Annotated in this window: 52 protein-coding genes and 6 pseudogenes (2 of these 58 cut by a window edge); 19 read left to right on the top strand and 39 right to left on the bottom strand. The window is 66.5% G+C overall.

All coding sequences use genetic code 11. The features are described from left to right. The 4 genes and pseudogenes from M5I08_RS08260 to M5I08_RS08245 all read left to right on the top strand — a co-directional run. A pseudogene (locus tag M5I08_RS08260) lies at positions 1-2,555 on the top strand (MMPL/RND family transporter) (it extends 360 nt beyond the left edge of the window). A gap of 114 nt (positions 2,556-2,669) precedes the next feature. Beyond that, complete coding sequence (locus M5I08_RS08255) at positions 2,670-3,083, top strand: hypothetical protein (RefSeq protein ID WP_219067511.1); 414 nt, start codon at positions 2,670-2,672, stop codon at positions 3,081-3,083. Between the two features lie 111 nt (positions 3,084-3,194). After that, positions 3,195-5,207: an SDR family oxidoreductase gene (locus M5I08_RS08250; RefSeq protein WP_219067500.1), complete on the top strand. Its 2,013-nt coding sequence runs from the start codon at positions 3,195-3,197 to the stop codon at positions 5,205-5,207. A gap of 315 nt (positions 5,208-5,522) precedes the next feature. Continuing rightward, entirely contained in the window at positions 5,523-6,578 is a 1,056-nt protein-coding gene (locus M5I08_RS08245) for a nucleoside hydrolase (protein WP_219067499.1), read from the top strand. Positions 6,579-6,583: 5 nt separating this feature from the next. Here the strand turns inward: M5I08_RS08245 and M5I08_RS27435 are convergent, their stop codons facing one another. Both M5I08_RS27435 and M5I08_RS08240 read right to left on the bottom strand, forming a co-directional pair. Beyond that, positions 6,584-6,811: a hypothetical protein gene (locus M5I08_RS27435; RefSeq protein WP_502213840.1), complete on the bottom strand. Its 228-nt coding sequence runs from the start codon at positions 6,809-6,811 to the stop codon at positions 6,584-6,586. Next, positions 6,723-7,559, bottom strand: coding sequence for an enolase C-terminal domain-like protein (locus M5I08_RS08240; RefSeq protein ID WP_249763200.1), 837 nt, complete (start codon positions 7,557-7,559; stop codon positions 6,723-6,725). Before M5I08_RS08240 ends, M5I08_RS27435 begins: the two co-directional genes overlap by 89 nt. A 384-nt stretch (positions 7,560-7,943) precedes the next feature. Between M5I08_RS08240 and M5I08_RS08235 the strand changes: the two are divergent. Further along, positions 7,944-8,144 (top strand): annotated as a pseudogene (locus tag M5I08_RS08235) (alpha-hydroxy-acid oxidizing protein); the annotation flags it as partial. On the opposite strand, the gene M5I08_RS08230 reads toward M5I08_RS08235, so the two are convergent. The 3 genes from M5I08_RS08230 to guaA form a co-directional block, all read right to left on the bottom strand. Then, the gene (locus tag M5I08_RS08230; RefSeq protein ID WP_219067498.1) at positions 8,135-9,676 is read right to left on the bottom strand and encodes a DNA polymerase Y family protein; all 1,542 of its coding nucleotides are present in this window, start codon (positions 9,674-9,676) and stop codon (positions 8,135-8,137) included. The pseudogene M5I08_RS08235 and the gene M5I08_RS08230 sit on opposite strands and share 10 nt — an antisense overlap. Before the next feature lie 34 nt (positions 9,677-9,710). Beyond that, positions 9,711-10,394, bottom strand: a complete 684-nt coding sequence (gene imuA', locus M5I08_RS08225) for a DnaE2-dependent mutagenesis accessory factor ImuA' (RefSeq protein ID WP_219067497.1) — start codon at positions 10,392-10,394, stop codon at positions 9,711-9,713. A gap of 260 nt (positions 10,395-10,654) precedes the next feature. Continuing rightward, positions 10,655-12,208 (bottom strand): glutamine-hydrolyzing GMP synthase, encoded by a 1,554-nt coding sequence (gene guaA, locus M5I08_RS08220; protein ID WP_219067496.1) that lies wholly within the window; start codon positions 12,206-12,208, stop codon positions 10,655-10,657. 90 nt (positions 12,209-12,298) lie between these two features. Between guaA and M5I08_RS08215 the strand changes: the two are divergent. From M5I08_RS08215 to M5I08_RS08205, 3 genes and pseudogenes are all read left to right on the top strand, one after another. Further along, positions 12,299-12,783 (top strand): annotated as a pseudogene (locus M5I08_RS08215) (thioredoxin domain-containing protein). A gap of 209 nt (positions 12,784-12,992) precedes the next feature. Beyond that, entirely contained in the window at positions 12,993-13,763 is a 771-nt protein-coding gene (locus tag M5I08_RS08210; RefSeq protein WP_249763325.1) for a beta-phosphoglucomutase family hydrolase, read from the top strand. A gap of 9 nt (positions 13,764-13,772) precedes the next feature. Continuing rightward, positions 13,773-16,163, top strand: a complete 2,391-nt coding sequence (locus M5I08_RS08205; protein WP_219067494.1) for a glycoside hydrolase family 65 protein — start codon at positions 13,773-13,775, stop codon at positions 16,161-16,163. On the opposite strand, the gene M5I08_RS08200 is transcribed toward M5I08_RS08205, so the two are convergent. From M5I08_RS08200 to guaB, 3 genes are all read right to left on the bottom strand, one after another. Then, positions 16,147-17,922 (bottom strand): GMC family oxidoreductase N-terminal domain-containing protein, encoded by a 1,776-nt coding sequence (locus M5I08_RS08200; RefSeq protein WP_219067493.1) that lies wholly within the window; start codon positions 17,920-17,922, stop codon positions 16,147-16,149. The genes M5I08_RS08205 and M5I08_RS08200 overlap by 17 nt on opposite strands. A gap of 90 nt (positions 17,923-18,012) precedes the next feature. Beyond that, positions 18,013-19,140 carry a GuaB3 family IMP dehydrogenase-related protein gene (locus tag M5I08_RS08195; RefSeq protein ID WP_219067510.1) on the bottom strand — a complete coding sequence of 376 codons (1,128 nt, stop codon included), beginning with the start codon at positions 19,138-19,140 and terminating at the stop codon, positions 18,013-18,015. Positions 19,141-19,255: 115 nt separating this feature from the next. Then, positions 19,256-20,857, bottom strand: a complete 1,602-nt coding sequence (gene guaB, locus M5I08_RS08190; protein ID WP_219067492.1) for an IMP dehydrogenase — start codon at positions 20,855-20,857, stop codon at positions 19,256-19,258. Positions 20,858-21,015: 158 nt separating this feature from the next. Here guaB and M5I08_RS08185 point away from each other — a divergent pair, with 158 nt between their 5' ends. After that, positions 21,016-21,429: a DUF5319 domain-containing protein gene (locus M5I08_RS08185; RefSeq protein ID WP_219067491.1), complete on the top strand. Its 414-nt coding sequence runs from the start codon at positions 21,016-21,018 to the stop codon at positions 21,427-21,429. On the opposite strand, the gene M5I08_RS08180 is transcribed toward M5I08_RS08185, so the two are convergent. Both M5I08_RS08180 and M5I08_RS08175 read right to left on the bottom strand, forming a co-directional pair. Continuing rightward, positions 21,426-21,602: a hypothetical protein gene (locus M5I08_RS08180; protein ID WP_219067490.1), complete on the bottom strand. Its 177-nt coding sequence runs from the start codon at positions 21,600-21,602 to the stop codon at positions 21,426-21,428. The genes M5I08_RS08185 and M5I08_RS08180 overlap by 4 nt on opposite strands. 27 nt (positions 21,603-21,629) lie before the next feature. Then, positions 21,630-22,439, bottom strand: coding sequence for a serine/threonine-protein kinase (locus M5I08_RS08175; RefSeq protein WP_219067489.1), 810 nt, complete (start codon positions 22,437-22,439; stop codon positions 21,630-21,632). 356 nt (positions 22,440-22,795) lie between these two features. Here M5I08_RS08175 and M5I08_RS08170 point away from each other — a divergent pair, with 356 nt between their 5' ends. The 4 genes from M5I08_RS08170 to M5I08_RS08155 all read left to right on the top strand — a co-directional run bounded on the left by M5I08_RS08170 (position 22,796) and on the right by M5I08_RS08155 (position 25,170). Then, complete coding sequence (locus M5I08_RS08170) at positions 22,796-23,104, top strand: WhiB family transcriptional regulator (protein WP_219067488.1); 309 nt, start codon at positions 22,796-22,798, stop codon at positions 23,102-23,104. Positions 23,105-23,287: 183 nt separating this feature from the next. After that, positions 23,288-24,187 (top strand): lytic transglycosylase domain-containing protein, encoded by a 900-nt coding sequence (locus M5I08_RS08165; protein ID WP_219067509.1) that lies wholly within the window; start codon positions 23,288-23,290, stop codon positions 24,185-24,187. A 56-nt stretch (positions 24,188-24,243) separates the two neighbouring features. Then, the gene (locus M5I08_RS08160; protein WP_219067487.1) at positions 24,244-24,843 is read left to right on the top strand and encodes a superoxide dismutase family protein; all 600 of its coding nucleotides are present in this window, start codon (positions 24,244-24,246) and stop codon (positions 24,841-24,843) included. Positions 24,844-24,921: 78 nt separating this feature from the next. After that, entirely contained in the window at positions 24,922-25,170 is a 249-nt protein-coding gene (locus M5I08_RS08155; RefSeq protein WP_249763199.1) for a nuclear transport factor 2-like protein, read from the top strand. Between the two features lie 72 nt (positions 25,171-25,242). Here the strand turns inward: M5I08_RS08155 and M5I08_RS08150 are convergent, their stop codons facing one another. After that, positions 25,243-25,710 carry a cupin domain-containing protein gene (locus tag M5I08_RS08150; protein ID WP_219067486.1) on the bottom strand — a complete coding sequence of 156 codons (468 nt, stop codon included), beginning with the start codon at positions 25,708-25,710 and terminating at the stop codon, positions 25,243-25,245. A gap of 293 nt (positions 25,711-26,003) precedes the next feature. Here M5I08_RS08150 and M5I08_RS08145 point away from each other — a divergent pair, with 293 nt between their 5' ends. Next, entirely contained in the window at positions 26,004-26,771 is a 768-nt protein-coding gene (locus M5I08_RS08145; protein ID WP_219067485.1) for an SDR family oxidoreductase, read from the top strand. A gap of 112 nt (positions 26,772-26,883) precedes the next feature. Here M5I08_RS08145 and M5I08_RS08140 read toward each other — a convergent pair whose 3' ends face one another. From M5I08_RS08140 to groES, 4 genes are all read right to left on the bottom strand, one after another. Continuing rightward, positions 26,884-27,135: a type II toxin-antitoxin system RelE family toxin gene (locus M5I08_RS08140; protein ID WP_219067484.1), complete on the bottom strand. Its 252-nt coding sequence runs from the start codon at positions 27,133-27,135 to the stop codon at positions 26,884-26,886. Then, positions 27,132-27,404, bottom strand: a complete 273-nt coding sequence (locus tag M5I08_RS08135; RefSeq protein WP_219067483.1) for a type II toxin-antitoxin system Phd/YefM family antitoxin — start codon at positions 27,402-27,404, stop codon at positions 27,132-27,134. The genes M5I08_RS08140 and M5I08_RS08135 overlap by 4 nt, the downstream gene beginning before the upstream one ends. Before the next feature lie 127 nt (positions 27,405-27,531). Then, positions 27,532-29,166, bottom strand: coding sequence for a chaperonin GroEL (groL, locus tag M5I08_RS08130; RefSeq protein WP_219067482.1), 1,635 nt, complete (start codon positions 29,164-29,166; stop codon positions 27,532-27,534). Between the two features lie 90 nt (positions 29,167-29,256). Then, positions 29,257-29,559, bottom strand: a complete 303-nt coding sequence (gene groES, locus M5I08_RS08125; protein ID WP_219067481.1) for a co-chaperone GroES — start codon at positions 29,557-29,559, stop codon at positions 29,257-29,259. A gap of 340 nt (positions 29,560-29,899) precedes the next feature. On the opposite strand from groES, the gene M5I08_RS08120 reads away from it, so the two are divergent. After that, positions 29,900-30,556: a C39 family peptidase gene (locus M5I08_RS08120; protein ID WP_219067480.1), complete on the top strand. Its 657-nt coding sequence runs from the start codon at positions 29,900-29,902 to the stop codon at positions 30,554-30,556. A gap of 4 nt (positions 30,557-30,560) precedes the next feature. On the opposite strand, the gene tsaD is transcribed toward M5I08_RS08120, so the two are convergent. The 8 genes and pseudogenes from tsaD to M5I08_RS08080 form a co-directional block, all read right to left on the bottom strand. Further along, positions 30,561-31,583, bottom strand: coding sequence for a tRNA (adenosine(37)-N6)-threonylcarbamoyltransferase complex transferase subunit TsaD (tsaD, locus tag M5I08_RS08115; protein ID WP_219067507.1), 1,023 nt, complete (start codon positions 31,581-31,583; stop codon positions 30,561-30,563). 11 nt (positions 31,584-31,594) lie between these two features. Next, the gene (gene rimI / locus M5I08_RS08110; protein ID WP_249763324.1) at positions 31,595-32,059 is read right to left on the bottom strand and encodes a ribosomal protein S18-alanine N-acetyltransferase; all 465 of its coding nucleotides are present in this window, start codon (positions 32,057-32,059) and stop codon (positions 31,595-31,597) included. Positions 32,060-32,089: 30 nt separating this feature from the next. Beyond that, positions 32,090-32,698, bottom strand: a pseudogene (gene tsaB, locus M5I08_RS08105) (tRNA (adenosine(37)-N6)-threonylcarbamoyltransferase complex dimerization subunit type 1 TsaB); the annotation flags it as partial. After that, positions 32,695-33,165: a tRNA (adenosine(37)-N6)-threonylcarbamoyltransferase complex ATPase subunit type 1 TsaE gene (tsaE, locus tag M5I08_RS08100; RefSeq protein ID WP_219067478.1), complete on the bottom strand. Its 471-nt coding sequence runs from the start codon at positions 33,163-33,165 to the stop codon at positions 32,695-32,697. The gene tsaE and the pseudogene tsaB, both read right to left, overlap by 4 nt. Next, complete coding sequence (locus M5I08_RS08095) at positions 33,158-34,282, bottom strand: alpha/beta fold hydrolase (protein ID WP_249763198.1); 1,125 nt, start codon at positions 34,280-34,282, stop codon at positions 33,158-33,160. Before M5I08_RS08095 ends, tsaE begins: the two co-directional genes overlap by 8 nt. Next, positions 34,279-35,439, bottom strand: coding sequence for an alanine racemase (gene alr, locus M5I08_RS08090; RefSeq protein ID WP_219067477.1), 1,161 nt, complete (start codon positions 35,437-35,439; stop codon positions 34,279-34,281). The genes M5I08_RS08095 and alr overlap by 4 nt, the downstream gene beginning before the upstream one ends. A 103-nt stretch (positions 35,440-35,542) precedes the next feature. Continuing rightward, complete coding sequence (gad, locus tag M5I08_RS08085; protein ID WP_219067476.1) at positions 35,543-36,925, bottom strand: glutamate decarboxylase; 1,383 nt, start codon at positions 36,923-36,925, stop codon at positions 35,543-35,545. A 24-nt stretch (positions 36,926-36,949) separates the two neighbouring features. After that, a complete protein-coding gene (locus M5I08_RS08080; RefSeq protein WP_219067475.1) occupies positions 36,950-38,371 on the bottom strand; it encodes an NAD(P)H-hydrate dehydratase in 1,422 nt (473 codons plus the stop codon). 84 nt (positions 38,372-38,455) lie between these two features. On the opposite strand from M5I08_RS08080, the pseudogene M5I08_RS08075 reads away from it, so the two are divergent. Further along, positions 38,456-39,290, top strand: a pseudogene (locus M5I08_RS08075) (SAM-dependent methyltransferase). On the opposite strand, the pseudogene M5I08_RS27430 reads toward M5I08_RS08075, so the two are convergent. Further along, positions 39,277-39,540: pseudogene (locus M5I08_RS27430) on the bottom strand (rhomboid-like protein); the annotation flags it as partial. The pseudogenes M5I08_RS08075 and M5I08_RS27430 sit on opposite strands and share 14 nt — an antisense overlap. Positions 39,541-39,666: 126 nt before the next feature. On the opposite strand from M5I08_RS27430, the gene M5I08_RS08065 reads away from it, so the two are divergent. Then, positions 39,667-40,716 carry a PE-PPE domain-containing protein gene (locus tag M5I08_RS08065; protein ID WP_219067473.1) on the top strand — a complete coding sequence of 350 codons (1,050 nt, stop codon included), beginning with the start codon at positions 39,667-39,669 and terminating at the stop codon, positions 40,714-40,716. A 218-nt stretch (positions 40,717-40,934) separates the two neighbouring features. On the opposite strand, the gene M5I08_RS08060 is transcribed toward M5I08_RS08065, so the two are convergent. From M5I08_RS08060 to M5I08_RS08045, 4 genes are all read right to left on the bottom strand, one after another. Further along, on the bottom strand, positions 40,935-42,851 hold the full coding sequence (locus M5I08_RS08060; RefSeq protein WP_219067472.1) for an alpha/beta hydrolase family protein: 1,917 nt from the start codon (positions 42,849-42,851) through the stop codon (positions 40,935-40,937). A 4-nt stretch (positions 42,852-42,855) separates the two neighbouring features. After that, a complete protein-coding gene (locus M5I08_RS08055) occupies positions 42,856-44,637 on the bottom strand; it encodes an N-acetylglutaminylglutamine amidotransferase (protein WP_219067471.1) in 1,782 nt (593 codons plus the stop codon). Between the two features lie 78 nt (positions 44,638-44,715). Then, positions 44,716-46,584, bottom strand: a complete 1,869-nt coding sequence (glmS, locus tag M5I08_RS08050) for a glutamine--fructose-6-phosphate transaminase (isomerizing) (protein WP_219067470.1) — start codon at positions 46,582-46,584, stop codon at positions 44,716-44,718. A 170-nt stretch (positions 46,585-46,754) separates the two neighbouring features. Then, entirely contained in the window at positions 46,755-47,111 is a 357-nt protein-coding gene (locus M5I08_RS08045; protein WP_219067469.1) for an Mtp family mycobacterial-type pilin, read from the bottom strand. Positions 47,112-47,349: 238 nt separating this feature from the next. Between M5I08_RS08045 and M5I08_RS08040 the strand changes: the two genes are divergently transcribed. Further along, the gene (locus M5I08_RS08040; protein ID WP_370328626.1) at positions 47,350-47,796 is read left to right on the top strand and encodes a cupin domain-containing protein; all 447 of its coding nucleotides are present in this window, start codon (positions 47,350-47,352) and stop codon (positions 47,794-47,796) included. A 27-nt stretch (positions 47,797-47,823) separates the two neighbouring features. Then, entirely contained in the window at positions 47,824-48,666 is an 843-nt protein-coding gene (locus M5I08_RS08035) for a dienelactone hydrolase family protein (RefSeq protein WP_219067468.1), read from the top strand. 124 nt (positions 48,667-48,790) lie between these two features. On the opposite strand, the gene M5I08_RS08030 is transcribed toward M5I08_RS08035, so the two are convergent. The 11 genes from M5I08_RS08030 to eno form a co-directional block, all read right to left on the bottom strand. After that, on the bottom strand, positions 48,791-50,143 hold the full coding sequence (locus M5I08_RS08030) for a hypothetical protein (RefSeq protein WP_219067467.1): 1,353 nt from the start codon (positions 50,141-50,143) through the stop codon (positions 48,791-48,793). Positions 50,144-50,222: 79 nt separating this feature from the next. Further along, on the bottom strand, positions 50,223-50,531 hold the full coding sequence (locus M5I08_RS08025) for a type VII secretion target (RefSeq protein WP_219067466.1): 309 nt from the start codon (positions 50,529-50,531) through the stop codon (positions 50,223-50,225). 93 nt (positions 50,532-50,624) lie between these two features. Continuing rightward, positions 50,625-51,962, bottom strand: coding sequence for a phosphoglucosamine mutase (glmM, locus tag M5I08_RS08020; protein WP_219067465.1), 1,338 nt, complete (start codon positions 51,960-51,962; stop codon positions 50,625-50,627). 99 nt (positions 51,963-52,061) lie between these two features. Beyond that, the gene (gene rpsI / locus M5I08_RS08015) at positions 52,062-52,598 is read right to left on the bottom strand and encodes a 30S ribosomal protein S9 (protein WP_249763196.1); all 537 of its coding nucleotides are present in this window, start codon (positions 52,596-52,598) and stop codon (positions 52,062-52,064) included. Continuing rightward, the gene (gene rplM / locus M5I08_RS08010; RefSeq protein ID WP_219067464.1) at positions 52,595-53,038 is read right to left on the bottom strand and encodes a 50S ribosomal protein L13; all 444 of its coding nucleotides are present in this window, start codon (positions 53,036-53,038) and stop codon (positions 52,595-52,597) included. The genes rpsI and rplM overlap by 4 nt, the downstream gene beginning before the upstream one ends. A 239-nt stretch (positions 53,039-53,277) precedes the next feature. Continuing rightward, positions 53,278-53,574, bottom strand: coding sequence for a WXG100 family type VII secretion target (locus M5I08_RS08005; protein WP_219067463.1), 297 nt, complete (start codon positions 53,572-53,574; stop codon positions 53,278-53,280). 11 nt (positions 53,575-53,585) lie between these two features. Continuing rightward, entirely contained in the window at positions 53,586-53,912 is a 327-nt protein-coding gene (locus M5I08_RS08000; RefSeq protein ID WP_219067462.1) for a WXG100 family type VII secretion target, read from the bottom strand. A 53-nt stretch (positions 53,913-53,965) separates the two neighbouring features. Further along, complete coding sequence (locus tag M5I08_RS07995; RefSeq protein WP_219067461.1) at positions 53,966-54,907, bottom strand: Ppx/GppA phosphatase family protein; 942 nt, start codon at positions 54,905-54,907, stop codon at positions 53,966-53,968. 49 nt (positions 54,908-54,956) lie between these two features. Then, complete coding sequence (locus M5I08_RS07990) at positions 54,957-55,448, bottom strand: DUF501 domain-containing protein (protein WP_219067460.1); 492 nt, start codon at positions 55,446-55,448, stop codon at positions 54,957-54,959. Continuing rightward, positions 55,441-56,076, bottom strand: a complete 636-nt coding sequence (locus tag M5I08_RS07985; protein WP_219067459.1) for an FtsB family cell division protein — start codon at positions 56,074-56,076, stop codon at positions 55,441-55,443. The genes M5I08_RS07990 and M5I08_RS07985 overlap by 8 nt, the downstream gene beginning before the upstream one ends. A gap of 12 nt (positions 56,077-56,088) precedes the next feature. After that, positions 56,089-56,944: the 3' portion of a phosphopyruvate hydratase gene (gene eno, locus M5I08_RS07980; RefSeq protein ID WP_219067458.1), read on the bottom strand. It continues 434 nt past the right edge of the window; 856 of the gene's 1,290 nt are visible here — the last part of the coding sequence; its start codon lies off the right edge, out of view; the stop codon is at positions 56,089-56,091.

The raw sequence follows: 56,944 nt of genomic DNA, 5'->3' as shown, positions 1-56,944 counted from the left end.
TTGACCGCGGCGGGTTCCCAAAGCAAGGACGGCAAGGCCGCCTACGTTCAGGTGTATCTGGCCGGCAATCAGGGCGATGCATTGGCCAACGAGTCCGTCGACAACATCCGCGACCTGGTGGCTCACACGCCCGCACCGCCCGGGGTCAAAGCGTATGTGACCGGCGCCGCGCCACTGGTCGCCGATCAGTTCGAAGTGGGCAGCAAAGGTATCTTCAAGGTCACCGTGATCACGATATTGGTGATCTTGGCGATGTTGTTTTGGGTCTACCGTTCCGTGGTCACTGCAGTCGTCGTGCTGTTCACGGTCGTTATTGAAATGGCCGCGGCCAGGGGCATCGTGGCCTTTCTGGGAAACGCCGGGTTGATCGGGTTGTCGACGTATTCGACGAATCTGCTCACGCTGCTGGTCATCGCCGCCGGCACGGACTACGCGATCTTTTTTCTCGGCCGGTATCACGAGGCGCGCCACGGCGGCGAGGATCGGGAAACCGCCTTCCACACCATGTATCGCGGGACCGCCCACGTGGTTTTGGGCTCGGGCCTGACCGTTGCCGGAGCGGTGTTCTGTCTGCGCTTCACCCGGCTGAATTATTTTCAGAGTCTGGGCGTTCCCGCAGCGATTGGCATCGTGGTCGCCCTGGTGGCCGCCCTCACCTTAGCCCCGGCTGTGATCACCGTGGGCAGTCTATTCGGGCTCTTCGACCCCAAGCGCATGGTGGCGACTCGAGGATGGCGGCGCATCGGCACCGCGATCGTTCGCTGGCCCGGTCCCATCCTGGTGGTGGCTACCGCGGTCGCGCTCATCGGTTTGCTCGCCCTGCCCGGATACCAGACGAATTACGACGCCCGCGCCTACATGCCGGCCAGTGCCCCGGCCAATCTCGGGTATGCGGCCGCGGAGCGGCACTTTTCCCAGGCCCGGCTCAATCCCGAACTGCTGATGATCGAAACCGACCACGATATGCGCGATCCGGCCGACATGATCAACTTGGAACGGGTGGCAAAAGCTGTCGCCCACCTGCCCGGCATCGCTCAGGTGCAGTCCATGACCCGGCCGTTGGGAACCCCGATCGAGCACACGTCCTTGGCTTTTCAGATCAGCGCAGGAACCATCGGCAGCGTCGAGAACCTTCAGTACCAGAAAGACCGCGCCGATGACTTGCTCAAGCAAGCCAACACGCTGCGAGATACCATCAGCATTTTGAACCGGCAGTACGTCTTGCAGAAAGAGCTCGCCGCCTCTACGCACGACGAGACCCAGAGCTTCCACGACACGATCGGCATCATCAACGACCTGCGAGATAAGATCGCGAATTTCGACGACTTCTTCAGGCCAATTCGCAGCTACTTTTACTGGGAAAAGCATTGCTACGACATCCCGGCCTGCTTTGCGTTCAGAAACGTCTGGGATGCCGTCGACGGCATCGACCAACTCAGTGAACAATTCGAGAAGCTGACAGCAAGTTTGGACAAGTTGGACGCTGGCCAGCAGAAACTAGTGACGCTGCTGCCGCCGCAGATCGCCGACCAGGAGAAGAATCTAGCGCTGACGCTGTCCAACTGATGCGACCAATTCGGGGATCAGCGCCCAGACCCGGGCTAGCACCGACACTGCGACGGCGCTGGGACAAGCCTATGACGCCGCGAAGAATGACGATTCCTTCTACTTACCTCCGGAGGCTTTCGTCAACCCTGAGTTCAAACGCGGCCTCAAATTATTTCTGTCGCCGGACGGTAAGGCCGCGCGCATGATCATCCTGCATGAAGGTGATCCCGCGACCCCCGAGGGCATCTCGCACATCGATCCCATCCGCAACGCGGCGAAAGAGGCCGTGAAGAATACCCCCTTAGGGGATTCCAACGTCTATCTCGCCGGCACCGCGGCCACTTACAAGGACATTGCCGACGGCGCCAAATACGATCTCATGATCGCGGCAATAGCCGCCCTGAGCCTGATCTTGCTTATCATGCTGATCATCACCCGGAGCCTGGTCGCCGCGATAGTCATTGTGGGCACGGTGGCTCTTTCGTTAGGCGCCTCTTTCGGGCTTTCCGTGCTCGTCTGGCAAGACATCTTAGGCATCAAGTTGTCATTGGATATGCCTTGCGCTGTCCGTCATCATCCTGTTGGCGGTGGGATCCGACTACAATTTGCTGCTGATCTCCCGGTTCAAAGAGGAAATTCACGCCGGTTTACACACGGGCATTATCCGCGCCATGGCCGGCAGCGGGGCGGTCGTGACGTCTGCCGGCCTGGTGTTCGCCTTCACGATGTCCTCCTTTGTGTTCGCCGCTTTGTTGGTTCTCGGTCAGATCGGGACCACCATCGCCCTCGGGCTGCTGTTCGACACCCTGATCGTGCGGTCCTTTATGACGCCGTCGGTCGCCGCACTGCTCGGGCGGTGGTTCTGGTGGCCGCAACGCGTCCGGCCCCGTCCGGCCAGCACCATGCTTCGCCCATACGGCCCCCGCTCCGCGGTTCGTCAACTGCTGCTGTGGGAAGACGACGACCCCGCAGTAACTTCCCAATCGCCCGCACGCACTCACGCCTGAAAGGGAACCGACAACTGCGAATCTTACCGGCGAAGACCATCGCCACCGAATGGCATCCGGATGGGTTCGTCTGCAGCACAACAGGGTCTTTGTTCCGTAAAGGAGTGGCTAAAATTGGGGATATTTGGTTACCTCACAATACTTGCGGGCATAGCGGAAATGGTGTTCGGCGTTTTTTTCTTTATTTTCATAAAGCGACTCCTGGGGCGCACACCCACTCGGCTAAGCGAAGAAATCGGGAGCTCCAAAAAAGTTCTAGATAAATTGCGCAAAGGCGAACCGATGTCGAAGGACGAGATAGATTTTGCGACGCAAACGATTACCGATCGTGGATCGTTAATGGCCTTCTCCATCCCCGCCGCTGTCTTCACTCTCGGCTGCTTCTATGTGTTCGGCAGCCTTGAACTGCATGGCACCACCTCCCTTCGAACCTATATCGGGCTGGGCCCCATGTTCGGGTCCATAAACATAACCATTCGGCTCCTCAGAATCGCAGCTTTGAAAAAGCGTCTGCGGAACGTTCCCTGAACAGCAACCTCGGCGGCCGCTGCAGGGACCAACCGACGTCCGTTGGACACCCTCCACGATCGCGTCACAGTGCGTTGACGTGCGACCGCGCCGAGGGCCACGATGGCTTGCATGCGCTATGTCGTTACCGGCGGTACCGGGTTTATCGGGCGCCGACTGGTATCCCGCCTGCTGGACGAACGGCCCGACGCCGAGGTGTGGGTCATGGTTCGCCGCCCCTCGCTGGGCCGGTTCGAACGCCTGGCCGAGCAATGGGGTGAACGAGCAAAACCACTGGTGGGCGACCTGGCCGAGCCTGATCTCGCGTTGACCGAGGCGGCTATTGCCGAGCTGGGCAGCGTCGAGCATGTGGTGCACTGCGCGGCGATCTACGACATCACCGCCCCCGAGCCCGAGCAGCGCATAGCCAATGTCGAGGGCACTCGCGCGGTGATCGAACTCGCGCGCCGGCTCGACGCGACACTGCATCACGTGTCGTCGATCGCGGTGGCCGGAGACTTCCGCGGCGAATACACCGAATCCGATTTCGACGTCGGTCAGTCACTGCCGACGCCCTATCATCAGACCAAGTTCGAAGCCGAGTTGCTGGTGCGCGAAGCCACCGGGCTGCGCCATCGGATCTACCGTCCGGCGGTGGTGGTGGGCGATTCGCGCACCGGCGAGATGGACAAGATCGACGGACCCTATTACTTCTTCGGCGTGCTGGCCAAGCTGGCGGTTTTGCCGAAATTCACCCCGATCATGCTGCCCGACACCGGCCGCACCAACATCGTGCCGGTCGACTACGTCGCCGATGCGCTGGTCGCCCTGATGCACGCCGACGGCCGCGACGGCCAAACGTTCCACCTGACCGCGCCGAAAACCATTGGGCTGCAGGGCATTTACCGCGGAGTCGCCGCCGCGGCCGGGCTGCCGCCGCTGCGTGGATCGCTGCCCCGGTCGCTCACCGCACCCGTGACGAAGGCGCGCGGGCGGGCCAAGGTGTGGCGCAACATGGCGGCCACCCAACTGGGCATTCCCGCCGAGGTTCTCGACGTCGTCGACCTGGCGCCCAGGTTCATCTCCGACAACACCCGAAACGCCTTGCGCGGCACCGGCGTCGACGTCCCCGAGTTCGCCAGCTACGCACCCAGGCTGTGGCGTTACTGGGCCGAGCATCTGGATCCCGACCGGGCCCGCCGCGACGATCCGGCCGGCGCGCTGGTGGGCCGGCACGTCATCATCACCGGTGCCTCCAGCGGCATCGGCCGAGCGGCGGCGATCGCCGTCGCCCAGCGGGGCGCAACGGTGTTCGCGCTGGCGCGCAACGGTGAGGCGCTCGACGACCTGGTCGCCGACATCCGCGCCAACGGCGGCCAGGCTTACGCCTTCACCTGCGATGTCACCGATTCCGCCTCGGTGGAGCACACAGTCAAGGACATCCTGGGCCGCTTCGACCACGTCGACTACCTGGTGAACAACGCCGGCCGCTCGATCCGCCGCTCGGTGGTCAACGCCACCGACCGGTTCCACGACTACGAGCGGATGATGGCGGTCAACTACTTCGGCGCGGTTCGGATGGTGCTGGCATTGCTGCCGCATTGGCGCGAGCGCAAGTTCGGTCACGTCGTCAACGTGTCCAGCGCCGGCGTGCAGGCCCGCAGCCCCAAGTACAGCTCGTATCTACCCACCAAGGCCGCACTCGATGCATTCTCCGAAGTGGTCGCCACCGAAACGCTGTCCGACCACATCACGTTCACCAACATCCACATGCCGTTAGTGGCCACACCGATGATCAAGCCCTCCCGTCGGCTCAACCCGGTACCGCCGATCACCGCAGAACACGCGGCGGCGATGGTGGTGCGCGGGCTGATCGACAAGCCGGCCCGCATCGACACCCCGTTGGGCACTCTGTCCGAGGCCGGGAACTACTTCGCCCCCAAGCTGTCGCGGCGGATCCTGCATCAGCTCTACCTCGGGTATCCCGATTCAGCGGCGGCGCAAGGTGCTACGCCACCGGAAACCGTTGAAGCGCGACCGTCTTCCCGACGCCGACCGAAGCGACCCGCCCGTGCGCTTGCCCGGGTGCGCGTTCCGCGGTCGGTCAAGCAGGCCGTCCGGCTGGTGCCCGGCGTGCACTGGTGATCGGCCTGCCCGGCGTTTAGCCGCGCCGGCGTTCAGGTATTCCGCACCGGTGGCCGACGACCCGATAGCGGCAGCCAGTCGGTTGCTCACCTCGACGAAAGTGCGCTGCTCACCTCGCTGCTGACCGATCCGGCGCAACACCGTCGGCGGCGAAAGTTCGGTGGTCGTTTGAACGGGGGCCACCTGCTGACGACGACACTGTCCAAGCCCGGCACGCTGATCCGGCCGCTCGACGCCTCGGCGCCGGCCCACCGCGACGGGCTGGTGATCACGTTCGCGGCCTGAGCAGTTCGGGTGCCCGGGTATCGTTGCCGGGTGCCCGCCGCGCCGGTTTTCGCCGATGTCGACACCGGAGTCGACGACGCCATCGCGCTGGTATACCTGCTGGCCAGCCCGGAGGCCGACCTGGTCGGGATCGCTTCGACCGGCGGAAACGTCGGTGTGGATCAAGTCGTCGAGAACAACCTCGGCCTGCTCGAGCTGTGCCGGGTCGACGGCGTGCCGGTATCGAGAGGTCTCGAGCACCCGTTGAACTCCCCCGCGCTTCCCGTCGGAAAAGTCCACGGGCCAAGGGGTTTGGGGTACGCGGAGTTGCCGCCGGCCTCCCGTCAGCTCAGCGGCGACGACGCGGCGACAGCCTGGGTCAAGGCGGCGCACGCCTATCCGGGCGAGCTGATCGGGCTGGCTACCGGCCCGCTGACCAACCTGGCGCTCGCTTTGCGCATGGAACCCGCGCTGCCGAGGCTGCTGCGTCGACTGGCGATCATGGGCGGCGCCTATGACTACCGCGGCAACATCAATCCCGTGGCGGAATGGAACATCGGTGTGGATCCTGAGGCGGCCGCTGAAGTGTTCGCTGCCTGGGCCTCGGAAGAGGCTCGGCCGCAATCGCTTCCGATTCTGTGCGGTCTCGACGTGACCTGGAACATCTCGATAACACCGCAAATCCTGGCCAGGCTGGCGGCGGCCGCAGACGCTACGACCACCGTGCTCAGCGTTCACGACGAGCGGGGCACCCGGTCGTCGGCATCCAACCCGTTGATTCGGGTGATCGAAGACGCGGCGCGGTTCTACCTGGAGTCCTACCACGACCTCGGCCACGGTTATCAGGCCCACCTGCACGATCCGTTGGCCGCGGCGGTTGCACTGGACCCGCAGTTGCTCGCCACCCGGCCGGCGACGGTGGATGTCGAGCTGACCGGGACGCTGACCCGCGGCATGACAGTGACCGACTGGTCGGGCCGCTGGGGCCGAAAGCCGAACGCGTTGATCGGTATTGGTGTCGACCCGGCGGTGTTCTTCGACCGGTTCGTCGACCGGGTCGGTCCGTTCGCCCATCGGCTCGGTTCAACGGGGCGCGGGCGGTCATAAACGCGTCAGGCGACCCGAAAACAGTCGAGGTCAGCGTCTTTGACCGTCAACCCGTGCCCGGGTGACGTCCGGTCTGGGCGTAGCAGGCCCCCCGGCTCGGGATCGATTGCGCCGTCGAACGCCAACCCCTCGATCCGCACGTGGTCATGGAAATACTCCAGATGACGCAGATGCCAGACGGCGGTTCCGATCTGACCGCTGATCTGCGGAGCGCAGACCAGCGAAAGGTCCATGCCGCGGGCGTCGCACAGTGCGGCGACCTTGAGGACAACCGGTGATGCCAAGGGCTCGGGTGACGTCGGCCTGCAAGCAGTCGACCGCGCCAGCGGCCAGCATGCGCTGGAAATAAGGCAGGTGGTATCCGTACTCACCGGCAGCGATGTCCATGCCGGCCGGGCCCTGCTCGGACAGCTGGCGCAGGCCGTCGAGGTCATCGGAGGTCACCGGTTCTTCGAACCAGCGCACGTCGTACTGGGCGAAGCGCTCGGCCCACAGCAGCGCTTGCTTGCGGTTGTAGGCGCCGTTGGCGTCGACGAACAATTCGACGTCGTCACCGATCGCCGACCGGGCGGCCTGGATCCGGTCGATGTCGGCATCCGGGTCGCGGCCGACTTTGACCTTGACCCGGGGAATGCCCGCCCCGACCCAGCCACACAGCTGCGCGCGCAGGGTGTCGTTGTCGTATGAGGTAAACCCGCCGCTGCCATAGAGGGGCGTGGCATCGTGCACGGCGCCGAGCGCAATGACCAGTGGTTCGTCCAACAGGCGAGCACGCAGGTCCCACAGCGCGATGTCAACCGCCGAAATCGCCTCGCCGACCACTCCTGGCTTGCCCAGGTTGCGGACGGCGTGCTGCATCTGGGCCCACCGCGCCGGCGGTTGTAGGGCGTCGGCGCCGGCGAGGACGGCGGCCACCGTTGATTGCACCACGGTGACAACGGGGGTGCCGGCGTAGGTGTACCCGACGCACCCGCAACTCAAATCGGGTATGCCTCGGATCGGGCTACCTGGCGGCGCTAATTGGGGGACGACGGAAGAAAAACCGGCTCTGGCAAAAGAGCTTGCGCCACATGCAGTTCGAGAATACGCGTTGCTCGCGGACGGTAAACGGGGAATTATCGTCGGGCCGCGCGGTGCCGGTTGCAGGACGTGTGCCGCGATAGGGCCGCCCCGCGGTGTTCAGCTCGCTGTTAGGCGGTGGGTATACGCCGGCCGGCAGCCGCCCTATCCCATCAAGTTCGCCGACCTGGAGGCCACGGCGACCTGGCCGCGGCACGGGCGTCCGCCCGCACGGGTGTGCCGTTTTTCGTGGGGACACTCACGTCCGACCCGATGGAAGACGTTGCGGCCGAACTCGGCGATACGGGCGCGACCGCGGTGGGCATCGGCCGCCCCTACGCCTACGGCCTGGCGCTCGGTGGTGTCGACGGGATCGTGCATGTGCTGCGCTCCCTGCTGGCCGAAGCCGACCTGATCCTGGCTGTCGACGGGTATCCCTCGCTGAAGGATTTGACGCCCGAGGCGTTGCAGCGGGTCGAATACGCTGGAGCACAAGCTTATTCATAGCTTCCCTCCAGATACCACCGCCGCTGGCGGTAGCACAGCAGAAACGCCCGTTCGCTCTCCAGCAAGACCTGTGCGCGAACGGTGCGACTGCGCCCCGTTCCGTCCCCAGGCCGGTTGTCCCACCAGCGTTCGTCGACCGGCCACGGTCCGGCCCACCAGCGCAGCCGGTCGTCACGGCCGCGGGCAGTCAGCCGCGCCGGATCGGCGGAGAACAGCCCGCGGCCGGTCACGCGTATCGGGTTGCCTTGAGCATCAAGCAATTCCACCGGATCGTCGAGCAGCACTGTCGGCGACGGCTCGGGCAGTCGACCGGGCCACGGCAGACCCGGATCGGCCCGTGGCACCGACTCGTCGCCCAGCGGCGTCAACGTGATGCGCTCGGCGGGCCCTCGACCGCCACTGAGCACGGGTACCTGCACTGCCTCCGGGCCGAGCAGGCCCTGCACCCGTACCAGCGCTCGACGGGCCCGCATCCTGTCTTCTTCACCGAGACCACCCCACAGCGGTAACTGCAGCGCCCCGGCCGATACCACCTCCACCGCCTGCAGCCGTAGCAGGGTCACCGGTGCGGTCGGCCGGTCTTCGATGGTCCGCTTGTTCAACCACCCGTCCAGCTGCCAGCGCACCCGGTCGGCGGTGGCATCCTCAGTCAACGGCTCGGCGCATCGCCAAACCCGGCTCAGCTCTTCACCGGCCTCGGTGAGGGCGTGTATGGCCAGCCGAGTGCATCCCACCCCGGCGGCCATCAAGGTTTGATGCAACGTGGCAGCCAGGGAGCGCCCGGCGAATGCAGCGGCGTCAACCCGATCGATCGGTGGATCGCAGTCCAGCACGGCGTCGAGTTCGGCCGGCGGCTCTCGCCCGGACGGTCCGCGTTCCGGCTCACCGCGGGCGAACCGGTGCGCGCTTACCGCGTCGGCGCCGAACCGGGAAGCCACGTCGGTGCGCGGCAATGCGGCGAACTGTCCGATGGTCCGAATTCCCATCCGCCACAGCAGATCCGCCAGCTCATCCCGGCCGGGGCCGGACAGGCTGGGCTCGGTGGCGAGTCGCCGGATCGACAGCACCGACAGGAACCGCGCGTCTGCTCCCGGTTCGACGACACGACCGGCGCGGGCGGCGAAGACGGCGGTGGAGAGCTGGTCGGCGATCCCGACCTGACATTCTGCGCCGGCGGCGGCCACTGCGTCGGTCAGCCGCTCGGCGGCCCGCTGTTCGGACCCGAAAAAGCGGGCCGCCCCGCGCACCGGCAACACCACGAGCCCGGGTCGCAGCACCTCGGCGCGGGGCACCAGATCGTCCACCGCCGCGATAACCCCTTCGAAGAAGCGGGCGTCGCGGTCGGGGTCGGCAGCCACGACATGCAATTGCGGACAGCGGGCCGCCGCCTCTCGTCGCCGCAACCCTCGCCGCACCCCCGCCGAACGGGCGGCCGATGAGCAGGCGATCACCCGGTTGGCCAGCGTGACGGCGACCGGAGCGGTCGCGGGCAGCTCAGCGGCTGCCGCCGCGGCGACCGCCGGCCAGTCCATACACCAAATCGCCAGTACTCGAGAGGCCACGTCACTATCCGGTTCGCATCCGTCCGATTGCGCGGCCCCTGGCACATATGTCGAGCCGCACCTTGCTGATCCGTCCGAAACCGGGCTTACTCGCCGTGGTCTCATAGCCGCAGACCCGAGCCTCTAGACGTATCGATGCCCCCTGCCAGTCACCATCGGTGATCAGCAGCGTGCAGCCTTTTTGGTGAGCGCGGGCCACCACCGCCCGCGCCCGGGTCTGTGGCACCGAGCGCCCGCCCAGAGCCAGCACGACCAGGTCCATTCCGTCCATGAGCACCGCAGCCACCTCGACCGGATCGGAGCCAGGATCCGGGATTACCGCAAGCCGGCTTAGATCCGCGCCCATTTCCACGGCGGCCAACAGCCCGATATCCGGCTGGCCGACAATGGCTGCGTTTCCGCCTGCGGCCGTCACCGCGGCCACCATGCTCAGCGGCAGCGACCGGGCCCCCGACAGCACCGCCACTGTTCCCCGTGGCAACAGCGTCGGCAGCACCGGCAACAACTTGGTCAGCAACTGCGGGATCGGCAGCTTGGTCTCCGACTCCGGTAGCAGGTCGTCCGGGCCGGTGTGACCGCGGTGTCCGGCACCCACCTTCCCGGACACCGCCGCCATCTGGCGGCGCAGCTGTTGTAGCTGCTCAGTACGGCTGTGGCGGGGCTGCTCGGAGGCGAGGACCGCCGTCATCGCCACCTCCTGGTGTCACAGATGTTACTCCTGATACTCGAACATATGTTCGATATGATCAGTCAACACCCGCCCGCCGACAAACGTCAAGCGGCGTCCACCCAGCAAACTTCGATTGAAAGACAGCAGCGTCACGTTGCGATTGCCGCCATGGCTGTGGTCAGGCGCCCCAGCACAACCGTGAGCGCAATGTCCGCAATGTCAATGAAATCCGGAAGCGTCGCTATTCCCGCTGCCCGACTCCTCCTCACGCCGCCGGGCTATTCCCACTCGATGGTGCCGGGCGGCTTGCTGGTGACATCCAGCACCACCCGGTTGACCTCGGCGACCTCGTTGGTGATCCGGGTGGAGATCCGTTCCAGCACCTCATAGGGCACCCGTGTCCAGTCCGCAGTCATGGCGTCCTCACTGGACACCGGCCGCAACACGATCGGGTGTCCGTAGGTGCGACCGTCGCCTTGCACACCGACCGACCGGATGTCGGCCAGCAGCACCACCGGGCACTGCCAGATCTGCTGATCCAAACCCGCAGCCGTCAACTCCTCGCGCGCAATCGAATCTGCCCGCCGCAGCGTTTCGAGTCGCGCCGCGGTGACCTCACCGACGATCCGGATCGCCAAACCCGGACCCGGAAAGGGCTGGCGTGCAACGATTTCCTCCGGCAGGCCCAACTCACGCCCGACTGCGCGCACCTCGTCCTTGAACAGCAGCCGCAGCGGCTCGACGAGTTTGAACTTCAGGTCGTCGGGTAGGCCGCCGACATTGTGGTGGCTCTTGATGTTCGCCGCACCGCTGCCGCCACCGGACTCCACCACGTCGGGATACAGCGTACCCTGCACGAGGAACTCAATATTTTTGTCTCCCAACGCATCCCGCACGGCAGCTTCGAACGCGCGGATGAACTGCCGCCCGATAATCTTGCGCTTGCCCTCGGGATTGGTCACTCCGGACAGCGCCTCGAGGAACGTCGTGGCCGCGTCGACGGTCACCAGGTTGGCGCCGGTCGCGGCGACGAAGTCACGCTGCACCTGCGCGCGCTCGCCGGCGCGCAGCAGGCCGTGGTCGACGAACACACAGGTCAGCCGCTCCCCGATGGCACGTTGCACCAGCGCGGCGGCCACCGCGGAATCCACCCCACCGGATAGTCCGCAGATCGCATGGCCGTCGCCAACCTGGTTGCGCACCTGCTCGATCAGCACGCCGGCGATGCCGGCCGGCGTCCAATCCGGTGCGATGCCGGCGAATTCGTGCAGGAACCGGCTGAGCACCTGTTGTCCATGCGGGGTGTGCACGACTTCGGGGTGGTACTGCACGCCGGCCAGCCGCCGCGACCGGTTCTCGAAGGCGGCCACCGCTGAACCGGCGCTGGTGGCCACCACGGCAAAGCCGTCCGGGGCGGAGGTGACGGCGTCACCGTGACTCATCCAGACCGGCTGCGTCTCAGGCAGATCCGAATGCAATTCGCCGCCAGCGACTTTCAGTTCGGTCCGGCCGTACTCGCTGGTGCCGGTGCGCGCGACGGTGCCGCCAAGCGCCTGCGCCATCGCCTGAAATCCGTAGCAGATGCCGAACACCGGCACGCCCAGGTCGAACAATGCCGGGTCCAGGTGTGGCGCGCCCTCGGTGTACACGCTGGCCGGCCCGCCGGAGAGCACCACCGCCTGCGGGTCACGGGCTTTGATCTCGTCGATCGAAGCGGTGTGCGGGATCACTTCGGAGTACACCCGGGCCTCGCGCACCCTGCGGGCGATCAACTGCGCATATTGCGCACCGAAATCGACGACCAGCACAGGACGGGGCGAAGCGGATGGCACCGGGCCAGTCTAGTGACCGGGGGACAATGAATCCCGGCCGAACCGTGCCTCGTCGCCAGGCAAGGAGCACGAGCGATGAGCAAGCCCGCCATGATCGGCCTTGGAAGCGTCATCGCCCAGTGTGAACTGGTCAGCGTCTCCGGCCACCCGGTTCCGGTTCCCGATCCCGATCGGCTGGTCCATCCGCAGTTCCGCCGCTTCGCCGGCTGCCCCATCTGCAATCTTCACCTGCAGTCGATCGTGCGCCGCCACGACGAAATCGCCGATGCCGGTATCCGCGAAGTCGTGGTGTGTTCCACTCGACCGCCGAGGAGTTGCGCCGCTATGTCGACGGCCTGCCGTTCGCCGTGGTCGATCCGCGCGCGGTGGCGCCCACGGTGTTTTCGGTGGTGCGGCAAAGTATTACGGGCGCCCGAGGTGACAAGCCGACAACGAATTTGCACCCGGCCGGCGGCCGGCTGGGATTGCCCGCCGATTTTCTCATCGGTTCCGACGGCCGGGTGATCGCATGCAAGCACGGCACGCATGCCAACGACCAGGGGTCGGTGGACGAGGTGCTGGCGCACGGTTCGTGACAACCGCCGAGAGCGGCGGCGCTCCGCTGCAGGCTTGCGAGCTGTCTACGGCCATTTTGCTTTGCCCCCGGGCGTCGGGTCACGTCCCGGGTTACCGTGATGGCGATGTGTCCGCCGATGCGCATGGTCAACGCGGTCGTGGTGACCACCGGGACCCGCAAAAAGGCCGTCGGCCCGGCAGCATGCATGATTGAAGTGTTAGCGGCCCGATCCGTTGCCGATCAGTTAAGGAAGCGAGGTTCGCCGTGCTGGGTCTGCCCGATTCAGTGCGCGCCTGTTTGTTCGACCTCGACGGTGTCCTCACCGACACCGCCAGTGTCCACACCAAGGCGTGGAAAGCCGTGTTCGACGCGTTCTTGCGGGCACGGGCCGAAAAGACCGGCGAGCAGTTCGTCGCGTTCGATCCCGCGACCGACTACCGGCAATACGTGGACGGCAAGAAACGCGAAGACGGGGTCCGCTCATTTCTGGCCAGCCGCGGCATCGAACTTCCCGACGGCAACCCCGACGATCCTGCGGACGCCGACACCATCTACGGGTTGGGCAACCGCAAGAACGATGCCTTCCAGAAGACGCTGCAGGACGACGGCGTCGAGGTATTCGACGGCTCGCGGCGGTATCTGGAGGCGGTGGCCGCCGCCGGTGCCGCCGCGGCCGTGGTGTCGTCCAGCGCCAACACGCGCGAGGTGCTGGAAATGACCGGACTCGACCACTTCATCTCCCAGCGTGTCGACGGCGTAACACTGCGCGAGGAACACCTCGCGGGCAAGCCGGCGCCCGACTCGTTCTTGCGGGCCGCACAGCTGCTGGACGTGCCCGCCGGCGAGGCGGCCGTGTTCGAGGACGCCCTGTCCGGTGTCGAGGCCGGTCGGGCCGGGAACTTCGGATTTGTGGTGGGCGTCGATCGGGTGGGCCAAGCCGCGGACCTCAAGCGCCATGGCGCCGACGTCGTCGTCACCGACCTTGCCGAACTGCTCTAGGCCGCCATCATGATCACCCAAGAAGCTTTCCCCGTCGAACCCTGGCAGGTCCGCGAAACCCGCCTCGACTTGAAGCTGTTGGCCCAATCCGAGTCGCTGTTTGCGTTGTCCAACGGGCACATCGGACTGCGCGGCAACTTCGATGAGGGTGAACCGCACGGCCTGCCCGGCACCTACCTCAACTCCTTCTTCGAGGTCCGGCCACTGCCGTACGCGGAGGCGGGGTTCGGCTATCCGGAAGCCGGGCAGACGGTCGTCGACGTCACCAACGGCAAGCTGTTGCGCCTGATGGTCAACGACGAGCTGTTCGACGTCCGATACGGCCACCTGCTCGACCACGAGCGGATTCTCGACCTGCGCGCCGGAACGCTGGTCCGCCGCGTGCACTGGCGTTCGCCGGCGGGCCGAGAGGTGAAGTTGATCTCCACACGGCTGGTGTCGCTGGCCCACCGCAGCGTCGCAGCCATCGAATACGTGGTCGAGGCGGTTGATGAATTCGTCCGCGTCACAGTGCAATCCGAGCTTGTCAGCAATGAGGGTCAGCCCGCAACCTCCAACGACCCCCGGGTTTCGGCCGTGCTGGACAAGCCACTGGAGCCGGTCGACCACGAGACCACCGAAAACCGCGTAGTGCTGATGCACCGCACCAGGGCCAGCGGGCTGATGATGTCGGCCGGGATGGATCACGACATCGATGTTCCGGGGCGGGTCGAGGTGCAGACCGAAGCTCACGCGGACTTGGCCCGCACCACAGTGATCTGCGGGCTGCGCCCCGGCCAAAAGCTGCGCATCGTGAAATACCTGGCGTATGGCTGGTCGAGCCTGCGCTCTCGACCCGCCCTGCGCGATCAAGCCGCCGGCGCACTGGCCGGCGCGAAGTACAGCGGGTGGCAGGGCCTGGTGGACGCCCAGCGCGAATACCTCGACAACTTCTGGGACAGCGCAGACGTAGAGGTCGAGGGCGACCCGGTGATCCAGCAGGCGGTGCGGTTCGGGCTGTTCCACCTTTTGCAGTCAAGCGCGAGGGCCGAACGCCGCGGAATTGCCAGCAAGGGCCTCACCGGCACCGGCTACGACGGCCACATCTTCTGGGACACCGAAGGATTCGTCCTTCCCGTCCTGACCTACACCGCGCCCCATGCGGTCGCCGATGCGCTGCGGTGGCGGGCATCGACGCTGCATGTGGCCAAGGAGCGCGCGGCCGAGCTCGGCCTGGAAGGTGCGGCGTTTCCGTGGCGGACAATTCACGGTCAGGAATGCTCCGGCTACTGGCCGGCCGGCACGGCGGCCTTCCACATCAACGCCGACATCGCAATAGCGTTCGAGCGCTACCGCATCGTCACCGGCGATCAGTCTCTGGAGGAGGAGTGCGGGCTTGAAGTACTCATTGAAACTGCTCGGCTCTGGCGCTCCCTCGGCCACCACGACCGGCACGGCGTCTGGCACCTCGACGGGGTGACCGGTCCCGACGAGTACACCGCAATCGTGCGCGACAATGTCTTCACGAATCTGATGGCGGCACACAACCTCCAGGTGGCCGCCGAAGCGTGCGCCCGGCATCCCGAGAAGGCCCGCGAGTTAGGCGTTAGCACCGAGGAAACCGCTGCCTGGCGGGATGCGGCCCATGCGGCAAACATTCCGTACGACGAGGAACTGGGCGTACACCAGCAATGCGAAGGTTTCACCACCTTTGCGGAGTGGGACTTCGAAAACAGACACAGCTATCCGTTGTTGCTGCACGAGCCCTATGTACGGCTCTATCCCGCGCAGGTCATCAAGCAAGCCGACCTGGTTTTGGCGATGCAGTGGCAAAGCCACGCATTCACGCCCGAACAGAAGGCGCGCAACGTCGACTACTACGAGCGGCGCATGGTGCGCGACTCGTCGCTGTCGGCCTGCACCCAGGCGGTGATGTGCGCCGAGGTGGGCCACCTGGAGCTCGCACATGACTATGCCTTCGAGGCGGCGCTGATCGACCTGCGTGACCTGCATTTGAACACCCGCGACGGGCTGCACATGGCCTCATTGGCCGGCGCATGGACGGCGCTGGTCGGCGGATTCGGTGGCCTGCGCGACGACGAGGGGATCCTGTCGCTTGACCCGCAGCTGCCGGACAGTTTCGCGCGGCTGTGCTTCCGGTTGATCTGGCAGGGACACCGGTTGACCGTCTCGGTGACCCACGACGAGGTCACCTACACGCTGCGGGACGGGCCCGACGGTGAGCTGAAGTTCCGCCACGCCGGCGAGGATCTCATTTTGACCACCAGCGAGCCCTCGACCGTTGCGCTGACGCGCCGTGAGCCGTTGCTGCCGCGACCGCCGCAGCCGCCGGGCCGCGAGCCGATGCACCGACACAGCGGCCTCGCGTCGCCGAAAGGTGCGGTCAGCCAACGGAGCTGAGGGGTCCGGGGCTGACACGGCGCTGCCGCGCATCGCTTGGCGTCGCCGAGGACGCCCAGCGCAGTGCGCCAGGCGCATCGGCCGGCACCACCGGATGCCGCGGCGCGATCGGGTCTAGCCGTCGATACGGTTCGCCCTGGGGCGGCCGCAGATCGTTTTCACCCTTGTTGGGCCACAACGACGCGGCCCGCTCGGCCTGCGCTGAAATTGACAGTGACGGGTTGACGCCGAGGTTCGCGGATATCGCCGCACCGTCGACCACCGACAAGGTCGGATAGTTGTACACCCGGTGGTACGGGTCGATCACGCCTTGTTCGGGGTCCTCGCCGATCACCGCGCCGCCCAGGAAGTGCGCGGTCAATGGGATGTTGAACAGCTCGCCCCAGGTGCCGCCGGCCACCCCGTCGATCTTGGCGGCGATGCGACGGGTGACGTCGTTGCCGACCGGAATCCACGTCGGGTTCGGCTCGCCGTGGCCCTGCTTGCTGACGTAGCGGCGTCGTCCCAGCCTGCCGCGTTTGGTGAACGTGGTGATCGAGTTGTCCAGATGCTGCATCACCAGCGCGATCACCGTGCGCTCGCTCCACCGCCGCGGGTTGAGCAGCCGCAACGTGCCACGGGGATCTTCGCCGGCGTTGTGCAGCAACTGCTTCCAGCGCGGCACGTCGGTACCCTCGGGGCCTGGGCCGTCGGTCATCAGCGTCTGCAGCAGCCCCATGGCGTTGGAGCCCTTGCCGTAACGGACCGGCTCGATGTGGGTGTCCGCCGTCGGGTGGATCGACGATGTGATCGCCACGCCATGAGTCAGGTCGAGGTCGGGGCGGACCTGCAGACGCCCCGCGCCGACGATCGATTCGGAGTTGGTACGGGTCAGCACACCCAGCTTTTCGGACAGCGTGGGCAGCTTGCCGGTATCACGCATCTTGAACAGCAGCTTTTGGGTGTTGTACGTGCCGGCGGCCAGCACCAGATGATTCGCGGTGAACGTACGCGTCTTGCGGCGCACCAAGCGGCCGGTGTGCTTGGTGTGAACCGCCCACATCCCGTCGGGCCGCTGCGCAAACTTGGTGACGGTGGTCATCGGATGTATCTGCGCCCCAGCCGATTCCGCGAGGCCGAGGTAGTTCTTCAACAGCGTGTTCTTGGCGCCGTAGCGGCAGCCGGTCATGCAGGATCCGCATTCCAGGCAGCCGGTCCGGGCGGGGCCGACGCCGCCGAAGTACGGGTCGGGCACCGTCTTGCCGGGTGTCTTGGTTCCGTTCGGACCGAAGAACACCCCGACCGGGGTCGGCACGAACGTGTCGCCGCAACCCAGGTCGTCAGCGACTTCCTTGACCACACGGTCGGCGTCGGTGAACGTCGGGTTCTCCACCACGCCCAGCATGCGTTGGGCCTGCCGGTAGTGCGGCATCAACTCCGCGCGCCAATTGGTGATGTGCGACCACTGCGGGTCGTTGAAGAACGGATCCGGCGGGACATAGAGCGTGTTGGCGTAGTTCAGCGATCCACCGCCGACGCCCGCGCCGGCCAGGATCATGCAGTTCTGCAGCAGATGGATGCGCTGGATGCCGTAGCAGCCCAGTTGAGGCGCCCACAGGAACTTGCGCAGGTTCCAGGAGGTCTTGGCGAAGTCCTCGTCGGCAAAGCGGCGACCGGCCTCGAGCACGCCGACCCGGTAACCCTTTTCGGTCAGCCGCAGCGCGGTGATGCTGCCCCCGAAGCCCGACCCGATGATCAGGACGTCGTAGTCCGGTTCCACTTGGCCAGCCTACGGTGAGCAGACGCAGAATCGCACGAGAGCCCCTTCGGTAACGCGATTCTATGTCTGCTCGGCGGAGATTAGCTGGCCTCAGCTTCCAACGGCCAGGCCGACCTTCTGGAATTCCTTCAGGTCGCAGTACCCGGCCTTGGCCATCGAGCGGCGCAGCCCGCCGACCAGGTTCAGCGAGCCGAACGGGTCGTCGGACGGCCCGTCGATCACCTGGCGCAGCGGCGGCCGCTCGCCGATGGCGATCTGCAGTAGCGCGCCGCGGGGCAGCGATGGGTGGGCAGCGGCGGCCGGCCAGAACCAGCCGTCGCCGAGCGCCTCGGCCGCCTCGGCGAGCGGGGTGCCCAGCACCACCGCGTCGGCACCGCAGGCGATGGCCTTGGCCAGGTCGCCGGAGGTGTGGATATCCCCGTCGGCGAGCACGTGCACGTAGCGGCCGCCCGTCTCGTCGAGGTATTCGCGCCGGGCCGCGGCGGCGTCGGCGATCGCGGTGGCCATCGGCACGCTGATCCCGAGTACCTCGTCGCTGGTGGTCACGCCCCTGGTCGAGCCGTAACCGACGATGACGCCGGCCGCCCCGGTGCGCATCAGGTGCAGCGCCGTGCGATGGTCGAGCACGCCGCCGGCCACCACCGGGACGTCGAGTTCGGAGATGAAGGTCTTGAGGTTGAGCGGCTCGCCGTCGCTGGCGACGCGTTCGGCGGAGACGATCGAGCCTTGGATGACCAGCAAGTCGACGCCCGCGGCGACCAGCCCCGGCGTCAACGCCTGAGCGTTCTGCGGACTCACCCGCACCGCAGTGGTCACGCCGGCGTCGCGGATGCGGGCCACCGCGGTCGCGAGTAACTCGGGGTCCAGCGGCGCGGCATGGAGCTGCTGCAGCAGCCGGATGGCCGCCGACGGTTCGGGTTCTTTGGCGGCCGCCTCGGTGACCTCAGCGATCTTGGCGGCCACGTCGGCGTGGCGGCCGATCAGCCCTTCGCCGTTGAGTACTCCCAGGCCGCCGAGCCGACCGAGCTCGACGGCGAACTCCGGCGACACCAGCGCATCGGTCGGATGGGCGATGACGGGGACCTCGAACCGGTACGCGTCGAGCTGCCACGCCGTAGACACGTCCTGCGAGGAGCGGGTGCGCCGCGACGGCACGATGTGGACGTCTTCGAGTTCGTAAGTGCGTCTTGCCGTTCGGCCCATGCCGATCTCGACCATGTTACGCATGAGCGGTCAGCCTCGATTCTTTCGCGAGATCGGCTTTTTGCGGCAAAAACCCGAGAACCGACCTGCAAAACGTCGACCTCGACGCCGTTCGGGTACCCCTGCCACGTCACCGCACGTAGTAGTTGGGCGCTTCGGCGGTCATGGTGATGTCGTGCGGGTGGCTTTCCTTCAGGCCGGCCGCGGTGATCCGGACAAACTGCGCCTGCTGCAGGGCCTCGATGGTGTTCGACCCGGTGTAGCCCATCGCTGCGCGCAACCCCCCCGTGAGCTGGTGGATCACCGACGACAACGGCCCGCGGAACGGCACCCGGCCCTCGATGCCCTCGGGCACCAGCTTGTCCTCGGAGAGCGCGTCGTCTTGGAAGTAGCGGTCCTTGGAGTACGACTTGGCTGCTTGCCCTGAAACTCCTCTTCCCTGCATGGCGCCCAGCGATCCCATGCCGCGATAGCTCTTGTACTGCTCGCCGCTGACGAAGATCAGCTCGCCGGGCGCCTCGGCGGTTCCGGCCAGCAGCGAGCCCAGCATTGCCGTCGACGCGCCTGCGGCCAGCGCCTTGGCGATGTCACCGGAGTACTGCAGCCCACCGTCGGCGATCACCGGCACACCCGCAGGGCGGCAGACCGCGACCGCTTCGAGGATCGCGGTGATCTGCGGCGCCCCGACTCCGGCCACCACTCGGGTAGTGCAGATCGACCCCGGGCCCACGCCGACTTTGACCGCATCGGCGCCGGCCTCGACCAGCGCCGCGGCTCCCGATCTGGTGGCGACGTTGCCGCCGACCACCTCGATCCGATCGCCGACCTCGGCCTTGAGCTTGCCGACCATGTCCAGCACCAGCCGATTGTGTGCGTGCGCGGTGTCGACAACCAAAACGTCCACCCCTGCGTCGACCAGGGTCATGGCCCGCACCCAGGCGTCGTCGCCGATCCCGACGGCGGCCCCGACCAGCAGCCGGCCGTCGCTGTCCTTGGTGGCCAGCGGGTGCTGTTCGGTCTTGACGAAGTCCTTGACGGTGATCAGCCCGGTCAGTCGGCCGTGACCGTCGACGACCGGCAGCTTCTCGATCTTGTGGCGGCGCAGCAGGCCCAGCGCGGCGTCGGCGCTGACGCCCTCCTGGGCGGTGATCAGCGGAGCCTTGGTCATCACCTCCGCGACAGACTTGGACTGGTCAACCTCGAAGCGCATGTCCCGGTTGGTGATGATCCCAACAAGGGAGCCCAGCGAGTCGACCACCGGCAGCCCGGAGATCCGGAATTTCGCGCACATCGCGTCGACCTCGGCCAGTGTGTTGTCCGGCCGGCAGGTGACCGGGTCGGTGACCATGCCCGCCTCCGACCGCTTCACCATCTCGACCTGGCCGGCCTGTTCGCTGACGGACAGGTTGCGGTGCAGCACGCCCATCCCACCGGCTCGGGCCATCGCGATCGCCATCCGCGACTCGGTGACGGTGTCCATCGCAGAGCTGACCAACGGCACTTTGAGCCGAATCTTCTTGGTCAGTTGGCTGGAAGTATCCGCGCTGGCGGGCACCACATCGGAGGCTGCGGGCAGCAGCAGGACGTCGTCAAAGGTCAATCCCAGCATCGCGACTTTGTGCGGATCGTCACCTCCGGTGGGCACCGGGTCGTCGGCGAAGCCACCGGTGCGGACGTACGGTTCGACAATGAGGTGGTCGCTGTTTTCAAGACGGGACAAGCCAGATGACATTGCAGGGCCCTCTTATGCGCATGCGGAGTGAGGCTCTCATCCTATCGGCTCGCCGCCCGGCGACGATGCGCGCCGCGGCAGCGGCGGGACGAGAAGCGGGATGGCAGCTGGTGGTGTAGCGCTGGCGTGATGCCTGCCCGGCTGCGTAATGTGGAGTCGTGCGCGACTACCTCCCGCCGGGTTTGCCGCCCGATCCATTTGCCGACGACCCGTCTGATCCGTCGGCGGCGCTAGACGCCGTCGAGCCCGCCCAACCGCTTGACCCACAGGAGCGGATGGCCGTCGAGGCTGACCTGGCCGACCTCGCGGTGTACGAGGCTCTGTTGGCGCACAAGGGCCTTCGCGGCCTGGTGGTGTGTTGTGACGAGTGCCAGCAGGACCACTATCACGACTGGGACATGTTGCGCGCAAACCTGCTGCAGCTGTTGGTCGACGGCACTGTACGTCCACACGAGCCGGCCTATGACCCCGAGCCCGACGCCTACGTCACCTGGGATTACTGCCGGGGATACGCCGACGCCTCACTCAATGAGGCGACCTCGGATTCCGAAGGATTTCACGGACGCCGCTAACCAGAGCTGCGCGTCGGCGCCGCGTCGGGATCACGGCTGGCGACCCTGGCATACAGCAGGTTCACCTTGTCGATCAGATCCTGTTTGCGCTCGACGTCCTTGACGGTCTGCCCCCGGTTCCTGACCGCCTCCAGCTTGCCCTGCGCCTCATCCCATCGGCCAAGCGCGATCATTTGCTCTCCGGCGCAGTGTCTGCGGCGTTAGCGCGGGCGCCAGGCGCCGCCCCAGTGCTGCACCTGGCGAGCGGACTCGTCGCGAAGACCGCGCAGCTCGTCGATCGATCGGGTCGCGCTTCCCGGCTCGAACAAGTCGACCAGCAGGCAGGCCACCGCCCAGCGCAACGGCACCAAGCCCAACCGGCCGGCGAGCTCCAGCGTCGCCGCACCGAGTGTGCGGGCCCGGTCTACGCCACCGGCGCTGCACAGCGCGGCGGCCAACACCACGTCGCTTTTGGCGCGGTGGCGCGCAGAGACCGTGGTCGCCGCCAGCTCGACGGCGTCCTCGGCGTGGCGCACCGCCGCAGCACCATCGCCGGCCGCCATCGCCAGCTCCGCGGCGACCCACGCTCGGCGTATCGACAGCCGGTGCTGCGGCGCTTGCGCCACGATCGGTTCTGCCCGGCTCAACAACGTCGCCGCGGCGGCCAGCCGGCCGACGCCCAGCGCGTCGGCCGCCAGCCCGATCAGCGCATCGCCAACGGCCTCTTCGTCGGTACCGGCCAGTGCCAACGCGCGTCCATCCCAGCTGCGGGCCAACCGATGCCAGCCCAGCTGGCGCAGAAATGAGGCCTGGGTGCTGTGCGCCAGGGAGGCAAGCCGATCGCCCGGCGCGCTACGCAGTAGCGACGCGAGATCGTTGCGAGCGCTGGCGTAGCGGCCCTGTCCGCCGGCGCCGACCGCGCGTAACCACAGCTGAGGCGGTGTGTCCGCCGACGGCAGCGGCCAACGCTCGGGCTGATTCCCGAAGGCGGTAGCGATAAGCTCGGACTCGATTGTCGGACCATAAGTCATCGAGATCGCAGGCGTGCGGAAGTTAAAACTTGATGCTTTGTGAGTTACGCCGGCATTAAAACTGACGCTGATCAGCTTTACGGCGATTTCCGGTGGGGCAGCCGCGAGCTGGGACGATCACACGTAACCCCCTGCCCCCATGAACGCTTAGCCCAGCAGTCTCATCGCGTCGATGAACGCCGGGTAAATTGTGAAGCCTTCTTTGAGCATTCGGTAGATTACCGCGTGTTGACGAGATTTCCCTAGGCCCCCTACCTTTAGTGCCGACGAGTAGTCACCGACGACCCACTCGACTCAGTTGACGAGTTACCTGTTCGGAAACTGGCCAGAAACATGGCGTGTAGAGAGGGACTTCAATGCCACAGCCGGAGCAGCTACCAGGTCCTAATGCCGATATTTGGGACTGGCAATTGCAAGGCCTTTGCCGCGGAGTGGATTCGTCGGTGTTCTTCCATCCGGACGGTGAGCGCGGTCGGGCCCGCCTGCAGCGTGAGCGGCGCGCCAAGGAGATGTGCCGCCAATGCCCGGTGATGGCGCAATGCCGCGCGCATGCCCTTGAAGTTGGTGAGCCGTACGGCATCTGGGGCGGCCTGTCGGAAGCAGAACGCGAGCTACTGCTCAAGCCTCAGATCGGTAGGCCACGCGGTATCCGCCGCACCGCCTAGGCGCCAAGCAGACAAGGCCGGCCGCGGAATAGGTCGACGAACTCGACGCTGGCTCGTCGAAGGCGGCGCCGCGACACCTAAACCGCCGCGAAGACACGCCGAGAGCATTCACGGTAGTTTCAGTCTCGAGGAGTGAACACCGTGAGTCTTAACCGAGAGCGCGGCGCGGCGCTTGTACTCGCCATGACCGTGTTCGCGCTCGCCGGCTGCGCAGAGCCGACGACACCACCAACCACAACGAGGGTGGCCGGCTCAACCGCGCCGGCGTTGCCCGCGACAGGGCCGGCGAGACCCGCCATAATCCCCGCGGGCGCGCAGCCGCAGCTGGCGTCAGATCCTGCACAGTTGGCCGACGACCTTGTCGCCAACGAACTTGCGCTGCGCGACCCGTCGACGCCGGAGGCAGCACTGGTGACGGCCGCACACCGCCAGCAGGCGGCCTATCGCGCGATCGGGCGGCACCCCGAGTGGGACGCGATAACGCGAGCGCGGATTGCACCCTCGCTGCTCGACGTCTACGACCGCAATGTCGACGCCCGTCGACAGCTTGCGGCGATGACGCCCGCGAAGAACACGCTGCCGCCGTGGCACATCGAGCCTCCGACCCCAGCGGACCAGCTGCTGAGCTACTACCACCAGGCGGAGTCGGCCTCTGGCGTTGGGTGGAACTACCTGGCCGCGATAAATCTGATCGAGACGCGCTTCGGCAGCATCCAGGGCCTCAGCACCGCCGGCGCGCAAGGCCCCATGCAGTTCTTGCCGTCGACGTTCGCCGCTTACGGCGAGGGCGGCGACATCGGCTCCCCCCGCGACAGCATCATGGCGGCCAGCCGCTACCTCGCCGCTAATGGCTTTGCCAACGATCGTGATCAGGCCATCCGCCGGTACAACCATTCAGACGCATACGTACGGGCGGTCGACCAGTACGCGGCAGTGCTTGCGGCCGACCCCGCTGCGTTTGCCGGCTATTACCGATGGGACGTGTATTACGTCACCAGCGCCGGCGACGTGTTACTTCCCATCGGCTACGCCGCGACGTCACCGATTCCCGTCGAGGACTATCTGGCGACCCACCCGCAGTAACGTATCCAGCACGTGAAACCGGTTTTTGCATTGTCTCGTTCGGGTAATGCCAGCCCATGAAGACTGGTTTTGGCTTTGCGGTCGCGATGCTGGCTGCGGCCGTCGCGCCGTTGGGCGCATGCACCGACCAGCAGGGCACCCAGCCCGCTACGTCTACGCCACAGCCTGCCGGCGCAGAGCGGATGCCTACGCAGTTGAAGGACACGAAATCGCCGACGGGAGCTCAGGCCGGAGACTTCGCTTCCGCCGGAGCCGTCTACCAGGCACCGGATCACACCGGTTATCCCGCCAGCGGCGAGCTGACCGCATTGGAAGTACCCTCCGACGGCTCGGCGAAACTCGTCACCACCAGCAACTTGTTCACGGCCGCGGACCTGAGAACAAGCACAGGTACCGCACTGGTCATTCAGCAAAACGCGGACAACCTGGGCAGCAACCCTACCGGTGAATCGGGAAAACGGCTGGCATGCGGTGTGATTGCTGCGGCCACCAGCACCTCTTCCACGACGACAACTACCATCCCCACCATCACCACCACCGTTGCGGTGCAACCGCCGTCCACGAACATCAGCACGAGCACGGTCACGAGTACCTCGACCGTCACGTCCACGCTGAGCTCGACCGTAACGAGTTCTAGCCTTCCTCCCGGCAGCTGACGCGTTAAACGAACCTGCCAGCTCGATAGCTGGAAGCGCAAGGACTTCGACGGCCTGCGCGCGATCCTCGCCGACGACGTGACGTTTTCCGGACCGACGGGCGCGGCCAGCGGCGCCGACGACTACGTCAAGCAACTTGCCGGCTTCGCCCAGATGCTCGACGACATCACGGTCGAGAAGATGTTGGCTGATGATCGCGACGTGCTGACGTGGTTCAACCTTCATCCAAAGGACGGCGAACCGGTGCCCGTGGTGAATTGGTGCAGCGTGAAAGACAGCCGGGCGCAACGGGTCCGCGTCGTGTTCGACCCGCGAACGCTGCTGTAATGAGAGTCGGCGGGCTTGTCGACCACCGCGGTCGCGGTGGTGTCGGATTACAGCCGCCGACGCCTGGCGAGGTCAGCGCGGGGGGCCAAGGATGACCTGTCCGAACTTTTCCGCTCCCTCGGCCATCCGCGCGGGCGAGATTTCGAAACCGTCCGGGCGCGGAGTTGCTTTGTCGCGACCGGCGTAGCGGAACATACCCTCGATTCCCGCCGGGGTGTTGATCATGAGCAGATCTGCTGTCTTAGACGTGATGCGGTATGCGTGCGGAATGTTCTTGGGCAAGAAGACGATACCGCCCTCCGATAGCTCCATCTCCTGGTCGTCGCACCAGAGCAACGCCGACTCCTTGATCAGCATGAAGACCTCATCCTCACGCGTGTGTTTGTGATACGGGGGTGCTTCGCCCTCGCTGACATCGAAGCGTCCGATCATCAACTGGCCATCGGTGGCCTTACCGTCGAGCAAGATCGCCAGCGTGCCGCCGTCGAGCCATTCCAACTGCTGCTGCTGCTTCGGTTGCGCCAGGTATGCCATGCTCATGCGTCATCCCTATCGTTATCGGCGAGCGCACAACCGTGGTCTCGAGTGAATCAGTTGGACGACTTCAATGTCGGATGTCCAGGATATCGGTACTCGTGCGTGGCTGTATGTCACGCCAGCGACACGCCGATACCGAGACAGATGCATCCCGCCCGGCTAACCAAATGCTGTTACACGCGAGTGCATCCCACCGCGTGCCTTTGCCCTGCAGGACTGAGACAGAAACACCATCCGGCGTGGGATCCGGCAGCGATACAGTTCCCGTGGACCGCGGGGAAGGGTTGTGAGCGGAAGTGAACGTAGCCAGTCTATTTGAGCTGCATGGCAAGAACGCGCTCGTAACGGGCGCCTCCAGCGGTATCGGCAAGCAAGTGGCGCTGGCCTACGCGCAAGCCGGGGCTGCGGTGGCGATCGCAGCCCGCCATGATGAGCCGCTACAGGACGTGGCCGCGGAAATTATTGCCGCTGGCGGCACGGCGGTACCCATCCCCTGTGATGTCACCCAGCCCGAGCAGGTGGCCACCATGCTGAACCGCGTCACCGATGAGCTGGGCGGGGTCGACATAGCGGTGTGCAACGCCGGGATCATCGCCCTCAACAGCCTGCTGGACATGCCGCTGGCGGAGTTTCAGAGCATCCAGAACACCAACGTCAACGGTGTTTTCCTCACCGCACAGGCCGCGGCGAAGGCCATGGTCGTCCAGCAACGCGCTGGCACCATCATCAATACGGCATCGATGTCGGGCCACATCATCAACACCCCGCAGCCAGTAGGCCACTACTGCGCCTCGAAGTCAGCAGTCATCCAACTGACCAAGGCTATGGCTGTGGAGTTCGCACCTCACAACATCCGGGTCAACAGCGTCAGCCCGGGCTACATCCTGACTGAACTGGTTGAGCCATACGCCGAATACCGCCGGTTGTGGGAACCCAAGATCCCGCTCGGACGTTTGGGCCGGCCGGAGGAACTCGTCGGCATATACCTATGTCTCGCCAGCGACGCGTCGAGCTATATGACCGGTTCCGACATCGTGATCGACGGCGGCTACACCTGTTGGTGAGTGGCCGGGCGTGCTCGTGCTCGTCGGCGGGCTTTTCGACAACCGCGGTCTCGGTGGTGTCCGATTGCAGCCACCGAGCGCGTCGCACTAGCTGCCGAACCAACGCAACTTCTCACCGGTAGGCGTCGCTGCGCTTGGCCACGTTGAACACCGTTACCTCGCCGGCAGCATCGTCGATGGAGTACACCACCCGATATTGGCCGAAGCGCACACGCCAATCACGCTGGCTCCCAACGAATTTCTTCGCGTTGACCGGTCGCGGTTGGCGGGACAGACCAATGACCACCTGCAGAGCTGCTTCCAACTCGGCACGAGGGAGTCGCTGTAACTGCTTGAGCACGTCAGGGTGGAACGAGATTCTCATCCGGCCGCGAACGCGTCCGCGTCGACACCGAGCTCATCGAGCATCTCTGCCAGAGGCACCGCGCGAAACGAGTCGGCCCGCAGCGCGCGCAGCCGAAGCGCGTCGACGACATCAGCGTGCTCATGCAACCGCTCATAGTCGGCCAAGCTGATGATTACCGCGACCTCGGTACCACTGTCGGTGATGATGGCTTCTTCGCTTGTCGAGGCCACCGCCCGCACAACCGCTCCCAGGTTGCCACGAAGATCCCGCAAACTATGAGTACTCATGTGTACACATGTTACACAGCGCTCTGGAATGCGTCAGCAGCTTAGACGAATGGGCTAGGCAGGCGCATCGCCGAGAAACACCCCCGGTCCGTGAGAACCGGGGGTGTTTCGTACCACTTGCCTCGCGCTAGTGGTGATGACCGTGCCCGTGACCGTGGCCGTGGCCGTCGTCGTGCCCATTGTTCGGTGGTACATACTCGACAATCGCGGTCTCGGTAGTCAAGATCATGCGTGCCACTGATGCCGCGTTGAGCACCGCGGACCTGGTGACCTTGACCGGGTCGATCACCCCGTCGGCGGCCAGGTCGCCGTACTTCAGCGTCGCCGCGTTGAACCCGTGCCCGGCAGGCAATCCAGCGACCGTGTTGACCACCACCGAGCCGTCGAGCCCGGCGTTGGCTGCGATCCAGTACAGCGGAGCGCTCAGCGCGTCGGAGAACACACCGACACCCAGCGCCTCGTCGCCGGATAGCGAGGCCCGCAGGTCGGTCAGCGCTTTGCGGGCGGCCAGCAACGCGGTGCCACCGCCGGCGACAATGCCTTCCTCCACGGCGGCCTTGGCCGCGGCAACCGCGTCCTCGACGCTCTCTTTGCGGTCCTTGAGCGCGGTCTCGGTGGCCGCACCGACCTTGATGACGGCAACCCCGCCGGACAGCTTGGCGAGCCGCTCCTCCAGCTTGTCGCGGTCCCAGTCGGAATCGGTGCTCTCGATTTCGGAACGCAGTTGCTTGACGCGGTTGGCGATGGCCTCGGCAGTGCCGCCGCCCTCGACGATCACGGTGTCGTCCTTGCTCACCACGACGCGCCGAGCCGAGCCGAGCACGTCCAGCCCGACCTCACGCAGCGTCAGCCCCACGTCGGGGTTGACCACCTGCCCGCCGGTCACGATCGCCAAGTCCTCCAAGAACGCCTTGCGGCGGTCACCGAAGAACGGCGCCTTGACCGCAACGGCCTTCAGCGTCTTCCGGATCGCGTTGACCACCAGCGTCGATAGCGGCTCGCCTTCGACGTCTTCTGCGATGACCAACAGCGGCTTACCCGACTCGGCCACCTTCTCCAGCAGCGGCAGGAAGTCGGGCAGCGAGCTGATCTTGTCGCGGTGCAACAGGATCAGGGGGTCCTCGAGCACGGCCTGTTGCGCGTCGAAGTCGGTGACGAAATACGCCGACAGGAAACCCTTGTCGAAGCCGACGCCCTCGGTGAACTCCAGTTCGGTGTTCAGCGTGGACGATTCCTCGACGCTGACCACACCGTCGTGGCCGATCTTGGTCATCGCCTCGCCGACCAGTTCGCCGATCTGCTCGTCGCGTGACGACACGGTGGCCACCTGCGCGATGCCGGTTTGGCCGGACACCGGGGTGGCCGATGCCAGCAGCGCCTCGGACACCGCGTCGGCAGCTTTGCCGATACCCGAGCCGAGGGCGATCGGGTTGGCGCCGGCAGCGACGATGCGCAGCCCGGCTTTGATGGTCGCCTGCGCCAGTACGGTGGCGGTGGTGGTGCCGTCGCCGGCGACGTCGTTGGTCTTGGTGGCCACCGACTTGACCAGCTGGGCGCCCAGGTTCTCGAACGGGTCGTCCAGGTCGATCTCGCGGGCGACGGTGACACCGTCGTTGGTAACCGTGGGCCCGCCAAAAGCCTTGGCCAGCACCACATGCCGACCGCGCGGCCCGAGGGTGACCCGTACGGCGCCGGCCAGTTTGTCCACACCGGCTTCCATTGCACGCCGGGCGGTGTCGTCGAACTCAATAAGCTTGCTCATAAGCCTTTCCTGTCCCGTCTCAGATGCGGTCCGCCCCGGAGATCGCCCACGAGTCGACGTGGGGATCGCCGGGGCGGAACACGCGCTGCGTTACTTGTTGACGACGGCCAGCAGGTCGCGGGCCGACAGGATCAGGTACTCCTCGCCGTTGTACTTGATCTCGGTGCCGCCGTACTTGCTGTAGATGACGGTGTCACCTTCCGACACGTCCACCGGAATCCGCTTGGCGCCATCGTCGTCCCACCGGCCGGGGCCGACGGCGACGACGGTGCCTTCCTGCGGCTTCTCCTTGGCGGTGTCGGGAATGACCAGACCGGATGCGGTCGTGGTCTCGGCCTCGATGGCCTGTACGAGGATCTTGTCCTCGAGTGGCTTGATCTGCACCTTCGCCACGATTGGAGCCTCCACTTGATTGGTAGGGGGCCCGGGACCGTTGCCCCGGACCGGATATTGGTAAGGCCCGGGACCTTTGCGAGCAACTGCCCCGACCCTTCTATTACCAGGTGTTCGGCATTCGTCCGCGCCCCGGCGTCGTCATCGCGGGTGCCGGCACAAGGGTTCGTGCGATTGCCACCTAGCACTCTATACATGAGAGTGCTAGCACTCAAGGCCGCCCCGCCGCTTCCTGGCCGGCGGGTCGGCCGAGCGCATTTCCCCAACCAAAACCGCAGGCAGACGCCCTCGCCGAGAGCGGTGACAAATTCGCCACGGCCGACCACCCCATAATGGGGTCATGTTCACCAGCATCCGAAGCGCAGCTGGCGTGGCCGTGCTGCTTGTCGCCGCAGCCATCGGATTGGCCGGCATCGCCCGCGCCGACGGCCAAATGTACGGCGATCCCGAAGCTGCGGCCACCTACTGGCGCTACCAGCACCAGGAAGACTGCGGGCTGATGGCCATCGCCGACGTGGTCGGCCAGCTCACCGGCCACGAGCCCACCCAGGTGGGCATCGAGCTGCGCGGCATCTTCACCCCGAGCGAGTCCCACGGCGGCGATGTCTACTTCTTCGACGGCACCTCACCTGAGGACATGGTGATGCTGCTGCGCAAATACGGCATCCAATCCGACCTCACCACCGGCAACAGCATGGGCACAATCGAGGATGACCTGAGCGGCGGACACAAAGTCATCGCGGCCCTCAACGCCGAAACCATCTGGAACTACCCCCCCGGTCAGGGCCAGCGCACCCAAGCCGACCACGCCGTCGTCGTCACCGGGGTCGACACCGGCACCAACATCGTCCATCTCAACGACAGCGGCACTCCCAATGGCCGCGACGAGCGGATTCCGCTGGACACCTTCACCCAGGCCTGGTCAACCAGCGACAACCTGCTGATCGTCACCCAGCAGACCGGCTACGGCACCGTTGCGTGGGCGCCCCAAATTTAAGCTGTCACGGCAGCTGGCCCCTCACCACCGGCAGGCCCGGATCGCTGGCCACGTCCAGCGGCGACGGCGGAGCTCCCGCGGCGACGAGATGCGCGGCGAACGCCGCGATCATCGCTCCGTTGTCGGTACACAGCCGGGGCCGCGGGATCCGCAATGTCAATCCGGCTGCGGCACAACGCTCTTCGGCCAGCTCGCGTAGCCGCGAGTTCGCCGCCACTCCCCCGGCGATGAGCAACGTCGATACGCCGAGCCCGGTAGCGGCGCGCACTGCCTTGGTGGTCAGCACGTCGGCGACCGCCTCCTGAAACGCGGCGGCGACGTCGGCGGTCCGCGCCTCCGGATGGCTCTCCATATAGCGCGCGACGGCGGTCTTGAGACCGGAAAAACTGAACGCATGTGGGTCGTCGCGCGGGCCGGTCATGCCGCGCGGGAACACGATCGCGTCGCGGTCCCCGGTACGGGCCAGGCCGTCGAGCGCCTTGCCGCCCGGGTAGCCCAGCCCCAGCAGGCGAGCCACCTTGTCGTAGGCCTCCCCGGCCGCGTCGTCGACGGTGCTGCCCAGCTCGACGATCGGCTCGCCGAGCGAACGCACATGCAACAAATGCGTGTGCCCGCCGGACACCAGCAGCGCCACGCTCTCGGGCAGCGGACCCCGCTGGTAGACGTCCGCCGCTAAATGCCCGCCGAGGTGGTTCACCGCGTAGAACGGCACCTCCCAGGCGGCCGAATAAGCTTTGGCCGCAGCCACTCCCACCAGTAGCGCACCCGCCAACCCCGGCCCGATCGTGGCCGCGACGATGTCAGGCTTTTGCACGCCCGCGCCGCACAGCGCCCGGCGCATCGCCGGCCCGAGCGCCTCCAAATGTGCCCGCGAGGCGACCTCCGGCACCACGCCGCCGAACCGGACGTGCTCGTCGACGCTGGACGCCACCTCGTCGGCCAACAACGTCACGGTGCCGTCGGCGCCGAGCCGGGCGATACCGACTCCGGTTTCGTCGCAGGAGGTTTCGATGGCCAAGACGATCATGGCCGCCGATGTCATAAAGCCGACCTCCGCATGGTGTAGGCGTCGGCGCCGCTGACCCGGTAATACCGCCGGCGCAGACCCACTTGGGCGAATCCCACGCTGCGGTACAACGCGATCGCCGGCGCATTGTCGGTGCGGACCTCCAGGTGAACGACGGCGCCCGCGGCAAATTTCAGCAGTTCGTCAAGCAGCCGGCGGCCGACGCCGCGGCCCTGGTAAGCCGGGTCGACGCCAATGGTGTGCACTTCGTATTCGAATGGCGGCGTGCGGCCCAATCGCGAGATGCCGGCGTAGCCGACCAGCGTGACAGCGCCGTCAACGTTGATACGAGCGGCCACGCAGTGATTGTGCGCGGCGGCCAGTTCGCGGACGAATGCGCCCGCCGGCCATGGGTCGTCACCGGGAAACAGCACGGCTTCCAACTGCGCGCAGCGGCCGGCGTCGGCCGCCGTCAGCGCGCCGATCGTGATCGTCATCGCGGCCCGGCTCGAGTGGTTGGCGCGTTCGGCCAGCGTCTTGGCGTCCGGCCGACGTAGATACAGCGGCACCAGCGGCGCCGGGTCGGCGGACCATTCCGTCACCGCGGCTACCAGCCCGGCCGGTGTCGGGTACCACGGTTCACACACCGGCAGCCCGAACAGCGCCGCGTGCTCGGGTGAGCCGGCGACCGCGCGCGCCAGACCCGGGTCGACGTCGGCCGGGGCGTCGACCGCCGGTCCATCGATCCGGGCGCCGTCTTGATAGCGAGCCCAGTAGACCTCACGCCGGCGGGCATCGGTGACGACCAGCGTCTCGCCGGTGGTCAGCCCGCCGATGGCATCGAGGCTGCAGACGCCGTACACCGGCACGTCAAGCGCGTGCCCGTACGCCGCAGCGGTCGCCATACCAACGCGCAGTCCGGTGAACGGACCCGGCCCGCAGCCCACCACCACGGCATCGAGGTCGGCCATCCGCAGGCCGGCATCGGCCAAGGCGCCCAACACATTCGGGGTTAGCCGTTCGGCGTGGGCGCGGGCGTCGACGCTGAGCCGCTCGGCGACGATGTCGCCATCGGCCACGACGCCCGCCGTCACCGCGGGAGTCGCGGTGTCGATGGTCAACACGACGCGGCTCACGAGCGGCAACTCCACTGCCACGTCGCTGTCCGCACATCGGAGTTGCTGACGCGCTCTAGACGGACGTCGAGGTGCCGATCCGACAGCCGTTCGGCAAGGCCCTCGCCCCACTCGACCACGACCACCGCGTCGTCGAGTTCGGTGTCCAGATCCAGAGATTCGAGCTCATCGAGCAGATCGGCCCCGGTGCGCTCCAGCAAGCGGTAGACGTCGACGTGGATCATTGCCGGGGCGCCGCTCCGTCGTGCCGGATGCACCCGCGCAAGTACGAACGTCGGTGACGTGACGGGTCCGTCGACATCCATGGCAGCGGCGATCCCCTTGGCCAACACCGTCTTTCCCGCCCCGATCGGGCCGGAAAGCACCACGACGTCCCCGGCGCGCAGCTGGTCGCCCAGGCACGACCCGAGCGCGACGGTGTCTTCAACACGTGGCAGCGTGGCCGTGCCGCACCGACCCTCATGCACGGCGCTGGGCCCGATCGCGCCACCGCCGCCTCAGCGCTGCAACTCTGCCCGGGGTAGCCCGCTTGACCAGCCGAACCAGCCCGTCGTTGATCGGATCCGGGTTGGACAGCAACACCAAATGCCCCGACCTGGAGACGATTACCAGCTCGGACTGCGGCAGCGCGTCGGCCATTTTCCTCGAGTATTCGGCGGGGGTGACCAAGTCGTGGTCGCCGCAGGCGACCAGCGTCGGGATCTTCGCCAGCGTCGGCAGCGCGTCCGTTTCGTCGTAGACTTCCAACGCACGCAGAAACTCGATCAAGGTCGGAATCGGGGTCTCGAGCATCATCCGCTCCGAGAACGCCACGATGCTCGGGCTGACGTTCACGTCGGCATAGGACGCGGCCTGCAGGATCGGTCCGAGTAGAGAACGGGTCGCGTTGCGGCCGCGATGAACCAACTTGGGCGCCGACCGCGCTGCGAACCGAGCAGCCTCCAGCGCGGGATTATTCAGGATCTCACCCAGCGGTGACTTCGCAACTCCTTGCGCCGCAGACGAAATCAGTGCGACTCCGACGATGCGGTTGCCGTAGTGGCGAGCGAACTGGCGAGCGTGCGACAGCACCGTCATCGCGCCCATCGAATGGCCGGCGACCACGATTGGGCCGCGCGGCGCGATCACTTGTAGCACCGTCTCTAAGTCCATGCCCAGCTGGGTGATCGTGTAAGTTTCCGGCGGAGCCTCGCCGGATTGGCCGTGGCCGCGCTGGTCGTAGAAAATCATCCGGACGTGCGGTCCCCATTCGTCGCACAGCCGCAGGCGTTGAAAGTGGAAGGCGCCCATGCTAAGGCAGAACCCATGCGCGAACACCACGGTCAGTGGCGCGTCAGCGGGCCCGACCTCGCGCACCGCCAGCGGCACGCCGTCGGGCGTTGTCACGACGTAGCTGCGGTCGCCGTCGAGAGTCTCGAAATTCTCGTTGACATAAGGGTCTTCGATGTCCGCCCGCCGCGTCATCGAACGGGCCACCGTAATGCCGGCAATGGCGCCTAACGCGCCCAGGCCCGCGGCACCTGCCAGCCACCGCGCCAGACCGGCCCTGTCCACGTGGAAGCCGTCGTTGTTCGGACCGCTCAACGATTTCCGGCCTCGCGGTAGGTTCTGGTGATACGTCCGCGCGGACTGGTCACCACTTCGTAATGGATGGTGCCCAGCAGATCTGCCCACTCCTGCGCGGTCGGCTCACCCTGCGTGCCCGGTCCGAACAGGATTGCCTCGTCGCCTTCGGCGACATCGACATGCCCCGGGCCGAGGTCGACCATGAACTGGTCCATGCAGATCCGCCCGACGCCGGGGCGACGCCTGCCGTTGATCAGCACGTTTAGCCGCCCGCCCAGCGACCGGAAAACACCGTCCGCATAGCCGATCGGCATCAGCGCGACGGTGATGTCACGCTCGGCGACCCAGGTGTGCCCATACGACACGCCCTCGCCCGCTCGAACCGACTTAACTGATGCGACAGCGCATTTCACCGTCATCGCCGGTATCAGTCCCATGGCGCCAAGCGTCGGCGCCGGGCTCAGGCCGTACACCGCGATCCCTGGCCGCACCATGTCGAAGGCCAGGTCGGGTCGCGACATCGTTGACGACGAGTTCGACAGATGGGCCACCTCGAAGTGCACGCCGTGGTCGCGTGCTTGTGCCATCATCTCGGTAAACCGCCCCGCCTGAACGTTATTGATCGGGTTGTCGGGTTCGTCGGCGTACACCATATGCGACATCAGCCCCCGTAGCCGCAGGGCATCCTCGGCGACGGCTTGCCGCAGCGCGGTCAGCATCGCCGGGTAGTGACCCGGCGCGACGCCGTTGCGGTTCAGCCCGGTATCCACCTTGACGGTGACGGTGGCCGTACGGCCGGTGCGGCGGACCGCGTCCAATACCTCGTCGAGCTGGCGCACCGACGACACCGCGATCTCGACGTCGGCCAGCAGCGCGGACGCGAAGTCGAGGCCGGGCGGATGCAGCCAGGCCAGCACCGGCGCGGTGATGCCGTCGGCGCGCAGCGCCAGCGCCTCGTCGACGGTCGCGACACCCAGTTCGGCGGCACCGGCTGCCAACGCGGTGCGGGCAACCTGAGTGGCGCCGTGCCCATAGCCGTCGGCCTTGACTACAGCCATCACTTGCGCACCGCCGGCGTGCTCGCGCAGCACCCGCACGTTGTGCGCAATGGCGGCCAAGTCCACCACGGCCTCGGCGAGGACGCCCGGCGCCAGGGATATCGGGGTAACGGCCACGGCCGCTATTCTCCCAGACGTGCTCCGAGCCCCGTCGAGCGTCGACTTGTTGCTGGGCTTTTGACCTGATCGGCCCGACAAGTCGACGTTCGACGCCAAGAAATTAGTGCGCGAAATGCCCGGCTTTGTAGTGGCCGCTGGGCTTCAGCTTGTCCAGGCTGGCCAGCGCGGCGTGGGTGTCGTCGTGCAGCGCCCGGGCCAGGTCGGCGGAGAAACCTTCCCGCACCACGATGCGCAGCACCGATATGTCGGCGGCGTTGTCCGGCATTGTGTAGGCCGGCACCTGCCAGCCGCAGGTCCGCAGTTCGTGGGAGACGTCGAATTCGGTGTAGCCGCGGTCCTCGCGGAGCCGGCAACACACCACCGGGATCGCCGAACCGTCCGAGACCACCTCGAAGTGTTCGCTTTCGGCCAACCGGTCACCCAGCCAGCGCGCCGTCTGCGACAGCGTCTGCATGACCTGGGTGTACCCCTGGCGGCCGAGCCGCAGAAAGTTGTAGTACTGGCCGACGATTTGATTGCCCGGCCGCGAGAAGTTCAGCGTGAAGGTCGGCATGTCGCCGCCGAGGTAGTTGACCCGGAACACCAGCTCTTCGGGCAGGTGCTCGGCGCTGCGCCACACCACGAACCCGACCCCGGGATAGGTCAGCCCGTATTTGTGTCCGCTGACATTGATCGACACCACCCGCGGTAGCCGGAAATCCCACTTCAGCCGCGGATGCAGGAACGGCGCCACAAAACCGCCGCTGGCGGCGTCGACATGCACCGGGACGTCTACTCCACCACCGGCCGCCAGCCGGTCCAGCGCCGCGCAGATCTGGTCAACCGGCTCGAGTTCACCGGTGTAGGTGGTGCCCAGGATCGCGACCACACCGATGGTGTCCTCGTCGACGGCGTCCAGCACCTGCTCGGGGGTGATGACGTAACGCCCCGTTTCCATCGGGAGGTAGCGGGGTTCGACGTCGAAGTAGCGGCAGAACTTCTCCCACACCACCTGCACGTTCGAACCCATCACCAGGTTCGGGGTACGGCCCTTCCCACCGGCCCCGACCCGTTGGCGCCAGCGCCACTTCAGCGCCAGACCACCCAGCATGACCGCCTCGCTGGATCCGATCGTCGACACCCCGGTGGCGCTGGCCGGGTCGTCGTCACGCAGCCCCTCGGCGTGGAACAGGTCAGCCACCATCGACACGCAGCGCTGCTCGATGGCCGCGGTGGCGGGGTATTCGTCCTTGTCGATCATGTTCTTGTCGAACGCCTCGGCCATCAGTTGGCCGGCCTGCGGGTCCATCCAGGTGGTCACGAAGGTCGCCAGGTTGAGCCGTGAGCTGCCGTCGAGCATCAACTCGTCATGGATGAAGCGGTAGGCCGCGTCGGGATCCATCGACTCCTCGGGCAGCCGCAGCGCCGGGATCGGGGCGGTGAACAGCCGGCCCGTGTAGGCGGGGGCGATCGAGTGCGCGGGCACGGACAGATGTTTCGACATGGCAGATCCTTTCTGGTGGCGGGTTTACAGGCTTGCCAGGGCGGCGCGGATGTGCGGGATGATCCGTGACGCCGATGTCGGCGCGTCACCCGGCCCCGGGTCGGCGGCCGACAGCGCCGCGGCGCGGGCGTGCACGAAGGCCGCGGCGGCCGCGGCTTCGCCCGTCGGCAGCCCCGCGGCCAGCAGAGCGCCGATCATACCGGACAGCACGTCTCCGGACCCCGCGGTGGCCGCCCAGGACTGCCCGGCCGGGTTGAGGTGGACACGCCCCCCGGGTTCGGCGATGACGGTCACGTTGCCCTTCAGCAGCACGGTGACCCCGAGCGCGTCGGCGAGCTTGCGGGTGGCGCCGACGCGGTCGTCGCCGGGCGCAGCGCCGGCCAGTCGGGCGAACTCGCCGGCGTGCGGCGTCAGCACGGTCGGCGCGCGGCGCGAACCGATCATGTCGGGATGCGCCGCCAGGATGGTCAGCCCGTCGGCGTCGACCAGCACCGGCAGGTCGGTGCCCAGCGCGAACCACAGCGCGGCGGCCCCGGTCTCGTCGGTGCCCAGACCCGGCCCGACGACCCAGGCCTGCACCCTCCCGGCCGCCGCCGGGGTGGGCGACGCGATCACCTCGGGCCAACGGGCCAGCACCTCGCTGTGCGCGCTGCCCGCGTAGCGGACCATGCCGGAGGTCGCCGCCACGGCAGCGCCGGTGCACAGCACCGCGGCGCCCGGATACGTCGACGAGCCGGCCATCACCCCGGTCACCCCCTGCGTGTACTTGTCGTCCTGCGGTCCGGGCACCGGCCAGCGCGCGGCCACGTCGGCGGCGTCGAACCCGACGATGTCGGTCTCGGGCAGATCCAGGCCGATGTCGACGAGGCGGACACGGCCGCAGTCGGCCAGCGCGTGTACTGGCTTGAGGCCGCCGAAGGTCACGGTCAGCGCGGCGTGCACCGCCGGGCCGGTGATCGCACCGGTCGCCACGTCGACGCCGCTGGGGATGTCAACGGCGACAACCGGAATCGCTTTGTTATCAACGTTTTTGAAGACGTCGGCCGCGTCCGGTCGCAGTGACCCCGAGCCGGAGATGCCGACGACGCCGTCGATAACCAGATCAGTTGCCGCAGAGATGTTTTCGACAATCCGGCCACCGGCCTTGCGCAACGCCGCCAGTCCCTTGCGGTGGGTGCGTTCCGGTTTGAGCAGGATCGCGTCGGCGGCCGCGCCGCGGCGGCGCAGGAAGGTTGCGGCCCACAGGGCGTCGCCGCCGTTGTCGCCCGAGCCGACGACCGCGCACACCCGGCGTCCGGCAACCCCGCCGGTGCGCGCGATCAGCTCGCCGACGATCGCGTTGGCCAGCCCGTAGGCCGCCCGCCTCATCAGCGCGCCGTCGGGCAGGCTGGCCAGCAGCGGCGCTTCGGCTTCGCGGATCGCCTCAGCCGAGTAGTAGTGCCGCATCTGACCCAGATTACGTGTCCGAACGCGGGTACAGTCGATTAAATGAGCTAAGTATCAAGCCGGCACGACACAGGAGAGGCGAACATGGCACGGACCGACCGTACCGATAATGACACCTGGGACTTGGCTACCAGCGTGGGCGCCACCGCTACCGGCGTCGCGGTTGGCCGCGCGTTGGCGAGCCGGGCGGCTAACCCACTGATCACCGATCCCTTCGCCGAGCCGCTGGTCCGCGCGGTGGGCGTCGACTTCTTCACCCGCTTGGCCACTGGCGAATTGAATCCGGCCGAGGTCGACGACGACGGCGAGTGGGGCGTGCAACGTATGCGCGACATGATGGCCGTGCGCACCCGCTACTTCGACGACTTCTTTGTCCGGGCGACCGACGGCGGAATCCGCCAGGCGGTGATCCTGGCATCGGGATTGGATGCCCGCCCCCACCGCCGACCTTCGCTCGGTGGCCATCGATCTGCGCGACGACTGGCCGACCGCACTACGCAGGGCCGGTTTTGACCCCGCCCAACCCACCGCGTGGAGCGCAGAGGGCTTGATGCCGTTTTTGCCGCCGGACGCTCAGGACGCGCTGCTGGACAACATCGCCATGCTGAGCGCCGCGGGTAGTCAGCTCGCCACCGAGAGCGTGGCGGACGCCAGCCAGGCGCTGCCGATGATGGCAGACCGGATGCGCCAAGCCACCGAACGATGGCGCGATCACGGGTTCGACGTGGAACTGGCCGATTTGTGGTACGGCGGCGACCGCAACGACGTGGTCGACTATCTCGGCAGCCACGGCTGGGATGTTTCGGCCACCAGCGTGGCTGACCTGTGTGCCGCGCACGGTCTTTCGGTGCAGACAGACAACGACGAGGAAGCCGCGATGTTCTCCGGGCTCGGATACGTGAGCGCTACCTGGACTTAGGTACAACGAGTAGCTGAGCCGGGCGCACTGGTGGTCCGTCCCGGCGTCGTGCCACCGGATAGAGCAGTAGGCCGATGACGATCGCCGAGAAGTGGCCGATCGCAGTGAACTTCCGGTCGAAGATCAGCGGGCCGAGGAAGACGGTGATCAAGACGGCGAGCTAACCCCATCGCCGCGGCGTCGCGACATGATAGGCGAGCACAGCGATCACGCCGACCAAGAAGTAGCTGACCCCGATGCGCTTGCCTTCGCGCGGTGAGGCCGAAACTTTGACGGCGCCCTGCCGAAGGGTTAGCCTTGCTACGCCAGCGCACCTTCCTTGCTTGACGGCTAGCCGCGTCCGACAGCACCGTGCCCAGGTATCGGAGGACGGCCGATGAACAAGGTGGTCGCCGGCACGGTCTTGACCCTACCGTTGCTGATCAGCGGATCCCTGTATCCGATAAGCGGATCACGCTATCCACTGCCGACCACTAGGGTCTATCGCTGCGATGTGGCGTTAACGAGCGGCGATGGCGCCGATAGCAACGACGCCCTGGTTCTGATTCCGGCGGAAAACGCGGAGTATGCCGACGTCGCCAATGCGCTGTATCTGGCGCCGAACGGGTTCGACGGGACCGCGACGGTTTTCCTCACACCAGATGTGGGCAACGAGGTGCAGAACATTGGGCCCGGCGTGCAAGCGCTGGTGCAAACGATCGAAGGCGACTACAGCGCCGGCGATTTGAGCGCAGCAGACCCGCTCTACGTCTTCGGTTACTCGGCGGGCGCGGTCGAGATATCCCTGGCCGAGCAGCAGCTGGCGGCCGACCACATACCCCAAGCTGATCTGAATTTCGTCATGGTGGGCGACAGCGCGTCTGCCGAGGGCGGGTTTTTGAACACGGTCGTCAGCTCGCTGCCTGAGTCGTGGCAGCAACCGGCGACCGAGCTTTTCGCCCTGGCGGGAGTGACTTCTCCGGTGCTGGGCGCCACCACTCCCGACGACCTGTACCCCACCGACGTCTACTCCCTGACCGGAGATGGCTGGTCAAACTGGGACAACGGCGCCAACCTGCTCGGCATGTTCACCGATCACCTGGAATACCTGGGTTTGACGCCGACCGAAATCGCCTCGGCCACCCAGACCACGGACGGCTTGACCGACTACTTCAGCATCGACAGTTCAGGCGTCGACGGTCTGTCGGCTTTGTGGAACACAGCCTTGCTCGGGTTGGGGATAATTCCGCCCAACGCGACCGCCGACACCGTCGCCGCAGCGGCGACTCCGGCCACCGTATCCACCGACACCGCTGAGGTGTTGGCACAGGCCGTGCAAGCGCTGGACCAAATTCCCCAGGCCTCGCTCGACGCCCAGCAGCTGGGCGTCGAGCTTGGCGCCGAGATCTTCAGTAGCCTCGGCATCGCGGACTCCCTGCTGCCCTGATCGGGACATACGGCGAGCGGGTCGGTCAGCCCGGGCCGGTCCGTCGATGTGGCCTATGCACGCCCTATGTACGCCCTGTCACGCAAGTCCGTCACCCTACCGCTGAGTCGACGGAGTGGGCGAACATGCCCGAGTTGGTCCGGTCGACCCCGGCCGTCGACCTCACCGATCTTGGCCTGTTATTCAACCCCGACGCCCTGCTCTCGGGTCTGGGTGCACTATGACACTTCGACGAGCGGCTCGGCGGCGCCGAATGCTCTGTTGAGCCATGCGCTCATCGTGCTGGCCAGCGCTGCCCGATTCTCGCGTTTGATGATCGCGTGTCCGTCGTCGCTGAAGAAAAGGAAGCGCACGTCGCGGCCGGCTGCACGCAACGCGTCGACGATCTGCTCGGATTCGCTGGGCGGCACGTTGGTGTCGTGAGCGCCGTGCACCACCAGCAACGGCGCGGTCAACGCATCGACACGGCGCAGCGGCGACAGTCGCTCGAGCACCTCGCGGTCGCTGATCGGGTGGCCGTACTTGGCATAGGCCGCCTCGGCGATCCACTGCTCGGTGTTGTGATACCAGGTGGTGAGGTCACTCATACCGCAGATGGTGACACCCGCCGCGAACAACGCCGGGTAGAACGTCATTGCCGCCATGGTGAGATAGCCACCGTACGACCAGCCGGCGCAGGCGACGCGATGCGGTTCGGCCAGGCCATTCTCGACGATGAAACTCACACAGTCAGCGACGTCGTCGATGGCCGCGAACCGCTTCTCCTTGTCGTCGGCGTGAGAAAACGTCCGGCCGAAACCGCCCGAGCCGCGGACATTCGGCGCCAACACGGCGATCCCGTCGTTGACCAGGTAGGAAAAAAACTCGTTGTAGCGCGGCCGGGACTGGCCTTCGGGCCCGCCGTGCAGATAAATCACCGCGCCCACGCTCTCGGTATCGGTCGGCCGGTACAGCCATGCGTTGAGCTTCAACCCATCCCGCGTGGTGATCGTCTCGGGGCCTGCGCCGGGCGAGAAACCGGGGACGATCGGACCGCGGCTGGGTTCGCGGTCGATCGGTTCCCATTCGCGCGTGCGCGGATCCACCAGCGCAACGGTCCGCGGCAACGACGGTCCCTCGAGGGTCATCGCGACCACCGAGCCCCCGGCGCTGATCGACAACTCGCTTGCCACCATGCCCGGCAGCGGGATCGGTTCGTCCAGCGTGTAGTCGGCGTACTGAAGGATCTGTAACTCGCTGCGGCCCTGCATATTCCAGAGCAATGCCACCGTGGACAGGTCATCACTGACCACGAACTCATCGAGGTCGCAGTCCGGCCGTTCTGCAACCACGAAGTAGCTGACGCCATCGTGGGTGGCCGTCACCTCGAGCAACCGCGCGTGCTCGCACCCATTTTCGCTGCGGATCAGTGCCCGCACGTATCCGCGGCCGAACCAGTCAGCCCGCAACCCCCGGCGGCTCCGGGTCGTTTGGTAGGTCTTGGCCGGCCGGTACAGCTTGGTCCGCTCGCCATCCTGGCCGTGGAGCAGACGGCGCGGATGGTGGTCGTCGAGAATCACCCCATGGTCGGTGGTCGAGCCCGGATCGGAGGGCAGCAAAGCGATTTCGGTTTGGCCGTGCAGCATGACCAGTTCGCGATAGCCGCGCGGACCGACCCGGATCAGCGCCGCCCCGGCCCACGCATCGACCAGTCGGCCGCCGGATCGGCAATCCAGGACTGCGCAAGTTCCATCGGCCGGATCGATCAGGCACGACCGGCCCACCCCGTCCTCACCGGTCAGGATCGCCGCCACTTGAACGCCGTCCCAGGCGATCAGGTCGGCGGTCCCGGCTTCTTCGCGATCGATGCGCCGCGCCATTCGATCGTCGGGATCTGTTGTGACGACCCAGATCTGCCTGCGGGTGCCGCCTTCGGGCGCCACCTCGCACGCCAGCCACTGACCGTCGGCGGAATGGATGACGCGAGAGACCGGACCATCCACCGGCAGCTCGACGTCTCGCGACGAGCTTGCCCGCCAGCCACGTAGGAAGCGTTGCACCGCACGCGGATAGCCGCCGTCGTCGATGAGATGGGCGAATGCGGTGGCGTCCGGGGACAGTGATGCGCCGTAAAGTGCGCGCACCTGCGCTCCCATCCGATCACACCTCCATGCTCTGCAGCCACATCTCAAGCACCCCCAGCTGCCAGAGCGAGTTCGCGTCCAGCCGGGTCCGTGTCTCGTTGGGCGCCGCCATCAGGGCCTTGACGCTCTCGGCACGATACAGCCCGCGACTGCGCGCAGCATCGTTGGTCAGCGCGTCAACCACCATGTCCAACAACTCGCCGTGCAGGTGGCGGATGCTCGGCACCGGAAAGTGGCCCTTGGTCCGGTCGATCACTTCCGACGGTAGCAGCGCGCGCGACGCATCCTTCAGCACCCCTTTGCCGTTCGAGGCCAGCTTCAGCTCGGCTGGGCAGGTCGCCGCCAGCTCGACGAAGTCGTGATCGAGGAACGGCACCCGCGCCTCCAAGCCCCACGCCATCGTCATCGAGTCGACACGCTTGACCGGATCGTCGACCAACATGACCTGAGTGTCCAGGCGCAGCGCGGCGTCCACCGCGGAGTCGGCGCCCGGGGCCCGCTGATGCGCGCTTGCGAATGCGCGGCTCACATCGTCGTCAATCCCATACTCGGGAGCCAAGATTGACAGCACATCGTCGTGGTCGCGGTCGAAGAACACCTTCGCGTAGGCCTCGGTGGTCTGTTCGCGGGCAATGTTGGCCAACGGCGGGTACCAGAAGTAGCCCGCCAAAATCTCGTCGGCGCCCTGCCCGGACTGCACTACCTTCACCGATTTACTGACTTGTTCTGACAGCAGGTAAAAAGCCACGCAGTCGTGGCTGACCATGGGTTCATTCATCGCCGCAACGGTTTTCGGCACCGCGGGGATCAACAACGAGGAGTCGATGTGGATCTTGTGGTGGTCGGTGTCGAAGGTCTTGGCCACCAGGTCGGAATAGAAGTACTCGTCGCCGGATTCGCCGTCGGCAGCGTCGAAGCCGATGCTGAAGGTGGCCAGCCCATGCTGGCCCTGCTCAGCGAGCAGCGCCACCACCACCGAGGAGTCGATGCCGCCGGACAGCAACACACCGACCGGCACGTCGGCGACCATTCGGCGTTTCACGCCGGCCCGCAACGCGTCCATCAGCGCGGTCTGCCAGTCGCCTGCCGTCCAGGACGCCTTGTCCGGATGCCGACGAAAGTCGGGATTCCAGTAGACGGTGTCGGAATGCGAACCGTCGGGCCGGATCACCCGCACTGTTGCCGGCGGCAGCTTGCGGACGCCCTGGTAAACCGTGCGCGGCGCAGGCACCACAGAGTGGAATGTCATGTAGTGGTGCAGTGCCTGGCGATCCAGTTCGGTGTCCACGCCGCCGGATTTGAGCAGTGCGCGTACCGTCGACGCGAACCGCAGTCGGCCCGGGGAGGATGCCAGATACAGCGGCTTGATGCCCAACCGGTCTCGCGCCATCGTGACGACGCCGGTGTCACGATCGGCGATGACGAACGCGAACATGCCCTTGAACCGGTCGACGCAACGCGTCCCCCACTTGTGAAAAGCCTTGATCACGACCTCGCTGTCGGCGGTCGAGAAGAAGCGGTAGCCGTCGGCCGCAAGCTCCTTACGAAGCTCCTTGTAGTTGTAGATGCAGCCGTTGAACACCAGCGTCAGCCCGAGATCGCTGTCGACCATCGGTTGGGCGCCGCGCGCGGACAGGTCGATGATCGACAGCCGCCGATGGCCGAATGCCACCGGCCCGTGCGCGACCAGGCCGTCGGCGTCCGGTCCGCGCGACGTCATCGCACCGGTCATCCGGACTACGGCGTCGACATCGGCCGCTTGCCCATCGAAGCGGATCTCACCGCAGATGCCGCACATGCCTCCTCTTCCGTCTGAGCGGAGCCTGCCCACCCAGGTGTCGTAACCGCCCGGCCGCAGGACCAGCGAAACCAGCCACTACTCGACGGTGACCGACTTCGCCAGATTCCGCGGCTTGTCGACGTCGTAGCCGCGCGCCTGTGCTACTGAGGCGGCGAACACCTGTAGCGGAATGGTCGACAGCAGCGGCTGGAAAAGCGTTGACACCGAGGGGATTTCGATCAAGTGATCGGCGTACGGGCGTACCGTGTCGTCGCCTTCCTCGGCGATGACGATCGTGATGGCCCCGCGGGTCTGGATCTCGCGGATGTTGGACAGCAGCTTGGCGTGCAGCATGGCCGACCTCTTGGGGGACGGCATCACGACGATCACCGGCAGATCGTCCTCGATCAGCGCGATCGGGCCGTGTTTGAGCTCACCGGCGGCGAAACCCTCGGCATGCATGTAGGCCAGTTCCTTGAGTTTCAACGCGCCTTCCAGCGCCACCGGGTAGCCGACGTGGCGACCGAGGAACAGGATGGTCGACGCCTGGGCGAACCGATATGCCAGCGCGGCCACCGGTTCGATATCGGCGATGACCTGGGCAACTAGATCCGGTATGGACTCCAGCTCGCGGTACTCGCGTTCGACCTCGTCGGGATATTTGGTGCCGCGGGCCTGCGCCAGGGCCAGGCCGACCAGGTAGTTGGCGGCGATCTGCGCCAGGAACGTCTTTGTCGACGCCACCGCGATCTCCGGTCCGGCGCGGGTGTAGAGCACCGCGTCGCATTCGCGCGGGATCTGGCTGCCGTTGGTGTTGCAGATGGCCAGGACCTTGGCCTTCTGCTCCTTGGCGTGCCGGACGGCCTCCAAGGTGTCCGCGGTCTCACCGGATTGCGAGATGGCCACCACCAGCGTGCTGCGGTCGAGCACCGGATCGCGGTAGCGGAACTCGCTGGCCAGCTCCACCTCGACGGGCAGCCGGGTCCAGTGTTCGATCGCATACTTGGCCAGCAGCCCGGAGTGATACGCGGTGCCGCAGGCGACCACGAAAACCTTGTCGATCTCGCGCAGTTCCTGATCGGACAGGCGCTGCTCGTCGAGCACGATCCGGCCGTCGACGAAATGCCCGAGCAGTGTGTCGGCCACCGCGGCGGGCTGTTCGGCGATCTCCTTGAGCATGAAGTACTCGTAGCCGCCCTTCTCGGCGGCGGCCAGGTCCCAGTCGATATGAAAATGCCGTGCGCTTTTCTCGGCGTCATTGCCGTCGAAGTCGGTGATCCGATAACTGTCGGCGGTGATCACCACGGCCTGGTCCTGGCCGAGTTCCACCGCGTCGCGGGTGTGCCCGATGAACGCGGCCACGTCGGATCCGACGAACATCTCGCCGTCGCCGATACCGACGACCAACGGTGTGGAGCGGCGCGCGGCGACAATGGTGCCCGGCTCGTCGGCATTGGCGAACACCAGGGTGAAGTGGCCTTCGAGGCGGCGCAGCACCGCCAGCACAGAGCAGACGAAGTCGCCGGCGGTGTCACCGTGGTGATACGCCCGCGCCACCAGGTGGACAGCGACCTCGGTGTCGGTGTCGCTGGCGAACTCGACGCCGTCTGCTTCCAGCTCGCGGCGCAGGATCACGAAGTTCTCGATGATCCCGTTGTGGACGACGGCGATCTTGCCGGCGGCGTCACGGTGCGGGTGCGCGTTGCGGTCGGTCGGACGTCCGTGGGTCGCCCAGCGGGTATGACCGAGGCCGGTAGTCCCGGCCAATGCCGCGGGCTGGGTGTCCGCAAGCGCGCTTTCCAGATTGGACAGTCGTCCAGCCCGCCGCCGTACCGTCAGCTGGCCCACCCCGTCGACCAGCGCGATACCTGCCGAGTCATAACCGCGGTATTCCATCCGGCGCAGTGCGTCGACGACGACGTCGCGAGCGGGCTGATGCCCGACATATCCGACGATTCCGCACATAGCCCATCAGAGTAGTGCAGCCGCCCCCCTGCGGCGGCTGCACTGGCCCGTCGTGCATGTAGTTTTTCCCGGAAAAAGTAGCCCCTATCTGGGTATCTGCCTTTTCACCACAGGCTAGGGCCTGCTCCGGCTGCCCTGCCCGAAGTGACCGCAATGGCCTAGGTGGCTGGTCAGCGCCCTCCTTGGTCGCCGTTCCAGCCGCCCTGGCCGCCGTTGTTCGGCCCACCGGGACCCCGCCCGGGACCACCCGGGCCGCCGGGGCCACCCGGGCCGCCGTCAGGGTGCCAATCGCCTTGGCCGTGCCAGTGGCCCTGGTCGTGGGGCTCGCCGTCGTCGTAGTTGTCGTCGTGGCAGCGGCCCGAGTCCCAGTTGTTACCCCAGGCCGGGTTCCAGTTCTGGCCGGGGCACCAGTGATAGTCCGGCATCGGCCCCGGGTAGGCGTGGGCAACGCTCGCCGCGCCCAAACCAGCAAGTCCCAGACCTGTGGTCACCGCAGCCGCGGCGGCGATTCGTTTAATGTTTTTCACACCGTCTTCGTACCACGCAAACCGGAGCGGGCATACAGCTTGCCCGGAAATCCTCTTGTGAATACCTATGAATCAGCGTGGTATGGGCTGGGTTCCAGTATCCGGAATCAGTGATGCCGACAGGCGCGTAAGCTGCCAATCAGGCTGCTGCACAAGAAGTCACGAGCCGCCGGGTCGCACTCGACATATGACAGACATGACGAACCGGCACCGTCGAGGCAGAAATGAGACACCAGTGATCGATGACGGGTTTCATCCCGACTTGCAGCAAACCCAGCGGGTCGGGCGCAATCGAGTGCACCATGTCAAGTCCGCTGACATCGATGCCGATACCGCGCAAAGCGAGGGCATGCAGCGCTTCGCCGCGATCAGTGGACGCACGGTCGGCTCGGAAAAACTCTGGATGGGTCAGACGCACGTCCACCCACAGGCGATGTCGGCCAACCACCACCACGGCGAATCCGAGACGGCGATATTCGTGCTGAGCGGGCACCCCGACTTCGTCTTCCATGATGGCGACCGAGAGGTGCGGATCGCGACCAATCCCGGCGACTACGTCTTCATACCGCCCTATTTGCCGCATCGCGAAGAGAATCCGAGTCCAGACCAGCCGGCCACCGTCGTCATCGCTCGCAGCACGCAAGAGGCGATCGTCGTCAATCTGCCAGAGCTCTACGCGCTGTAGCCCGTCGGGCTGCGCTACCGTCAACGGGTGACCAGCACTCGCAAGCTCGTTGCCGCCCTTGCCCGGCCCGGGCCGCATCACGTCCTGCGCGGCGACTTGGCCTTTGCGGGCCTGCCCGGTGTGGTTTACACACCCGAAACAGGGCTGAGCCTGCCGGGCGTGGCCTTCGGCCACGACTGGCTCACCGGCGTCGAGCGTTATTCGGGCCTGCTGGAGCACCTGGCGTCGTGGGGTGTCGTCGCGGCGGCCCCGGACACCGAACGCGGACTCGCACCATCGGTGCTCAACCTGGCCTTCGATTTGGGCACCGCACTCGACATCGCCGCGGGAGTGCGCCTGGGCCCGGGCAAGATCAGCGTGCATCCCGACAGACTCGGGGTGGTCGGTCACGGCTTCGGCGGCTCGGCCGCGGTGTTTGCGGCAGCCGGAATGAAAGCCAAGCCCAAGGCGGTGGTCGCAATTTTCCCGACCGTCACGAGCCCGCCGGCCGAACAACCGGCCGCCACCCTGAGCGTGCCCGGTGTGGTGTTCAGCGCGGCCGGCGACGCGAAGAAATTGCGTTCCAACGCCGTTGGACTATCCCGGGCCTGGCGCCCGGCCACGCTGCGAGTAGTCGGCAAAGCCAAGCCCAGCGGACTCGCTGAGGGCCGTCGGCTGGCGACGGCGTTCGGCCTCAGCGGCCCGGATCGCAAGACCCACGAGGCGATTCGTGCTCTGCTGACCGGGTATCTGCTGTATGTCCTCGGCGATGACAAGACGTATCGCGCCTTCGCCGATCCAGACGTCGAGCTACCCAAGACCGTCGCCGCCGAGCACGAGACGGCGCCGGTAACCGCTGAGGAAAAGTTCGTCGCGTTGCTCAAGGGCTGACACGGTCACCCTGAGATCGGTCTACCGATTACGTCGGCGCCAACATCGAGTGTGCGCTGGCGGCTTCGAGAGTGAACCTGCGGCGGGATGTTCGATTTTCGCGCCGACAATGCACAGTCGGCGGTCACTGCCCAGCCTGCGGTAGTTCGTCTGCGGCGATCTCGCAGGGAGTCGACCCGTCGGGCTGCGGCGGTTCGGGCTGCCCTTCGGACGGCGATGGCTGCGGCGGGGCATCCGGCGGGGTGACCTGCTGAGCTATCGGCTCGTCGACGGAATCGCTTGCCGCCGGTGGGTTCTCAGTGGGCGCTTCGGCGCCGACGTCGTCGCCGGCGGCGTCTGCATCGGTCGGCCGGGCGTCAGCGGTCTCGTCGCCGGTCTCGTCACCCAGCGGATCGTCGGCATCCAGCGGATCGTCCAACAGCGGATCTTCGGAACCCGAAGGATCGGAGAGCCCGTCGGCCAACGAACCCAGTAGGCCGCCGATGCCGTCGACGACCTCGCCGACGAGCCCGCCAAGGCTGCCGGCGAGCCCGCCAAGGCTTCCGAGATTACCCGCGCCGGTGGATAATCCAGCGGCATCGCCCAGCGGCGCGCCCAGGTCTGCAGGCGCTGGCGGCGGTTGCGCTGGCGGCGGTTGCGCTGGCGGCGGTTGCGCTGGCGGCGCCGGAGCAGCAACCGCAGCGGGCACCGTGGGCACGACAGCGGCCGGCGGTGGCATCCGGGGCACGGTCGCCGTGGCCGGGGTTGGCGCGAGCGGCTCGTCGAACACCGGTGGCCGGCGTGGACCCAGCTCGCCCGGAATCTCGAAGCACACCTCGCGCGCCGAGGCCAGCGCGTGGATCGCTTCGTCGTAGGACGCCTTCACCGACGCGGTGGTCGAGCGCATGGCGCCCAACCAGTCGTCGCGAATATCGTTGTCCACGTACGGAGTAATGTGCAGGCGGACGAGTTCTTCGGCCGCTGATCGTTCGCCCACCCCGGCCGTCACCGTGTGTGCGGCGGCCAGCCAAGCTGACCGCTCCCCCACCCTGCGATCGTCGATGGCGACGGCCGTCGCGGCTTTGCGGTCCACAAGCTGCCACAGGGTGTCACGCAACACCGCATATTCCTCGGCCGCGGCGCGGACATGCGCGGCCAGCTGCGCCGCGTTGTCGCAGTGGCGTTGCAGAAACGCCGTCGCCGAGTCGGCTCCCAAACCCGTCCAGGCCGCCGCGATCTCGGCCACCTGCATTCGCTGCAGCCACAGCGCCTCATCGAGAGTATTGGCGGCAGCGTGAAGTTCAGCGCTGTCGTCGTCGAGAATACGAAGGTCAAGCCCGGCTTCGGTGTCATACCAGCCGTGGACCTGCGAAGCGTGCGCGGTCAGGTCGGGGTGCTGATAGCCGAGCTCGTGGCATGCCTGCACGTAGGTCTGCGTGTGCTCGACGGCGGGCCGGCCCTCGGCCAGCCGCGCCGCCACGTCACAACGACCGGCCATATGCGCCGCTCCTCCTCATCGCTTCTCCCCCTCGCCGCTGCGCGGCCGGGGGGTGCCCCCACTGCATCGTCGCCGCGGGTCAGCCAAGATTCACCCGGCCGGCAGCACTCAGGTCGGCCTCGGCGTAGCGGTCGGCACTTGCCCGCAGCGCTGCGGCGATCTCCACGCTCGCTCGTGCCCATTTCGAAAGCTCGCCGGCCAGCCGATTCAGGGCGAACCGCAGCGCGTCGCCGTGACCGGTATAGGCCCGTCCGGCGGTGACACCGTCGAAGGCCAACCTGGCAACGCGGGTGCGCAGCGCGTCGTCGATGCGTTGCGCGGTGTCATCGAATCGATTCGCGACCATCCGCATGGCCGCGGCGTCGACGAACGCATTTTGTTGTCCCATACCGGGTTCGACGTATCACGGCGTCCGGGAGTTCCACGAAGGCGACGATGCGGGCCGCAAAGCGGCCCGAGAAGGAGCCGAGCAACCAGACTGTTAGTGCTGAGTGCGGACCGTCTCGGCCACCAGGGTGGCGAGCCGGTGAGCCGTGTGCTCGTCGCCCGCTTCCACCATGACTCGAATCAGCTGCTCGGTTCCCGAGGGCCGCAATAGGATTCGACCGGTATCACCAAGCTGCGCCTCCGCCTGTTTCACGGCAGAGCAAACGGAAGGTGCGGCGATGGCGGCGGCCCTGTCAGCGACCTCGACGTTGATCAGCACCTGCGGCAGGGTGTGCATCGCCGAGGCCAGCGTGGCCAGCGACGAGCTCGTCTGCGCCATCCGCGACATCAGCCGCAGACCGATGAGAATGCCGTCGCCGGTGGTGGCCAAGCCGGGCAGCACGATGTGCCCCGATTGCTCGCCGCCGAGGCTGTAGTCACCGGATCGCAGCTCTTCCAACACGTAACGGTCACCGACGCTGGTAGTGCGAACGGTCACACCGGCCGCGCGCATCGCCAAATGCAGCCCGAGATTACTCATCACGGTAGCCACCAACGTGTTGTTGGCCAACTCGCCGGATTCGTGCATCGCCAGCGCCAGAATCACCATCAGGTGGTCACCGTCGACGACCTCGCCGGCAGCATCGATCGCCAGGCACCGGTCGGCGTCCCCGTCGTGCGCAAGACCCAGGTCGGCGCCTTGAGTCAGCACCGCCGCGCGCAGGGCATCCAGATGTGTCGACCCACACCGCTCGTTGATGTTGAGCCCGTTGGGTTCGGCATTGATCGCGATGACCCGCGCACCGGCGGCCCGGTAGGCGCGCGGCGCGGCCGCTGATGCCGCGCCATGGGCGCAGTCGACGACGACAGTCAACCCGTCGAGCCGAGCGGTGCCGGCCCTGCCGACGTGGCGCAGGTAGCGGTCGAGCGCATCCTCGGCGTCGACCACCCGCCCGAGCCCCGCGCCGACGGGACGCAGCCCCGGCCCTTCGGCGACCAAATCTTCGACCTCGTCCTCGGTGGCGTCGTCGAGTTTGTGGCCGCCCGGCCCGAAGATCTTGATGCCGTTATCGGGCATCGGGTTGTGCGACGCGGAGATCATCACCCCGAAGTCGGCGTCGTAGGCGCCGGTCAGATAGGCCACCGCCGGGGTCGGCAGCACCCCGGCCCGCAGCGCGTCAACGCCTTCGCTGGCCAGCCCGGCGATCACTGCGGCTTCGAGCATCTCGCTGCTGGCTCGCGGATCGCGACCGACCACAGCGACCCGCCGGCGCGCGCCGCCCGGGCTCGAGAGCCGCCGGGCAGCCGCAGCACCCAAGGCCAGTGCGAGCTCAGCGGTCAGCTCGCGGTTGGCGACTCCGCGGACGCCGTCGGTGCCGAACAGTCGACCCATGCGGACAAACCTCTCACAATCGACGGCCCTGCACGTACGCGACTACCCAATAACGCAGACCGGCGCCCAACCGGTACCCGGTCGTAACCGCGCTGGATATTAGCGCTTGCTGTACTGGGGCGCCTTGCGAGCCTTCTTCAGGCCGTACTTCTTGCGCTCGATGGCACGCGGGTCACGAGTCAAGAAGCCGGCCTTCTTCAAAGCGGGCCGGTCCTCGGGCGAAACCAGAATCAGTGCCCGGGCGATGGCCAGGCGCAGTGCGCCGGCCTGGCCAGATGGACCGCCGCCATCGAGGTGGGCGAAGATGTCGAAGCTCTCGAGCCGGTCGACAGTCACCAGCGGCGCCTTGATCAGCTGCTGGTGCACTTTGTTGGGGAAGTAGGCCTCTAGGCTGCGGCCGTCGAGGTCGAATTTGCCGCTACCGGGCACCAGCCGCACCCGGACCACGGCCTCCTTGCGGCGACCGACCGTTTGGATCGGACGCTCGATGACGAAGGAGTCCGCCCGCCTCGCCGGCGCGGCGACAGCCTCGGGGGTTTCAGCGGCTTCAGCGGCTTCGGTGGCTTCAGCGGCTTCGGTGGCTTCAGCGGATTCGGTGGCTTCGGTTGCGTCGGTTGCTTCATTGATTTCGGTCATTGGGCCACCTGCTTGATCTGGTATGTAACGGGCTGCTGGGCGGTGTGCGGGTGTTGCGACCCGGCGTAGACACGCAGCTTGCGCTTGATCTGGCGGCCGAGCTTGTTCTTTGGCAGCATGCCGACGATCGCCTTTTCGACTACCCGGTCTGGGTGCTTCTCCATCAGCTCGCCGATCGTGCGTTTCCGCAGCCCGCCGGGATAACCCGAGTGGCGGTAAGCCAGCTTCTTGTGCAGTTTGTCGCCGCTGAGGGCGATCTTTTCGGCGTTGATGACGATGACGAAGTCGCCGCCATCAACATTGGGGGTGAATGTCGGCTTGTGCTTGCCGCGCAGCAGGGTGGCTGCCGCGACGGCAAGGCGGCCGAGCACCACGTCCGTGGCGTCGATGACATACCACGCCCGCGTGGTGTCACCCGCCTTCGGCGCGTAGGTAGACACAGCGCTTACCTTCTTTCTCGGGTTGGATCCCGGTGTGACCGGGTGCCGGTCAGGCGTCCGCGGCAAGGGAGTGTCTCGGCGACCGACGTTGACCCGAGCCCCGGCGTACCGCACGCCAACGGTGCAGCTTACCGGCCGTCATCCACGCAGGTCAAAACGCTCGACCCGAGGTAGCGCTGCGCGGTCCCGCGGCCTCTCCCTGCCGCCGGGACCGCGCAGAGTCTTAATCTGACCAGCGCCTATCGTGCCCACACCCCGGCTGCCCGGTGATCGGCGGCCGCGACATCCTCGGCGCCGGCACGTACCGCGTTGCCCAGGTCGACCAGGATTTCGTTGAGCGCCGTCGCCGCCTGATGCCACCTCAGCTGCTCGATCCCGTAAGCAGCGGCAGCTTCCCGGGTCCACAGTTCTTGCAGCGGCGCAACCTGAGATTTCAGCTCCTGTAGCGCGGCGTTGAAGCGGGCGGAGGTGGCGTGAATTTCCTGGCGAACCGAGCATTCGATCTCGTCGAAGTTGTACGCCAATTGTGGGTCCACGGGTGCTGGCCTCACAGATCCCCGCCGGCGGTGCCGATGTGGTGCGCATGGTTGTCGGCCGATTCCCGCAATGCGGCTTCGTTAAGGCGGATGGTCTCCGCGATGCCGTGGAGGGCATGGTGGAGTTTCATCGACTCCGCGTTCCACCGCTGCACCACGTCTTTGAAGCGCGCTGCCGCGGCTCCGCCCCACACTGACGGCGGCACGCTGCTCATGCGACCGATGAATGCCTGCAGCGTCGTCCGGATCTCTTCATTGCGGGTGTCGATGGACCCGGCCACCGAGCGCATCAGATCGAAATCGGTGCTCAGCGTGTTGCTACCAGCGGGTGTGCTCATGACATATAGGACTCCCACTGGTCTGCTCCGGTTCCCGTGGGTGGGGCGCGAGATCAGTCGGCGATCGAGAGCGCGATGCCGTCCAGGATGTCGCGCTCGCTGACCGTCAACGCGTCAATGCCGGCGCGCTCATGCAGTGCGAACGCCAATTCCTCGACGACGATCGCGCCACCGCCGATCACGTCGGCGCGTCCGGCGTGCATCGGTCCGAGCGCGGCGCGCTGTGCGCGAGACATGCCGATGACGTCGTCGCACACCACGAGCAGCCGGTCCATGCTGACCCGCGAAAGATGAATGGCCGCAGAGTCGTACGTCGTCATGTTGTGCGCCAGCGCCGCGATCGTTGTCATCGTGCCGGCCACGCCCACCCAGGTGCGGGCCTGTTGGACTGGGACGGCGCACAGCGCACCGCCGAGCCGTTCGCGAACCACTGAGCGGGCAGCCGCAACCTCAGCGGCCGTTGGCGGGTCCGAATGCAGACAGCGCTCGGTCAGCCGCACGCAGCCGATGTCGGCCGAAAAGCTCGCCACCACGGTGTCCGTGCCGAGCACGATCTCGGTCGAGCCGCCACCCAAGTCGACGATGACGAAAGGCGCCGCGGCGGAGCCTAATTCGTTGACCGCTCCACGGAATGAGAGTTCGGCCTCTTCGGCGCCGGTGATCACCTCGGCGACCGAACCGTCGAGCACGCCGCCCAGCACATCGGCCGTCATCGCGAAGAAGACATCGCGATTGCCGGCATCGCGCGCGGCCGACGTTGCGACCATGCGGATCCGGTCAACGCCGTGCGTCGCGCATAGCGCCACGTAGTCGACGAGCGCGGCGCGGGTGCGCGCGAGAGCATCCAGCGCGAATCGGCCGGTTGCGTCGACGCCCTGACCGAGCCGCACGATGCGCATCTCGCGGTGCACGTCACACAGCTGCCCGTCGACCGCGTCGGCGATCAGCAACCGGATCGAGTTGGTACCACAGTCGATTGCGGCGACCCTGCTCATCTGCGCCGCTCCTCAGCATCGCTCCGCTCTGCATCGTCGCCCGCGCGCGTCACATCCACTCCCGCGGCGCCAAAATCCCGGCCATCGACGGGTCGGCCGCCAGCACGGCCAGCGCCTCGTCGCCAAGCGGGTTGGTTCCCCGGCCTTTTGCCAGCGAGTGCGCGATCAGCGCATGCAGACACTTGACCCGGTTGGGCATGCCACCGGCGGAAAACTCCGTCCCCAGTGGCTCGATGGCATCCCGCTCCGCCAGATACAACTCATGTGCCCGTCGGTAGGCGGCGGCCAGGTCGGGATCGCATCGCAGCCGCTGCGTCATCTCCCGCATCATTCCCGAGGATTCCAACCTGCTCGCCGCCGCGGTGAGCGCCGGGTGCGTCAGGTAGTACAGGGTCGGAAATGCTGTGCCGTCAGGTAGTTTGGGCGCAGTCTTGACCACGCCGGGCTCACCGCTGGCACACCGGTAAGCGATCTGAAGTACGCCACGCGGCTTGCGGCCGAGCTGGCGCGCCACCGCGTCGAGGTCGTCAGGGTCAACCACCGGGCGGCGGCGGACTCGGTGGGGCAGGCGGCGGCGGGGTGACACTCGGCGGACCGTGCGGGGTGTCGGCGATGGTGTGCCACAGCGACGTGTACCAAGGATCGCCTGTAGCCGCGGGCTCCGGCTGGGGGCCCTGCTGGGCGGGTACGGCCACCGAGGGGGGGAGCTGTACCTGATATGGGACGTCACCCGGCTTCACGAACCCCAGACGCTCGCGGGCTTGGGCCGCAATGTAAGCCGGGTCACCGAGTTTGCCCTTCTGCGCCTCGAGCTCGGCGATTTGTTGCCGCAGAGCAGCTTCGGAGGCAGCCAGCTGTTTCATCTCGGTGCGCTGCGCGAAATAGGTGCGGACCGGGCCGGCGATGGTCAGCGTCAGCACGCAGACAACCGCGGCCAGGATCGCCGCTCGCCGCGCCGTCAGCCCGAGCCGTTGCTCGGAGCGTTGCTCGGCCGATTCGACGATCGCATGTTTGATCGGTTCGACCGGATCTGGCATGGCACGCGACGCGTTCGGCGCGGGGCGGGCTGCCGGCGACTTGCGCGTCCGGCCCCGTTTCGAATCGCCGGCCCGGGCCGGTCGCGGCGCCTGTGAGCGCCGCTTCGGTTCTGGCCGTTTCGATTCGGGCATGATCCCTATCGGCTAACCGGCTTCCGGCGCGTACCGCGGGAACGCCAGGTCGCCGGCGTAGCGGGCAGCATCGCCGAGCGCTTCCTCGATCCGAAGCAGCTGGTTGAACTTGGCGACGCGCTCGCTGCGCGCCGGTGCGCCGGTCTTGATCTGTCCGCTCCCGACAGCCACCGCGAGATCGGCGATGGTGGTGTCCTCGGTTTCGCCGCTGCGGTGGCTCATCATCGTCCGGTATCCGCTGTGGTGCGCCAGCGCGACGGCGTCGAGCGTCTCAGTCAGTGTCCCGATCTGGTTAACCTTGACCAGCAACGCATTCGCGACACCGCGCTCGATGCCTTCTTCCAGCCGTTCGGGATTGGTGACGAAAATGTCGTCGCCGACGATCTGCACCCGGTCGCCGATCACCGTCGTCAGGGCCGTCCAACCGTCCCAATCATCTTCGGACAGTGGATCTTCGAGGGATACCAGCGGGTATGCACCCACGAGGCCGGCGTAGAACTCGGTCATCTGCTCAGCGGAGCGGGTGTTCCCCTCGAACTTGTAACCGATGCCGCCGGTGTAGAACTCGGTGGCCGCGGCATCGAGAGCGAGCGCCACATCGGGGCCGGGTTTGAAACCGGCGGATTCGATGGCCCGGCTGATCAGATCCAGCGCGGTCTTGGTGTTGGCCACGTCGGCGGCGAAGCCACCCTCGTCGCCCACGGCGGTGGACAGGCCCTGTTTCTTCAGCACCGCCTTCAGCGCGTGGTAGACCTCGGCGCCCCAGCGCAGCGCTTCGTAGAAGCTCGGCGCCCCGATCGGGGCCACCATGAACTCCTGGATGTCCACGGCGGTGTCGGCGTGCGCGCCGCCGTTGAGGATGTTCATC

Source organism: Candidatus Mycobacterium methanotrophicum (assembly GCF_023515995.1).
Lineage (GTDB): Bacteria > Actinomycetota > Actinomycetes > Mycobacteriales > Mycobacteriaceae > Mycobacterium > Mycobacterium methanotrophicum.
This window is presented reverse-complemented; position numbering and strand designations above follow the sequence as displayed.

What these genes read in the sequence shown, in the direction of transcription:
- M5I08_RS07995 (WP_219067461.1), bottom strand. Translation starts at nt 54,907, where the DNA reads ATGAGCAGGGTCGCCGCAATCGACTGTGGTACCAACTCGATCCGGTTG.
- M5I08_RS08165 (WP_219067509.1), top strand. Translation starts at nt 23,288, where the DNA reads ATGACCGTGTTCGCGCTCGCCGGCTGCGCAGAGCCGACGACACCACCA.
- glmM (WP_219067465.1), bottom strand. Translation starts at nt 51,962, where the DNA reads ATGGGTCGACTGTTCGGCACCGACGGCGTCCGCGGAGTCGCCAACCGC.
- M5I08_RS08250 (WP_219067500.1), top strand. Translation starts at nt 3,195, where the DNA reads ATGCGCTATGTCGTTACCGGCGGTACCGGGTTTATCGGGCGCCGACTG.
- M5I08_RS08180 (WP_219067490.1), bottom strand. Translation starts at nt 21,602, where the DNA reads ATGATCGCGCTTGGCCGATGGGATGAGGCGCAGGGCAAGCTGGAGGCG.
- M5I08_RS08120 (WP_219067480.1), top strand. Translation starts at nt 29,900, where the DNA reads ATGTTCACCAGCATCCGAAGCGCAGCTGGCGTGGCCGTGCTGCTTGTC.
- M5I08_RS08140 (WP_219067484.1), bottom strand. Translation starts at nt 27,135, where the DNA reads ATGAGAATCTCGTTCCACCCTGACGTGCTCAAGCAGTTACAGCGACTC.
- M5I08_RS08065 (WP_219067473.1), top strand. Translation starts at nt 39,667, where the DNA reads ATGAACAAGGTGGTCGCCGGCACGGTCTTGACCCTACCGTTGCTGATC.
- tsaD (WP_219067507.1), bottom strand. Translation starts at nt 31,583, where the DNA reads ATGATCGTCTTGGCCATCGAAACCTCCTGCGACGAAACCGGAGTCGGT.
- glmS (WP_219067470.1), bottom strand. Translation starts at nt 46,584, where the DNA reads ATGTGCGGAATCGTCGGATATGTCGGGCATCAGCCCGCTCGCGACGTC.
- M5I08_RS08060 (WP_219067472.1), bottom strand. Translation starts at nt 42,851, where the DNA reads ATGGGAGCGCAGGTGCGCGCACTTTACGGCGCATCACTGTCCCCGGAC.
- M5I08_RS08080 (WP_219067475.1), bottom strand. Translation starts at nt 38,371, where the DNA reads ATGCGGCACTACTACTCGGCTGAGGCGATCCGCGAAGCCGAAGCGCCG.
- gad (WP_219067476.1), bottom strand. Translation starts at nt 36,925, where the DNA reads ATGTCGAAACATCTGTCCGTGCCCGCGCACTCGATCGCCCCCGCCTAC.
- M5I08_RS08000 (WP_219067462.1), bottom strand. Translation starts at nt 53,912, where the DNA reads ATGAGCACACCCGCTGGTAGCAACACGCTGAGCACCGATTTCGATCTG.
- M5I08_RS08205 (WP_219067494.1), top strand. Translation starts at nt 13,773, where the DNA reads ATGATCACCCAAGAAGCTTTCCCCGTCGAACCCTGGCAGGTCCGCGAA.
- M5I08_RS08135 (WP_219067483.1), bottom strand. Translation starts at nt 27,404, where the DNA reads ATGAGTACTCATAGTTTGCGGGATCTTCGTGGCAACCTGGGAGCGGTT.
- groL (WP_219067482.1), bottom strand. Translation starts at nt 29,166, where the DNA reads ATGAGCAAGCTTATTGAGTTCGACGACACCGCCCGGCGTGCAATGGAA.
- M5I08_RS08195 (WP_219067510.1), bottom strand. Translation starts at nt 19,140, where the DNA reads ATGGTCGAGATCGGCATGGGCCGAACGGCAAGACGCACTTACGAACTC.
- M5I08_RS08055 (WP_219067471.1), bottom strand. Translation starts at nt 44,637, where the DNA reads ATGTGCGGCATCTGCGGTGAGATCCGCTTCGATGGGCAAGCGGCCGAT.
- M5I08_RS08150 (WP_219067486.1), bottom strand. Translation starts at nt 25,710, where the DNA reads ATGAGCATGGCATACCTGGCGCAACCGAAGCAGCAGCAGCAGTTGGAA.
- M5I08_RS08030 (WP_219067467.1), bottom strand. Translation starts at nt 50,143, where the DNA reads ATGGCCGGTCGTTGTGACGTGGCGGCGCGGCTGGCCGAGGGCCGGCCC.
- M5I08_RS08160 (WP_219067487.1), top strand. Translation starts at nt 24,244, where the DNA reads ATGAAGACTGGTTTTGGCTTTGCGGTCGCGATGCTGGCTGCGGCCGTC.
- M5I08_RS08170 (WP_219067488.1), top strand. Translation starts at nt 22,796, where the DNA reads ATGCCACAGCCGGAGCAGCTACCAGGTCCTAATGCCGATATTTGGGAC.
- rpsI (WP_249763196.1), bottom strand. Translation starts at nt 52,598, where the DNA reads ATGACCGAAATCAATGAAGCAACCGACGCAACCGAAGCCACCGAATCC.
- guaB (WP_219067492.1), bottom strand. Translation starts at nt 20,857, where the DNA reads ATGTCATCTGGCTTGTCCCGTCTTGAAAACAGCGACCACCTCATTGTC.
- M5I08_RS08025 (WP_219067466.1), bottom strand. Translation starts at nt 50,531, where the DNA reads ATGGGACAACAAAATGCGTTCGTCGACGCCGCGGCCATGCGGATGGTC.
- M5I08_RS08175 (WP_219067489.1), bottom strand. Translation starts at nt 22,439, where the DNA reads ATGACTTATGGTCCGACAATCGAGTCCGAGCTTATCGCTACCGCCTTC.
- imuA' (WP_219067497.1), bottom strand. Translation starts at nt 10,394, where the DNA reads ATGACGGCGGTCCTCGCCTCCGAGCAGCCCCGCCACAGCCGTACTGAG.
- M5I08_RS27435 (WP_502213840.1), bottom strand. Translation starts at nt 6,811, where the DNA reads ATGGACCTTTCGCTGGTCTGCGCTCCGCAGATCAGCGGTCAGATCGGA.
- M5I08_RS07985 (WP_219067459.1), bottom strand. Translation starts at nt 56,076, where the DNA reads ATGCCCGAATCGAAACGGCCAGAACCGAAGCGGCGCTCACAGGCGCCG.
- M5I08_RS08230 (WP_219067498.1), bottom strand. Translation starts at nt 9,676, where the DNA reads ATGGACTGGCCGGCGGTCGCCGCGGCGGCAGCCGCTGAGCTGCCCGCG.
- rimI (WP_249763324.1), bottom strand. Translation starts at nt 32,059, where the DNA reads ATGACGATCACGATCGGCGCGCTGACGGCGGCCGACGCCGGCCGCTGC.